At 69.7% G+C, this 46,112-nt stretch carries 37 protein-coding genes, 1 tRNA gene and 1 pseudogene (1 of these 39 cut by a window edge); 10 read left to right on the forward strand and 29 right to left on the reverse strand.

Annotated features, from left to right (window positions below):
• The 8 genes from AQJ27_RS41470 to AQJ27_RS41505 form a co-directional block, all read right to left on the reverse strand.
• Positions 1–577, reverse strand: the 5' end (the start) of a protein-coding gene (locus AQJ27_RS41470) for a MupA/Atu3671 family FMN-dependent luciferase-like monooxygenase (protein WP_067381023.1). The gene continues 5,018 nt to the left of window position 1, outside the view; only the first 577 of its 5,595 coding nucleotides appear in the window; the start codon lies at positions 575–577; its stop codon lies beyond the left edge, outside the window.
• Complete coding sequence (locus AQJ27_RS41475) at positions 574–3,783, reverse strand: type I polyketide synthase (RefSeq protein WP_341866143.1); 3,210 nt, start codon at positions 3,781–3,783, stop codon at positions 574–576. Before AQJ27_RS41475 ends, AQJ27_RS41470 begins: the two co-directional genes overlap by 4 nt.
• Positions 3,737–4,933: an MFS transporter gene (locus AQJ27_RS41480; RefSeq protein WP_425275263.1), complete on the reverse strand. Its 1,197-nt coding sequence runs from the start codon at positions 4,931–4,933 to the stop codon at positions 3,737–3,739. Before AQJ27_RS41480 ends, AQJ27_RS41475 begins: the two co-directional genes overlap by 47 nt.
• 335 nt (positions 4,934–5,268) lie before the next feature.
• Positions 5,269–6,969: an AMP-binding protein gene (locus AQJ27_RS41485; protein WP_067381032.1), complete on the reverse strand. Its 1,701-nt coding sequence runs from the start codon at positions 6,967–6,969 to the stop codon at positions 5,269–5,271.
• A 26-nt stretch (positions 6,970–6,995) separates the two neighbouring features.
• On the reverse strand, positions 6,996–7,490 hold the full coding sequence (locus AQJ27_RS41490) for a DUF3592 domain-containing protein (RefSeq protein ID WP_067381035.1): 495 nt from the start codon (positions 7,488–7,490) through the stop codon (positions 6,996–6,998).
• 138 nt (positions 7,491–7,628) lie between these two features.
• Positions 7,629–8,282, reverse strand: a complete 654-nt coding sequence (locus AQJ27_RS41495) for a lytic polysaccharide monooxygenase auxiliary activity family 9 protein (RefSeq protein WP_067381038.1) — start codon at positions 8,280–8,282, stop codon at positions 7,629–7,631.
• A 154-nt stretch (positions 8,283–8,436) separates the two neighbouring features.
• Positions 8,437–9,597 carry an SPFH domain-containing protein gene (locus AQJ27_RS41500; protein ID WP_067381041.1) on the reverse strand — a complete coding sequence of 387 codons (1,161 nt, stop codon included), beginning with the start codon at positions 9,595–9,597 and terminating at the stop codon, positions 8,437–8,439.
• A 225-nt stretch (positions 9,598–9,822) separates the two neighbouring features.
• Complete coding sequence (locus AQJ27_RS41505; RefSeq protein ID WP_067381044.1) at positions 9,823–11,226, reverse strand: peptidoglycan-binding protein; 1,404 nt, start codon at positions 11,224–11,226, stop codon at positions 9,823–9,825.
• Between the two features lie 206 nt (positions 11,227–11,432).
• Between AQJ27_RS41505 and AQJ27_RS41510 the strand changes: the two genes are divergently transcribed.
• The 3 genes from AQJ27_RS41510 to glxA all read left to right on the forward strand — a co-directional run bounded on the left by AQJ27_RS41510 (position 11,433) and on the right by glxA (position 15,948).
• Positions 11,433–11,506, forward strand: a tRNA-Lys gene (locus AQJ27_RS41510).
• A 504-nt stretch (positions 11,507–12,010) separates the two neighbouring features.
• Complete coding sequence (locus tag AQJ27_RS41515) at positions 12,011–14,014, forward strand: glycosyltransferase family 2 protein (protein WP_067381048.1); 2,004 nt, start codon at positions 12,011–12,013, stop codon at positions 14,012–14,014.
• A complete protein-coding gene (glxA, locus tag AQJ27_RS41520) occupies positions 14,011–15,948 on the forward strand; it encodes a radical copper oxidase GlxA (RefSeq protein ID WP_067381051.1) in 1,938 nt (645 codons plus the stop codon). The genes AQJ27_RS41515 and glxA overlap by 4 nt, the downstream gene beginning before the upstream one ends.
• A gap of 93 nt (positions 15,949–16,041) precedes the next feature.
• On the opposite strand, the gene AQJ27_RS41525 is transcribed toward glxA, so the two are convergent.
• From AQJ27_RS41525 to AQJ27_RS41585, 13 genes and pseudogenes are all read right to left on the reverse strand, one after another.
• Positions 16,042–17,058 (reverse strand): glycoside hydrolase family 6 protein, encoded by a 1,017-nt coding sequence (locus tag AQJ27_RS41525; RefSeq protein ID WP_067381054.1) that lies wholly within the window; start codon positions 17,056–17,058, stop codon positions 16,042–16,044.
• Positions 17,059–17,349: 291 nt separating this feature from the next.
• The gene (locus AQJ27_RS41530; RefSeq protein WP_096240313.1) at positions 17,350–18,015 is read right to left on the reverse strand and encodes a class F sortase; all 666 of its coding nucleotides are present in this window, start codon (positions 18,013–18,015) and stop codon (positions 17,350–17,352) included.
• Between the two features lie 13 nt (positions 18,016–18,028).
• The gene (locus tag AQJ27_RS41535) at positions 18,029–18,637 is read right to left on the reverse strand and encodes a hypothetical protein (RefSeq protein ID WP_067381059.1); all 609 of its coding nucleotides are present in this window, start codon (positions 18,635–18,637) and stop codon (positions 18,029–18,031) included.
• Positions 18,638–18,763: 126 nt separating this feature from the next.
• Entirely contained in the window at positions 18,764–19,543 is a 780-nt protein-coding gene (locus AQJ27_RS41540; RefSeq protein WP_067381062.1) for an HAD-IIA family hydrolase, read from the reverse strand.
• Positions 19,544–19,656: 113 nt separating this feature from the next.
• Complete coding sequence (locus AQJ27_RS41545; RefSeq protein WP_067381065.1) at positions 19,657–20,742, reverse strand: 2-aminoethylphosphonate ABC transporter substrate-binding protein; 1,086 nt, start codon at positions 20,740–20,742, stop codon at positions 19,657–19,659.
• A gap of 57 nt (positions 20,743–20,799) precedes the next feature.
• Entirely contained in the window at positions 20,800–21,597 is a 798-nt protein-coding gene (locus tag AQJ27_RS41550; protein WP_067381067.1) for an ABC transporter permease, read from the reverse strand.
• Positions 21,584–22,459 (reverse strand): 2-aminoethylphosphonate ABC transporter permease subunit, encoded by an 876-nt coding sequence (locus AQJ27_RS41555; RefSeq protein ID WP_067381070.1) that lies wholly within the window; start codon positions 22,457–22,459, stop codon positions 21,584–21,586. The genes AQJ27_RS41550 and AQJ27_RS41555 overlap by 14 nt, the downstream gene beginning before the upstream one ends.
• A gap of 7 nt (positions 22,460–22,466) precedes the next feature.
• Positions 22,467–23,546, reverse strand: coding sequence for an ABC transporter ATP-binding protein (locus AQJ27_RS41560; protein ID WP_235613793.1), 1,080 nt, complete (start codon positions 23,544–23,546; stop codon positions 22,467–22,469).
• A gap of 125 nt (positions 23,547–23,671) precedes the next feature.
• A pseudogene (locus tag AQJ27_RS41565) lies at positions 23,672–24,352 on the reverse strand (HAD family hydrolase); the annotation flags it as partial.
• Positions 24,353–24,357: 5 nt separating this feature from the next.
• Positions 24,358–25,482 (reverse strand): TIGR03364 family FAD-dependent oxidoreductase, encoded by a 1,125-nt coding sequence (locus tag AQJ27_RS41570; RefSeq protein ID WP_067381153.1) that lies wholly within the window; start codon positions 25,480–25,482, stop codon positions 24,358–24,360.
• A gap of 152 nt (positions 25,483–25,634) precedes the next feature.
• Positions 25,635–26,393, reverse strand: a complete 759-nt coding sequence (locus AQJ27_RS41575) for a GntR family transcriptional regulator (RefSeq protein WP_067381073.1) — start codon at positions 26,391–26,393, stop codon at positions 25,635–25,637.
• Between the two features lie 48 nt (positions 26,394–26,441).
• Complete coding sequence (locus tag AQJ27_RS60995; RefSeq protein ID WP_067381076.1) at positions 26,442–27,560, reverse strand: hypothetical protein; 1,119 nt, start codon at positions 27,558–27,560, stop codon at positions 26,442–26,444.
• A gap of 292 nt (positions 27,561–27,852) precedes the next feature.
• A complete protein-coding gene (locus AQJ27_RS41585) occupies positions 27,853–29,001 on the reverse strand; it encodes an ROK family transcriptional regulator (protein ID WP_067381079.1) in 1,149 nt (382 codons plus the stop codon).
• A 48-nt stretch (positions 29,002–29,049) separates the two neighbouring features.
• Between AQJ27_RS41585 and AQJ27_RS41590 the strand changes: the two genes are divergently transcribed.
• Together AQJ27_RS41590 and AQJ27_RS41595 are read left to right on the forward strand one after the other, a co-directional pair.
• Positions 29,050–30,144, forward strand: a complete 1,095-nt coding sequence (locus AQJ27_RS41590; RefSeq protein ID WP_067381082.1) for a Gfo/Idh/MocA family oxidoreductase — start codon at positions 29,050–29,052, stop codon at positions 30,142–30,144.
• Positions 30,141–30,629, forward strand: a complete 489-nt coding sequence (locus tag AQJ27_RS41595; protein ID WP_235613794.1) for a heme-degrading domain-containing protein — start codon at positions 30,141–30,143, stop codon at positions 30,627–30,629. Before AQJ27_RS41590 ends, AQJ27_RS41595 begins: the two co-directional genes overlap by 4 nt.
• 314 nt (positions 30,630–30,943) lie before the next feature.
• Here the strand turns inward: AQJ27_RS41595 and AQJ27_RS41600 are convergent, their stop codons facing one another.
• The 4 genes from AQJ27_RS41600 to AQJ27_RS41615 all read right to left on the reverse strand — a co-directional run bounded on the left by AQJ27_RS41600 (position 30,944) and on the right by AQJ27_RS41615 (position 33,718).
• A complete protein-coding gene (locus tag AQJ27_RS41600; RefSeq protein WP_067381085.1) occupies positions 30,944–31,801 on the reverse strand; it encodes a fumarylacetoacetate hydrolase family protein in 858 nt (285 codons plus the stop codon).
• A gap of 125 nt (positions 31,802–31,926) precedes the next feature.
• A complete protein-coding gene (locus tag AQJ27_RS41605) occupies positions 31,927–32,634 on the reverse strand; it encodes a YidC/Oxa1 family membrane protein insertase (protein ID WP_067381160.1) in 708 nt (235 codons plus the stop codon).
• A 162-nt stretch (positions 32,635–32,796) separates the two neighbouring features.
• The gene (locus tag AQJ27_RS41610) at positions 32,797–33,114 is read right to left on the reverse strand and encodes a DUF6412 domain-containing protein (RefSeq protein ID WP_067381088.1); all 318 of its coding nucleotides are present in this window, start codon (positions 33,112–33,114) and stop codon (positions 32,797–32,799) included.
• A 76-nt stretch (positions 33,115–33,190) separates the two neighbouring features.
• Positions 33,191–33,718, reverse strand: a complete 528-nt coding sequence (locus AQJ27_RS41615; protein WP_067381091.1) for a winged helix-turn-helix transcriptional regulator — start codon at positions 33,716–33,718, stop codon at positions 33,191–33,193.
• Between the two features lie 133 nt (positions 33,719–33,851).
• Here AQJ27_RS41615 and AQJ27_RS41620 point away from each other — a divergent pair, with 133 nt between their 5' ends.
• Positions 33,852–35,258, forward strand: a complete 1,407-nt coding sequence (locus tag AQJ27_RS41620; RefSeq protein ID WP_067381094.1) for an MFS transporter — start codon at positions 33,852–33,854, stop codon at positions 35,256–35,258.
• A gap of 201 nt (positions 35,259–35,459) precedes the next feature.
• Here AQJ27_RS41620 and AQJ27_RS41625 read toward each other — a convergent pair whose 3' ends face one another.
• On the reverse strand, positions 35,460–36,299 hold the full coding sequence (locus AQJ27_RS41625) for a class E sortase (RefSeq protein ID WP_067381097.1): 840 nt from the start codon (positions 36,297–36,299) through the stop codon (positions 35,460–35,462).
• A 188-nt stretch (positions 36,300–36,487) separates the two neighbouring features.
• Here AQJ27_RS41625 and AQJ27_RS41630 point away from each other — a divergent pair, with 188 nt between their 5' ends.
• Entirely contained in the window at positions 36,488–37,507 is a 1,020-nt protein-coding gene (locus tag AQJ27_RS41630) for a tetratricopeptide repeat protein (protein ID WP_067381100.1), read from the forward strand.
• 281 nt (positions 37,508–37,788) lie between these two features.
• Positions 37,789–39,366 (forward strand): substrate-binding domain-containing protein, encoded by a 1,578-nt coding sequence (locus tag AQJ27_RS41635; RefSeq protein WP_067381103.1) that lies wholly within the window; start codon positions 37,789–37,791, stop codon positions 39,364–39,366.
• Between the two features lie 191 nt (positions 39,367–39,557).
• On the opposite strand, the gene AQJ27_RS41645 is transcribed toward AQJ27_RS41635, so the two are convergent.
• Together AQJ27_RS41645 and AQJ27_RS41650 are read right to left on the reverse strand one after the other, a co-directional pair.
• Positions 39,558–40,256 (reverse strand): SDR family oxidoreductase, encoded by a 699-nt coding sequence (locus AQJ27_RS41645; RefSeq protein ID WP_067381163.1) that lies wholly within the window; start codon positions 40,254–40,256, stop codon positions 39,558–39,560.
• A 353-nt stretch (positions 40,257–40,609) separates the two neighbouring features.
• Entirely contained in the window at positions 40,610–41,086 is a 477-nt protein-coding gene (locus AQJ27_RS41650) for a hypothetical protein (protein WP_067381111.1), read from the reverse strand.
• A 602-nt stretch (positions 41,087–41,688) separates the two neighbouring features.
• Between AQJ27_RS41650 and AQJ27_RS56790 the strand changes: the two genes are divergently transcribed.
• Positions 41,689–42,801: an SRA domain-containing endonuclease gene (locus AQJ27_RS56790; RefSeq protein ID WP_159064536.1), complete on the forward strand. Its 1,113-nt coding sequence runs from the start codon at positions 41,689–41,691 to the stop codon at positions 42,799–42,801.
• Positions 42,802–42,819: 18 nt separating this feature from the next.
• Here AQJ27_RS56790 and AQJ27_RS56795 read toward each other — a convergent pair whose 3' ends face one another.
• On the reverse strand, positions 42,820–43,665 hold the full coding sequence (locus tag AQJ27_RS56795; protein WP_159064537.1) for a DUF6602 domain-containing protein: 846 nt from the start codon (positions 43,663–43,665) through the stop codon (positions 42,820–42,822).
• Positions 43,666–43,908: 243 nt separating this feature from the next.
• On the opposite strand from AQJ27_RS56795, the gene AQJ27_RS41655 reads away from it, so the two are divergent.
• Positions 43,909–46,112, forward strand: a 2,204-nt coding sequence (locus tag AQJ27_RS41655) for a DEAD/DEAH box helicase family protein (protein WP_067381166.1), incomplete at its 3' end; no start/stop codon positions are given.

The raw sequence follows: 46,112 nt of genomic DNA on the forward strand, positions 1-46,112 counted from the left end.
CCACCCGCTCCATGCCGGTGAGCTCCGCGAGCAGTTCGGCGGCCACGCCCGTGTCCTCGGAGCGCGGTCCGAGGCGCAGTCCGTCGGCGAGGTGCCGGCGGACGGCCTCCGTCACCGGGGCGGGCTCGTGGCCGAGCAGCAGCGCGCCGAAGCCCATGGTGATGTCGGTGTAGTCGTTGCCGTCGACGTCCGTCAGCCGGGCGCCGTGCGCCGAGCGGGCCGCGATCGGGTACTGCATCTCCTTCGTCGCCCGCCGGAAGCCGACCACGGCCCGGCTGTCCGCCAGCACCGTTCGGTGCCGCTGCGCCAGCTCCTTCGACGCCCGGGTCCGCTCGGTGAAGCGGCGGACCAGGTCGTCGGCGTGGGCCCGCTGGGCCTGGCTCGCGCCGGTGCCGGACATGCCGGAGTCAGGGGGGAGGGTGACGTGGGGGCCGTGGTGGAGGGGTGGCCCGGCGGGCGGCTCGGTGCGGTGGCGGGCCGCCGTCAGGAGTTCGTCGAGCCGTCCGGAGACGGCGACGGTCCGGGCGACCGCCTCGGCGCTCGCCTGCGACTCGGGGCTGGTCCGCACCGTGGTCATCCCTCGACCTCCTTGCGGCCCTCGGCGAGCAGGGCCACGGCCTCGGAGAGCTGACCGAGCATCCTGGTCTGGGTCTCGGCGAGTTGGCGTATCTGACGGGCGAGTTCCTCGACCTCGGCACGGGTGGCGTACACGGGCTCCTCGTCGGGGGTGACGTGCACGGGCTCGTCGTCGGGGGTGACATGCGCGGGCCCGTCGTCCGGGGTGACGTCCGCGGCGGCCGGGACCGCCCCCCGTCCCGTCCGCTCCGCGATCAACCGGGCCGCGAGCCGTGGGGTCCCCGCCTCCTCCAGGATCTCCCGCATTCCGATCTCCACCCCGAACTCGGCCTCCAACTGCCGTACCATACCGATGAGTTGAAGCGAGTCCGCGCCGAGCCCCACGAACGTCCGCTCCGCCGTGATCTCCTCCGGCGTGTATCCGAGATGACGGGCGCTGAGCGCCAGCACCCTTTCCAGTACGGCCTGTTCGGTCATGCCGTCCTCCGTCCTGCGGTCGTCGGCCAAGGGGGTGGGCGGCGGTCCTGTCCAGTACGACCGGTGCTGGAAGGGATACGGCGGCAGCGGGATCCGGCGGGCGTCGCTGCCGTCGAGCAGGGCCGCCCAGTCGAGCCGGTGGCCCGCGCAGTGCAGTCGGGCCACCGCCGCCCAGAGGGTGCCGAGGCCACGGTCGCCGCGGCGCTGGGTGGGGACGGCGGCGGTGTCCGGCCGGGCACGCCGGACGAGCCCGGTGAGGGGCGCGTCGGGGCCGATCTCCAGATGGACCGGCCGCCCGGGTGTCCGCTCCAGCGTGCGCAGTACGGCGGCGAAGTCCACCGGCCGCCGGGTCCCCCGTACGAGGTGGTCGGCGTCCGGCAGCCAGCCCACCGGGTGCCGGACCCCGTCGAGGCCGCTCACGAACTCGGTCCTGGTGGGCCGCAGCCGTACCTTTCCGCAGGCGTCCCGGAAGTCCGCCAGGACGGGGTCGAGCAGGGCGGTGTGGAACGCGCGGTCCACCGGCAGGGGCTCCGCGGGCGTGCCGCGTTCCGCGAGCCGGGCGCGGGCGGCGGCCACCGCCTCGGGCGGTCCGCCCACGACGTACTGCCCGGGCCCGTTGACCACGGCGAGTTCGAGGCCGTCGACATCCGTGACCAGCCTCCGTACGACGTCCTCGGCGGCGAACACCGCGAGCATGCCCCCGGCCGGGGTGCCGTCGCGCATCAGCCGCCCCCGCCTGCAGACCAGCCGCAGTCCGTCCTCCAGCGTCAGCGCCCCGGCCACGCACAGGGCCGCGTACTCCCCGGCGCTGTGCCCGGCCACCGCGACCGGTTCGACGCCGAACCGCCGCCACAGCCGCGCCTGCGCGACCTGCAGGGCGAAGAGCGCGGGCTGCGCGAAGGCGGTGTCCCAGACCCGCACTCCTTCCGGGTCCCGGGCCCGCGCCCCCTCCGCAGGACCGCCGTCGGCGCCGCCCAGCAACCGGTCGAGGAACCCCTCCTCCCCCGTCTCGTCCCGGTGGATCCCCGCGCACTCCTCCAACGTGCGGGCCACCACCGGGAACCGCCGGGCGAGCGCGGCGCCCATCCCGTCGTACCCGCTGCCCTGGCCGGTGAAGAGGAACACCGGTCCACCGCCCGCCTCCGCCCCGGCGACGCCGTGCGTGTACGCCCCCGCCTCGCCCCGTACGAAGGCGTCCAGCGCCGTAGCCGTGTCGTCGACCGCGGCGGTGACCACCAGTCGGTGTTCCAGGTGCCGTCGCCCGAGCGCGGTGCTGAGGAGCAGGTCGGCGGGGTCGGTCCCGGGGTGTTCGGTGAGGTGGTCGCGGAAGGCCCGCGCGGAGGCGAGGAGCGCCTCGGGGGTGTGGCCGGACAGCGGCAGCAGTGCGGGGGCCGGACCGCGGTCCGACGCGTGGGGGGCCGGGGGCGGCGCCTCCTCCAGGATCACGTGGGCGTTCGTCCCGCCCATCCCGATGGAGTGCACCCCGGCCCGGCGCGGGCGGCCCTCCTCGGCGGGCCAGGGCAGGGCGCGGGTGGGCAGGACGAAGGGGCTCCCGGCCACGTCCAGGGCCGGGTTGGGGCGGGTGTGGTTCACCAGCGGCGGTATCTCCCCGTGGCGCAGCACCAGCACCGCCTTGATCAGCCCCGCAAGGCCGGCCGCGCTGTCCAGGTGGCCGATCGCCGACTTCGTGGAGCCCAGCGCGCAGAAGCCGGTGCGGTCGGTGTGCAGCCGGAACGCCTCGGTGAGGGCGGCGAACTCGATCGGGTCGCCCTTGAGCGTGCCGGTGCCGTGCGCCTCCAGGTAGCCGATGGAGTCGGCGGGCACCCCGGCCGCGCGCATTGCGCCGAGCACGGCGTCGCGCTGGCCGGTGGAGCCCGGCGCGGCGAACCCGGCCCGGTCGGCGCCGTCGTTGGTGACGGCGGACCCGGCGATCACCGCGTACACGGTGTCGCCGTCGGCGAGCGCCCTCTCCAGCGGTTTGAGGACGACGGCGGCGACGCCGTTGCCGCCGACGGTGCCGTCCGCGTCGGCGTCGAAGGCGCGCACGGTCCCGGAGCGCGAGATCGTCGAGCCGCGTACGTGCCGGTGCCCGGTGACCTGGGGCACGTGCAGGGCGGCCGAGGCGACGACCATGAGGTCCGCGTCTGCGAAGTGCAGGGCCTGGCAGGCGAGATGGACGGACACCAGGGAGGACGAGCAGGCCGTGGCCACGTTCAGGGCCGGGCCCGTCAGTCCGAGCCGGTGGGCCGCCCGAGGGGCCGCGAAGTCGGGGTAGTTGCCGACCTGCGCCTGCTTCTGTCGCTGCCAGTCCCCCGAACCCGCCTCCTCCCGAAGGTTGTTGGCGAGGTAGCTGTGCAGGGAGTGGAGCCGGTAGCCGGTGCTCCCGCACACCCCGATCCGCACCCCGGCGCGCGGCTGCGCGTACCCCGCGTCCTCCAGGGCGTGGTGGGCGCACTCCAGGAAGAGCCGTTGCTGCGGATCGGTGACCGCGGCCTCGCGGGCGCTCATCCCGAAGAAGGCCGCGTCGAAGCCGTCGATGCCGGGCAGCGGAGCGCTCGCGGCCACGAAGTCGGGCGCGCCGTACTCCTCGGGGGCGAACCCGGCCGCCGCCAGCTCGGCGTCGGTGAACCGCCGTACGTGCGTCACGCCCGCCCGGATGTCCCGCCAGTACCCGTCGGGGGTGTCAGCTCCCGGAAATCTCAGCGCCATCCCGACGACTGCCGTACGCACCGCTCGTTCCCTCCTTGCCCGCGCCGTGGACCGCGTACAACCGGAGCAGGTAGATCCCCGCGACCACGATGGCGAGGCCGTGCGACCAGGCCACGACGGTGAACGCGGAGAACGATTCGAGGGCCGCCGACACACCGATCATGCCGATCCCGAAGCCGAGGTTCTCGACCGTCGCCGTGAGCCCGAAGGCGTGGCCGCGCAGGGTCTCCGGCAGGGTCTGCAGATGCGAGGTGTACGACACCTCGGTGAGCCCGTCCGCGGCACCCGCGACGAGGGCGATCAGCACGGTCGCCGCCATCGGGAACCCGGCGAAGCCGAGGATGAACGCGGAGGACATGACGATGGTGCCGAGGCCGAAGCCGAGCGCGCCGACGGCCCGTCCCGAGCGTTTGGCCCAGCGTTGGATGACCTGTTGTGCCAGGACGTTGCCCAGCGCCCAGAACAGCCAGAAGCGGCTGACGAACGCGGCCGGGTCGTCCGGGTGGAGCGTGCTGGAGTAGACGGGCAGGGCCGCGTTGTGCGAGGAGGAGCCTAGGGCGTCGACGGTGCGCAGGCACATCATGAGGCCGAGGGCGGGCACGGTGGCCAGTGCCGTCATCGCGGCCCACACGCCGCGCTTCTCGCGGGGTTCGTCGGGCGCCCGCGGGGGCTCGGGGGCGCGTTCGATGCCCGGCAGCCACGCGACGGCCGCCGCGCACACCAGGAAGCTCGCCGCGTCCACCATGAACGCGGCGGTGAAGCCGAGCCAGGGCACCACCACACCGGACGAGGCGAACCCGGCGACCATCGCCAGCGAACGGCCGCCGACCATCAGTGAGTTGGCCCAGGCACGCCGGTCCGCGCCGACCAGGTCGGGGATGGAGCTGCGCAGCGCGACCATGAACACGGTGCTGCACGCCCCGACGGCCGCGGACACCGTGAACAGCACGCCGGTCCGCAGTCCCCCGTCCGGCGTCACTACCAGCAGGAACATGACAACGGCTTGGGCGATATTGGCCCACAGCATGACCGGCTTGACCCCGAACCGGGCCTGCACGCGCCCCGCGACCGTCCCCGCCAGGAACCCCGCGCCCAGCCGCACCGCCATGAACAGTCCGATGGCGAGGGCGCTGTGGGTGGTGGCGTAGACGAACAGGTTGAGCGCCACCATGTTGAGAAAGGTGCCGTACGAGGAGACGGAGTAGCCGGCGACCAGGACGCGGTAGCGCCCCTCGGCCGTCACCGGTGCCGCGCCACGAGCCGTCCCGGGACCACCGCCCGCCCCCGTCCGCCGCATGGCGGTGCGGCATCGGCGATGTTCACGACCCGGATCAGGTGACGCATGTTCCCTCTTTCCTCGGCGCGGGCGGCACAGGTGTCCGGGGGCATCCTCCCCAGGTGGGGTGCAGGGGATTCCTCTGCCCCGGGACTCCCTGAGACGGGACGTCCGCCGGACCGCCGAAAGTTCCGGCCGGCGGGCGCCCGCGCGAAAAGCGCGCCCGGAACCTACCCGGCCGGCAGCAACTTCTCGCGCCCGCGCGCCCGGTACTCGGCCAGCAGCCCCTCGATGTCCGGCTCGCGCAGCCTGCGGTACGCGGACTCCCCCGGTGGCCGCCACCACACCGGGTCGGCGCAGCGGAAGCCCTCGCGGCGCAGCCCCACCCGGTGGATCTTGTTGGTGGCGGTGACCGGCATCCGCGTCACGATCCGGACGAAGCGGGGTGCCATCTTGGTCCCCAGGTCGGGCTGGGCGAGGAGGAACTCCGCGAAGGCCGACGGGTCGAAACCGGCCCCCTCGCGCGGCGCGATCGCCGCCATCACCTGGTCCCCTGCCACCGGGTCGGGGACCGCGTACACCGCCACGGCGGCGGCGCCCTCGTGACGGGCGAGGATGTTCTCGATCATCGCGGCGGCGAGGTTCTCGCTGTCGACGCGCAGCCGGTCGTCCGCCCGCCCCGCGAAGTAGAGGAAGCCGTCGGTGTCGCGGTAGAAGAGGTCGCCGGTCCAGTACCAGCCTCCCCCACTCCCGGCTTCGCCCGAGCGGGGGGACCCCCGTCGGCGGCGGTCGGCGTCCGCGGCGGGGTTGCGCCAGTACCCCTCGAAGGGGTTGGGCCCGCGGTTCACCAACTCCCCTATCGCCTCGTCCCCGTTGAGAAGCCTCCCGTCCTCGGCGAAGACGGCGGGCGGGCACTCGGCCGCCGTCTGCGGGTCGACCACCGCGAGGTCGTCGCGGGGTGCCGCCCGCCCGATCGCGCCCGCCGGGGCGCCGGGTGTCCACTGGATGGCGGCGCCGCCCTCGGACGAGCCGTACCCCTCCACCAGCCGCACCCCGAAGCGCTCCTCGAAGGCGGCCGCGTCCACGGCCCCGGCCTCCGTCCCGAAGCCCATCCGCAGCGGGTTGTCGCGGTCGTCGCCGCGGGCGGGCGTGGCCAGCAGGTACTGCACCGCGCGGCCCACATAGGTGAAGTACGTCGCCCCGCAGGCCCGTACGTCCGCGAGGAACCCCGACGCCGAGAACCGCCGCCTCAGCGCGATCCCCGCGCCCGCCGCCAGGGCGGGCGCCCAGTCGGCGATCACCGCGTTGCCGTGGAACATCGGCATGCAGATGTAGTGCGTGTCGTCCGGGCGCACCCCGAACTGGTCGACGAGCGAGCGCCCGGCGGCGGCCAGCCGGCCCTGGGTGCAGATCGCGGCCTTGGGGGCGCCGGTCGAGCCGGAGGTGAAGTAGAGGAGGAGACGGGCGTCCGCCGACACGGAGGGCGCCGCGTCCGGCTTCGCGCCCTCGTACGGCGTGAGGAGTTCCTCGTACGCCTCGGTGTCGGTGACCAGGACGCGTACGCCGGGCAGTTCGAGGCCGTCGAGGAGGGGCAGGTGGGTCCGCTCGGTGACCAGGACACGGCACTCGGTGTGCAGGATGTCGCGGGCCAGTTCGGGGCCGCGCCGGGTCGGGTTGATCCCGGCCACGGCGGCTCCGGAGAGGGCCGCCGCGCTCAGCCACAGCGGATATTCGGGGGTGTTGTCGAGCAGCACCCCGATGTGCGGTGCGGCGCCGGGCGGCAGGAGGTCGGCGAGGAGCGCCGCCCGCGCCGCCGCGCCCGCGGCCACCCGGTGGTGGCTCAGCACCCGCCCCTCGAACCACAGTCCCGGCCGGTGGTCGCCCCACCGTTCCTGCACGAGCTCCGCGACGGTACGCCTCATGGACCCCATGGGGGCGCACGATAATTGACGTTCCGTCAGAAGGGGAGGCCCGTGCCTTCGAAGTCGTCTCCGCCGGACGAGTCGTCCATCGAGAAGAACCCGTGGACGCCCACCATGAAGCCGATGCAGAAGAGGACGATCACCCCGCAGAACACCAGGATGCCCACGGTTCCCGCCGCCAGCTTGCCCCGGCTCGGCGTGTGGGCCGTGGCCTTCTCCGGGCGCTCGGCGATGTAGTGGACGGTGACGATGTCGCCCTCGATGATCGTCGCCGGGCCGTTCTTCTCCTCGAAACGGACCGTGCGGCCGTCCCGCGCCCTGAACTCGTACACGTGGTGCAGGGTCGTGGACACGGACGTGTCGCCCGCGCCACCGCTGGTCGTCGTGAAGGACCGCAGACAGCGTGCCTCGGCAGTCAGCCCGCTGCTCCAGGCCCGGTTCATCTCCAGCGAGCGGCGGATCACCGCGACCGCCATGAAGACGGCCACAGCCATGATCAGCCCTGGCACGGCATAGAAGAAGACGTCCACGACATTCCCCCGTCGTCCGGTACAGCTCCACGCACGCCGTCATGGTCATGTCGACGTGCGTGGAACCTACCCGTGGGGGGTGCGCGAGCTCCTCAAGAGAGGCTCAGAACATTTCCGGTCCGCACGCGCTCAGAACGTTCAGAACGTGACGTCCGCGCACGAGTAGAACGCGTTCGCGGTGTCGGCGATCGTCCACACGCCGAGGATGACGTGGTGACCGCTCAGCCCGGAGGGCAGCGTGCCGGTGTGGCTGAACGTGGACGGCGGGCGCTGCCCGTTGTACGGGACGGTCAGGAACGGGGTGGTGTTCAGGTCCGCCCTGGTCAGTGCGTGGTTCTGGTTCCAGCCGGCCTTGGTGACGAAGTACTTGAAGTCGGTCGTGGCGTGCACGGCCGTGAACTGCCAGCGGAAGGTGTAGCTCTGCCCGCCGGTGACCTTGGTCGTCGGCCAGGCCGCGCCCGAGGGCGTCTTGGGCTGGTCGAGCTGGCTGAAGTTGGTGTGGTTCGCCGAGCAGATCTGTCCGTCCGCGGGACCCGCCGCCGGGAAGCCCTTCGGGCCCTCGACGCTCTGCGGCTCCCACTGGATGTCACCGCAATTGGCAACACTGCCGCCGTTGGCGGCGCACAACTTCTGCCGGCTGAGGGGCTGGTCGGTGTAGCCGTGGGCGTCGGCTCCGCCGGTGGAGAGCACGAACGTGCCCGCCGTGGCGAGGCCCACGACAGCGGCGTACAGCTTGACTTTCCTGCTCGTACGGACCCCTGTCGCAGGGATCCTGGTCGTCCGTATGCGCATGCTGCCGCTCCTGGAGGACGTGGGGGAGGTTCTCGTGAGCCGTGCGCGCGATTTTCAGGTCTAGACCAAGTCCCAGATTATTGCCACGACTTGAACATGTCCAGACCAATAACCAAGCTCTCGGCCCCCGTCACGGCCCCGCTGTCGGTCCGCGTCACGGCGAGGAGTCCCTGCGCCCCGTGTAGAACGCCACCGTCAGGTCCTTCACCAGCGCCTTGCGCTCGTAGTCGTCGAGCTCGACCAGCCCGCGCATGGTCAGCCGGGTCACCGTGTCCTCGACGGAGTCGACGACCGAGGTGAGCACGGTGTCGCGGTGCTGGGCGTCCAGGGTCGCGATCCGGCGGCGCTGCATCACGGCCGCGACCTCGGGGGCGTACTCGATCCGGGTCGGCTGCGCCGAGAACACCTCCAGGCCGACCGGCGCGGCGTCCGCGGCGATCATCCCGGTGAGTGCCTCGCCGACCGCGTCCGTGTTGCGCAGGGTGGCCACGTCCTTGATGACGGCGGGCGGCGCCTCGGCCGGCAGCTGCGAGAGCATCCGTGACATCGCCGCCTCCACGCACTCGCGCAGATACGTCTCGTGGTCCTCGACGCCGAGCACGGCCCGCGCGGTGTCCTTGACCCGCCACACCACGAGCACCACCACCCGCAGCGCGACCCCGTTCGCGTCGACCACCGACATCGGCTCACTGCGCCAGTGCCGCAGCCGTACGTCGACCCGGCGCCGCAGCACCATCGGGTTGATCCACAACAGCCCGGTGCGCCGGACCGTGCCCCGGTAGCGGCCGAAGAGGCCGAGCACCCAGGCGCGCCCGGTCCGGCCGCGGGAGAGCCCGCCGAACCCGAACAGCCCGAGCGCGCCGGCCCCGGCGTACGCGGCCCACTGCGCGGGGCCGAGCCCTGCCCCCGCGTACCAGGGCAGCCCGATCGCCCTCCCCGCGCTGTGCGGCAGCACACCCGACCACCAAGTGGTGAGTACACATCCGGCCACCCCGCAGGCCCCGGCCAGCACACCCGCCACTCCGGGCAGCACCCATGCGGGGCGCTCCACCAGTTCGGGGTCGACCTCCGGCACCGGGCGCGGGGCCCGGCCCAGCACGGGGCGCCGGATCCGGGGCTGTTCGCCCGTGCCGCGCCGTCGCCCCACCACGGCGGGCGAGAGCGGCACGGGCACCGGCTCGGGGTCGTCACGGAAGAGCAGATGGACGGGGATCTCGGTGGTCGCCTCGTTGTGGATGAGCCGGGCGGACCGGGAGGCGCCGCCGCCCTCCGGCGTTCCCCCCGACTCCGGGGTGGGTGAAGTCGTCGTACTCATAGCTGCCTCCATGCCTCCGCGCGTGGAAGGGTGATCCCGGCCGGGTGACGAGCCCTGGTGCGATTCCTGGTGCGAGCCGTAGTGCGTTGCCTGGTGCGAGCCTTGGTGCGTTGCCTGGTGCGAGCCTTGCTGTGCTGCCTGGTACGAGCCTTGGTGTGCTGCGTGACGGGTTGCCTGGTACGGGCCCGGATGCGAGCCGTGGTGCGAGCCCTGCCGCCCGGCCTTTCACGAGAAGAGCCGGCGCCAGGTCTCCGGCCCCGGCCAGCCGTCCGCCGCGCCGCCGCGCCAGCCCTGCGCGCGCTGGAACGCCTCGACGCCCCGCCGGTCCGCCTCGCCCCAGCGCGGCCCCGGACCCGATGTGTAGTACGTGCCGAACCCCTTCTTCACGAGTTGCTCGCCGAGCCGGGTGACGAACTCGTTGTCGGCGCCGGGGCGGAACAGCCCGCGCCCCGGATAGCCCGGCACGGAGGGGTCGGAGGGGCGGGAGGGGAGGGAAGGAACGGAGGGAACGGAGGGAACGGACGGGGCCGAGAATCCCTTCGTCCCCGGTCCGCCCACCACCGGGGTCCCCGGCACGGGCCTCCCCGCCGCCGGAGTGTCCCTGCCCTTCCTCCCCACCAGGTAGGACCAGGTCTGCGGCCCGGGCAGCCCGTCCGCGTCCGTGCCCCGCCAGCCCTGCGCCCGCTGGAACGCCTGGGTGGCCCGCCGGTCCGCGTCCGACCAGCTCGGTCCGGGTCCGGTCGAGTAGAAGCGGTCCGCGCCGCGTTCCACGAGGAGCCGGCCCAGCCGGGCGACATGGGGGTTGTCCGCGCCGGGGCCGAAGAAGGACCGGCCCGGGTAGCGGCTGCTCCCCGCCCCCGGCGCCAGGACGCCCGCGTCGCTCGTCTCCTCGGCCAGCCCCTTGTAGCGGTAGGGCACGTAGCGGTCCGAGTTGCTCCAGTAGGCGTACGGAGCGGACAGCCCGCGGGTGTGCGGGCGGGTCTGTTCATAGGCGAGGTAATAGGTGTGGGTGTAGTCCGACCAGCCGCCGAAAAGGACGACGTGCGAGCCCTTCTGCGGATCCGCCGAATTGTGGAACAGGAGCATGTCGCCGGGCTGCAACTGGTCGCGTGGAATGCGTACGCCGAACGTGCCGAGGCTGCCCGTCCATTCGTTTCCCGGCAGGTTCCAGGCCATCGAGACGAAGCCCGAGCAGTCCTGCCGGTATCCGTCCGGCCAGTACTCGGTCTTGCTGTACGGCACCCGCGAGGCGACCCACTTCTTGGCCCGGTTGATGATCTCCGCCCGGGTGGTCGCGGGGAGCTCGCCCCCCGCCCCGGGCTTCGCGGGCCCCGCCAGGCCCCCGCCCAGGCCGTGCAGCGGGGTCTGGTCGCCCTGCGGGGTCTCGGGCCCGTCACCTTTGGGGTCGCCCGGCCGGACGGGTCCGTGCGCGGCGGCCACGGCCGGCACCGGCTGGCCCGCGGCGAGGACGGTGCCCGCCGCCGCGGCCAGCAGCAGCGCGCCCCGCGCCGCCGGGTGTCCCACGGGCCCGGGTGGTGAGGACGGGGGCATGACGCGCCGCCAGTGCACGCATCCGGGGCAATCACAGTCGCTCACGGGATCGAATTCCTCGAATACCGGAGCCTCCATGAGATTCCCCTCACACCACAGGTCCATATCTCCGCACTTCTGCACAGTCGTCAGTTTCGCAACTGTCGCCTCTTGTCGCATGTTGACGGTCCGAATGATGTACAGGGACCACTTCCGGCCGGTTCGGGACACCTCTCCGTTCACTTCACGGCACCCTCGCGGTCCGGAGCACCCTCCCCGGTCGGGTAGAGTTCTCGGGTCAGCAGGCGCCGCTAGCTCAGTTGGTTAGAGCAGCTGACTCTTAATCAGCGGGTCCGGGGTTCGAGTCCCTGGCGGCGCACCGACACCGAAGGGCCCCTCACCGACGTGAGGGGCCCTTCGGCTTGCGTGGGCGGGGCGGGCTCCCCGCGGGCTCCCCAGGAACGCAACCGGCGCAAAGAGGCGCATAAGGGCGCATAGGGGCTGGGCATATGCGCCCGGCGTATGGGGTGGTGACCCCATCTTCGTACACGCGTCCCAATTAGCGCGTATGACCGGTTAACACCGCGTTTCGCGTCTTGCGATCATGATGAACGCCGTAGAACCCTGGGCTTCAAGGGACTGTCGATACCTGACAGTTGGGGGTATGGCCGGTTGCGTCCATGGGGGGTTGGGGGCCCCGTTCATGAACCGATGCCGAGGGGGGCATCATGCAACCGGAAGGTCGCATTTCTATGTCTCCCTTGTGTGGAGCATGTGGTGATGCCGACCTGCCAGCATGCGTCCGTGACGGTCAAGGGGGACTCGAACGGGCGACAAGAACCGACGAACACGCACCTGGACGTGCGTGCGGGGGGAATGACTCATGACGTCGACGCCGACGGGCGCCCGGCAGAACTTCGACCCGTCTGAGACGACCCAGCTCCGGATGCCATCGCACCGGACCGGCAGCAATTTCCGCAGGATCAAGAAAAGCCTGCCGAGATACGACTACGAGCACTACAGCCGGCTCGCGGGTCCCCTCACACAGCCCGATCCGAACAAGCCGTACAAGGTGCAGTACCGCTCGCTGCTGTCCCAGGAGCCGCACCGCATACGAGCCGCCCTGATGCTGGGTGCCGCGCCGCTGCTGTCGCTGATCCTGCTGGGCTGGCTGCTCCAGCCGGAGCACTGGACCGAACGCGACTACCCGGCCTACGACTTCCTGCCGGTGCTCGACATCGTGATGCTGGTCTCGATCGGTCTGATCGAGTTCTTCCGCTGCATGAACGTGCTGTCGAACGCGCACGCCACCCTGGTCGCCCGCGACCCGATCCCGGTGGTCCCGGAGACCGGCACCAGAGTCGCCTTCCTCACGTCCTTCGTGCCCGGCAAGGAACCCCTCGCCATGGTGACCAAGACCCTGGAGGCGGCCGTCAAGCTGCGCCACCGGGGCCTTCTGCACATCTGGCTCCTCGACGAGGGTGACGACCCGGAGGTGAAGGAGGTCTGCAAGCGCCTGGGCGTGCACCACTTCTCCCGCAAGGGCGTCGCGAAGTGGAACCAGGCCAAGGGCCCGCACCGCGCCAAGACCAAGCACGGCAACTACAACGCCTGGCTGGAGGCGCACGGCGACGAGTACGACTTCTTCGCCTCGGTCGACACCGACCACGTGCCGCTGCCCAACTACCTGGAGCGGATGCTCGGCTTCTTCCGCGACCCGGACATCGGCTTCGTCATCGGCCCGCAGGTCTACGGCAACTACGACAACCCCATCACCAAGGCCGCCGAGTCCCAGCAGTTCCTCTTCCACGCGCTGATCCAGCGCGCCGGCAACCGCTACGGCGCGCCGATGTTCGTGGGCACCTCCAACGCCGTACGCATCAAGGCGCTCAAGCAGATCGGCGGTCTGTACGACTCGATCACCGAGGACATGGCGACCGGCTTCGAGATGCACCGCGCCAAGAACCCGGCGACGGGCAAGAAGTGGCGCTCGGTGTACACCCCGGACGTCCTCGCGGTCGGCGAGGGCCCGAACGCCTGGACGGACTTCTTCACCCAGCAGCTGCGCTGGTCCCGGGGCACGTACGAGACGATCCTCAAGCAGTACTGGAAGGGCTTCTTCTCGCTGCCGCCGAGCAAGCTCTTCAACTACACCATGATGATCATCTTCTACCCGATGTCCGCCCTCAACTGGATCCTCGCGGCCCTCAGCTGCGCACTCTTCCTGGGCCTGGGCGCATCCGGTGTGAACATCGACCCGACGGTCTGGCTGATGCTGTACGGCAACGCCTCCGCGCTGCAGATCGGCCTGTACGTGTGGAACCGCCGGCACAACGTCTCCCCGCACGAGCCCGAGGGCTCGGGCGGCGTGGCAGGCATGATCATGTCGGCGCTCTCCGCGCCGATCTACGCCCGCTCGCTGATGGACGCGGTGCTGCGCCGCAAGAGCAAGTTCGTGGTGACCCCCAAGGGTGATTCGGCCAGCCCCGACACACTGTTCGGGACCTTCCGGATCCACCTGTTCTTCATCCTGGTCTTCGCCGGCTCGATCGTCGCCGGACTCCTGCTCGGGCACTCCCACCCCGCGATGATCACCTGGGCCTGCTTCGCCCTGCTGATCACCGCCTCGCCGATCCTCGCCTGGCAGTGGGCCCTGCGCCAGGCGAAGAAGAAGCCGTCGGCGCCGCCCGCCTCACCCGAGGAGACGGTGCCGCTGCCCGCTCAGGCCTCGGCGCCCCAGCAGGAGCAGCACACGCCGCATGCCCCGCACGCTCCGCACGCCCCGCAGCACAAGCCCAGCTGGGCGGCGGCGCAGGGACAGGGCGGCGGCAGCGGCGCGGGCAATGACCAGACCATGCAGATTTCCCTTGGGGGACGTAAAAAATGAAAGACGGTGCCCGTCGCCGCCGTGCTCGTCGTCTTGCGATAGGCGGGGCGGTGGTGCTCGCGCTGGCCGGAATGAACGGGCCGTGGGTGTACCGCTTCAGCACGGAGAAATACCACGACTACACGATCAACAAGCCCGAGTACAAGGCCAAGAACGGGCACTGGGACATCATCCAGTTCCCCGAGGAGTACAGACAGAACACCATCCACGCGGCCCTGCTGCACACCGGCAAGATCCTGCTGATCGCGGGCTCGGGCAACAACCAGGACAACTTCGACGCGAAGAAGTTCGACACGCGGATCTGGGACCCGGTCGAGGGCACCATCAAGAAGATCCCGACGCCCGCCGACCTGTTCTGCACGGGCCACACCCAGCTCGCCAACGGCAATCTGCTGATCGCGGGCGGCACCAAGCGGTACGAGACGCTGAAGGGTGACGTCACCAAGGCGGGCGGCCTGATGGTCGTCCACAACGAGAACCCGGACAAGCCGATCACGCTGCCCGCGGGCACCAGGTTCACCGGCAAGGAGGACGGCAAGACGTTCGTCTCCAAGGACCCGGTGCTCGTCCCGCGCGCGACGAAGGTCTTCGACAAGGCGACCGGCAGGTTCCTGCGCAACGACCCGGGCCTCGGCCGTATCTACGTCGAGGCACAGCGGAGCGGCCAGAAGTACGAGACGGGCACCCAGGACAACTACCGCATCCAGGGCCTGACCGGCGCCGACGCCCGCAACACCTACGGCATCGCGCAGAAGCTCGCCCTGGACAAGAAGGACTTCCAGGGCATCCGGGACGCGTACGAGTTCGATCCGGTCGCCGAGAAGTACATCAAGGTCGACCCGATGAACGAGGCCCGCTGGTACCCGACGCTCACCACCATGAGCGACGGCAAGATCCTCAGCCTCTCCGGTCTGGACGAGATCGGCCAGCTGGTCCCGGGCAAGAACGAGGTGTTCGACCCGAAGACCAAGAAATGGACGTACACCAAGGGAGTCCGCCAGTTCCCGACCTACCCGGCGATCTCCCTGATGCAGAACGGCGAGATGTTCTACTCGGGCTCGAATGCGGGCTACGGACCGGACAACGTGGGCCGCGACCCCGGCGTCTGGGACGTGGCCACCAACAAGTTCACCAAGCTGCCGGGCCTGAGCGACCCCAACATGATGGAGACCTCCGGCACGGTGCTGCTGCCGCCCGCGCAGGACGAGAAGTACATGGTGATCGGCGGCGGCGGGGTCGGCGAGTCCAAGCTGTCCAGCAAGAAGACCCGGCTGATCGACCTCAAGGACAAGAACCCGAGGTTCGTGGACGGGCCCGAACTGGAGAAGGGCACCCGCTACCCGCAGTCCTCGATCCTGCCGGACGACACCGTCCTCGTGTCCGGCGGCTCCGAGGACTACCGGGGGCGCGGCGACTCCAACATCCTCCAGGCACGGATCTACGACACCAAGTCGAACACCTTCGACCGGGTCGCCGATCCGCTGGTGGGCCGCAACTACCACTCGGGCTCGATCCTGCTGCCCGACGGCCGGGTGATGTTCTTCGGCTCCAACTCGCTCTACGCGGACAAGGCCAACACCAAACCGGCCACGTTCGAGCAGCGCATCGAGATCTACACGCCGCCGTACCTCTACCGGGACTCGCGGCCCGATCTGACCGGCGGTCCGAAGACGATCGCGCGCGGCGGCTCGGCGACGTTCACCTCGCAGCACGCGTCGACCATCAGGACGGCCCGGCTGATCCGGCCGAGCGCGTCCACGCACGTCACCGACGTCGATCAGCGTTCCATCGCGCTGGACTTCAAGAAGACGAAGAACGGGGTCACGGTGACCGTGCCGAAGAACCGGAATCTCGTGGAGTCCGGTTGGTACATGCTGTTCGTGACGGATGATCAAGGAACGCCCAGCAAGGCGCAGTGGGTGAAGGTTCCGTAGCGCTTCCGCGGGAGCGTCTTTGGCTGCGGGTTCGTTGTGGCTGGTCGCGCAGTTCCCCGCGCCCCTAAAAGACAGGGGCGCGGGGAACTGGCGTTACTTGGATGCCTTGGCCAGCTTCAGTGCGTACTCCGCCCACCAGTCGCCCGCCTTCGGACCCCCCTTGCACTCCCCGTCCGACTCACCCGGCCGCTTGACCCAGAGATACGCGTCGACGAGCGGATCGGCGGTCCTGGTCGTCGGGGTCTCGCCCAGCGCGCGCCCCGGCGGATTGCACCAGTTCTCGTCCTCGTCGCCGGCCGTGTAGGGGCCGTTTCCGTTGCGGCTGGTGTCGATGACGAAGTGCTTGCCGCCGACCTTCGCGGACAGCTGCTTGCCGTACGCGATGGAGTCCTTGGTCGAGTAGAAGTTGGAGACGTTGACGGAGAAGCCGTCGGCCTTGTCGATGCCCGCCCGCTTCAGCGACTGGAAGATCTGGTCGGGGTGACCCCAGCCCGCGTTGCCCGCGTCGAGGTACACCTTCGTGTTCTTCAGGGCCTTGAGCTTGGTGACCGCGGTCTCCAGGAGGAAGTACCGCTCCTCCTGGAACTGCTCCGGAGTGCACTGGTTGACCAGGTGCAGAATGGCGTCCGGCTCCAGGATCACCGTGGCGGGCCGGTCCTGGATGCCGCGGGCGACGCCGTCGATCCAGGCCTTGTAGGCGTCGCCGTCCGCCGCGCCGCCCTGCGAGAACTGGCCGCAGTCGCGGTGCGGGATGTTGTAGAGGACCAGGATGGCCGCCCGGTCGGCCTGCTGCGCGGCCTCGGTGAAGCCGCGCGCCTCCTGCTCGGGATTCTCCGGCCCGATCCACTCGCCGGTCGGCTGTTCGGCTATTTTGCGGATCTGCTCGGCGTCGTCCTTCTTGCCCGCCTTGGCGTACGCGGCGACCTGCTCGGCCGCGTTGCCCGCCGGGTTGACCCAGAACGGGTCGGAGTTCTTGGGCTGTTGTGTGACCTTGGAACCGGAACCGTCGCTCTTGTCGCCGCCGCCCCCGGAGGAACACCCCGCGAGCACCAGCAACGCCCCCACCACCGCGACGGACGCCCGAGCCCCGGCCCCCTTGCTGCCGTACATGCAACTCCCCCTCGGGTGCACTGTCCTTGGGGTCAATCGTGACATAGGTGGCGCCTCGCCCACGAGATCGCCCGCCCCTTATCGGTGAGCTGTTACAGCCCCGGGGACAGGGCCTGGGCCAGAACGCTCATACGTTCTAGAGTTGCCTCAAACGGACCCAGAACCTCCCGCGTCGACCGCCGGGTTACTCCCGCAGCCCGTGCGCGCGCGGTCGAGGACCAGCCCGGTCGGTGGCTCCGGGGGGAGCGGGCCGCCGACCGGGCCAGGTGGAACCGGTCACCGGTCACCGGTTCATCGCCCGTGGCCCGTGAGGTACGCCGACACGACCACGTTCGCGGTGTAGGTGCGGCTCACCCGGTCGAAGGTGCCGCCGCAGGTGACCAGACGCAGTTCGGCCCGCCCCGACTCCCGGGGCCCGTAGGCCTGTCGGGCGTCGAAGTGGTCGCGTGGGAAGACCTGCACGTCGTCCACGGTGAACTCGGCGACCGTACCGTCGTCGCGGACCACCCGGACCGTCTGCCCCGGCCGTACCGTGCTGAGTTTGTAGAAGACCGCGGGCCGGGTCTCGGTGTCGACGTGCCCCACGAACAGCGCGGTCCCGGCCGCCCCGGGCCGCACCCCGGCGGCGTACCAGCCGACCACGCCCGGCTGGTCGAAGGGCGGTGGATCGATCGCCCCCTGCCCGTCGAGACCGCGGCCCACCACCGGCGCCTGCACCCCCATCGAGGGAATGTCGATGCGCTGCGGCGCGGCGCTCGTCAGCGGCTTCAGCGCGGGTGGCAGCCGTACCTCGGGCGGTCGTCCGACCGCCGCGATGTCTCCCGTCGTCGGCGCCGCTATCCCCTGCCGTACGTCGGTCAGGTCACGGCCCCACAGCCACAGCCCGAGCAGCAGCACCGCCCAGGCGACACCGGTCAGCAGCCGGCCGGCGCCGGAGGAACGCCCGTGTTCGGGCATGTCGTCGGACATGTCAGTCTCGGGTGTCGTGGCCCCGGCGCGCGCTGCGGACCGCGACCGCCACCGCGGCGGCGCTCGCGAGGACGAGGCCGATCACCGCGTGCTTGGTGCCGGGGCTCGAGGAGCGGGCGTCCACGGAGGCGAAGTGCGCGGTGCCGCCGCCGCCCGCGTGCACGGGGGCGACGGGCGAGGCCAGGCCGTTCGGGAGGGCGAGGACCGACGCCAAGGAGGTCGGGACGGCGAGGGCGGACCTCAGGGAGGTCGGTCCGCCCGCCGCGCCGACCGTGACCGTGCCGGTCACCCGGTCCTGGCGGCCGTCACAGCTCACCTTGACCTCGTAGGAACCGGGCGTGGCCGACGAGCGGACGCGGGTGTCGCCGACGAGCACCCCGCCCTGGCCGGTGAGCCGCGCGTCCGCGACGAACGCCGTGGAGACCGCGGTACCGGTCGTCCCCGTACAGCCCAGCGCCCGCAGCTGGACGTCGCTGCCGGGTGCCGGGGACGCGGGAGAGACGGAGACGCCGCCGTCGGCCGCGTACGCGGCGGGAGTGAACGCCGCCGCGTACAACGCACCGGCACAGAGAGTGAGTCGCGCACAGAGAGCGAGTCGACATGAACCCATCGTGAACCTCCAGATACCTGGAGACTCCCCCTCCGGACCGCGGGACGCATCCTCAGACGCCCCCGACTGCTCCAAACGGGTCTCGAAAGGTTTGGCGCGGGCCGGTGGCCCCCGGTCCGGGCGGCGTCAGATCCGCTCGACGAGGTCCGCGATCGAGTCCACGATCCTGGAGGGCCGGAAGGGGTACCGCTCGATCTCCTCGCGGGTGGTCAGCCCGGTGAGGACGAGATAGGTCACCATGCCCGCCTCGAGACCGGCCAGGACGTCCGTGTCCATCCGGTCGCCGATCATCGCGCTGGTCTCGGAGTGCGCCCCGATGGCGTTGAGCCCCGTCCGCATCATCAGCGGGTTCGGCTTCCCGGCGAAGTAGGGCTGCTTGCCGGTCGCCTTGGTGATCAGCGCGGCCACCGCGCCGGTCGCGGGCAGCGGGCCCTCGGCGGACGGACCGGTCTCGTCGGGGTTGGTGGCGATGAACCGGGCGCCGCCCTTGATCAGCCGGACCGCCTTCGTCATGGCCTCGAAGGAGTACGTACGGGTCTCGCCGAGGACCACGTAGTCCGGCTCGTGGTCGGTCAGGACGTACCCGATGTCGTGCAGTGCCGTGGTCAGGCCCGCCTCGCCGATGACGTACGCGGTGCCGCCGGGCCGCTGGTCGTCCAGGAACTTGGCGGTGGCGAGCGCGGAGGTCCAGATGTTCTCGACCGGCACGTCCAGGCCCATGCGCCGCAGCCTGGCGTGCAGGTCACGAGCGGTGTAGATCGAGTTGTTGGTGAGCACCAGGAACGGCTTCCCGGACTCCCGCAGCTTCTTGACGAAGGCGTCCGCGCCGGGGATCGGCACACCCTCGTGGATGAGGACGCCGTCCATGTCGGTGAGCCACGACTCGATGGGCTTGCGCTCTGCCATGGTGCTGGTTCTCCTGCCGTCCTGGCGTACTGCCGTCCTGGTACGTACGCACACGATCCGGGGGCGCCGGAACGACGATGTGCCGACGCCCCCAGCCTAGTCAGGGTGGAGTGTCAGCTTCCCGTGGCCGTCTTCCAGTCCTCGACGTACGAGGTCAGGTTCTTGTCGATGTCGGCCCAGTCCGGCTCGAAGAGGGCGACGCCGTCCATGAGCTTGGTCAGGGCGATGGCGTTCGCGTCGGTGGCCTTGACGTCCTTGCGTGCGGAGAATCCGCCACCGATCTCGCTGACCTGCTGCTGCGCCTTGGCGGTGAGCATGAAGTCGAGGAGTTTCCTGCCGTTCTCCGAGTGCGGGGCCTTGGTGACGAGTCCCGCGGCGTACGGGAGGGCGAAGGTGGTGGGCTTCCCGGCGGCGTCGGCGGCCTTGTCCGTGGCCTTCGGGAACCAGATGCCCAGGTTCGGCATGTCCTTGGACTGGGCGTAGTTCATCTGGACGTCGCCGTTCGCGACGAGGAGTTCGCCCTTGTCGACCTTGGGCGCGAGCTTGCCGGTGGAGGCGGACGGGCCGACGTTGTTGGCCTGGAGCTTCTTCAGGTAGGCGAGCGCCTGTTCCCTGCCGCCGAAGTCGTGGATCGCCTTGACGAGCACGGCCGTTCCGTCACCGGCGACACCCGGGGTGGAGTACTGGAGCTTGTTCTTGTACCGCGCGTCGAGCAGCTCCTCCCAGGTGGTGGGGGCCTGCTTCAGCTCCTTCTTGTCGTAGACGAAGCCGAAGTAGTTGTTGACGACGCAGGTCCAGGTGGCGTCGGCGGCCTTGTCACCGCCGGCGACCTGGTCGGAGCCCTTCGGCGTGTACTTCTGCAGCAGCCCCTTGCCGTCGGCCTGCTGGATGAACGGCGGGAGGGTGACAAGGACGTCGGCCTGCGGGTTGGTCTTCTCGCGGACGGCGCGCTGGACCATCTCGCCCGAGCCGCCCTCGACGTACTTGACCTTGATCCCGGTCTGCTTCTCGAAGTCCTTGAAGACCTGGTCGTACCAGCCGTCGCCGTTCTCGCCCTTGAGGCCGTCGGCGCTGTAGACGGTGACGACCTTGGCGTCGGAGGCGCTGGAGGCGCCGCCGCAGGCGGTGAGGGTGGCGGCGAGGGCGAGGCTGCCGACGACGGCGGCGATCGGCTTGAGGTGGTGGAGGTTTCTGGGCATGGCGAGATGAACTCCTTGCGATGTCGGGAAGGTCGGCTGATCAGGATCGGATCGGGGTCAGCGGTAGGAGGCCTTGGTGCGGATCCGGAAGACGGCGAACAGGACGAGCACCGTCGTGGTCATGAGGACGACCGCGAGCGCGGAGCCGGTGAAGAGGGCGCCGCGGTCCGAGGCCGCGTAGATCTGGACGGGAAGCGGGGTCCAGTCGGGCGGGTAGAGCATCATGGTGGCGCTCAACTCGCCCATGGACAGGGCGAAGCAGAGCCCCGCGGCGGCGGTCAGCGTGGGCAGCAGCAGCGGCAGCCGCACCCTCCACAGCACATACGAGGGCCGGGCGCCGAGCGAGGCCGCGGCCTGTTCGTAGGCCGGGTCGAGACGGGCGAGGGCGGCCGACACCGACTGGTGGGCGAAGGCCGTGACCAGCACGGTGTGCGCGAGGATGACGATCCACCGGGTGCCGTTGAGCAGCATCGGCGGTTGGGAGAAGGCGACGAGGATCGCGAGGCCGACGACGACCGAGGGCACGGCGACCGGCAGCATGAACAGGGCGTCCAGGACCCGCCTGCCGCGCTTCTTGAGCGCGTGCGCGGCGAGCGCCGCCCAGGTGCCGACGACCAGGGCGAGCAGGCTCGCGGTGACCGCCGTGACCAGGCTGGTGGTGAGGGCCTGGAGGGACGCGCCGCGGGTGGCGGCCGTGTAGTGCCCGGTGGTGAAGCCGGACGGGAGCGCGCTCGACCAGTTCGTGGCGAACGACGCGGCGAGGACGACGAGGAGCGGCAGGGCGAACAGGGGCAGGAAGAGCAGGAAGAAGACGGCCCAGGTGGCCCACTTCCCCTTGCGGCTATGCACCAGCACGGCGGCTCACCACCCGGTAGAGGCCGTAGAGCCCGACGGAGACGAGGACGTTGACGACGGCGACCACGCACGCGCCCGGGTAGTCGGACTCCAGGATCGCCTTGCTGTAGACGAGCATCGGCAGGGTCGTGACGCCCTTCGCCCCGGTGAACAGGACGATCCCGAACTCGTTGAGGCAGAGCACGAGAACGAGGCTGCCGCCGGCCGCGAGCGCGGGCCGCGCCTCGGGCAGGATCACCTGCCGCACGATCCGGGCGGGCCGCGCCCCGAGGGAGGACGCCACCTCCAGCTGGGCGGTGTCGATCCCCGAGAAGGCGGCGAGCAGGGGCCGCATCACGAACGGGGTGAAGTACGTGATCTCGGCGAGGAGGACCCCCCACGGGGTGGTGAGGAACTGGAACGGCCCCTCGGCGGCACCGGTCACGTCCGTCCACAGCCCGTTGGCCATGCCCACCGTGCCGTAGATGAACAGCAGCGCGAGCGTGATCAGGAAGGACGGGAAGGACAGGAAGACGTCGATGAACCTGGCGACGGCCTTCCCGCCGGGGAACGGCACGAACGCGATGACCAGGGCGAGCACGAACCCGAGCACGAGAGCGCCGACGGTCGCCGCGACGGCGATCCAGACGGTCGTACGCAGGGCCTCCAGGAAGGACGGGGACGCGAGGACGTCGGCGTACGGCTGGAGGGAGGTGCCCCCGGTGTCCGGCTGGAAGGACTGCTGGACGACGAGCGCGAGGGGGTAGAGGAAGACGAGTCCGAGGACGGCGACGGGTGGCAGGGCCCAGGCCCAGGTCGGGATGCGCGGACGGGAGCCGGAAGACTTGGGGGACTTGGGGTGCTTCTTCGGCGGGGCGGCCATCGCGGCGCTAGCCATCCGTGGTCACCCCCGCCGACAGCAGCACCGCGTCGTCGGGCGCGAAGTGCAGCAGTACGGAGTCCCCGTGCGCCGGAGGCTCCCGCAGCTCACGCAGGTCGGCCATCACCCGATGGCCCGCCACGTCGACGTACAGCCGGTGCGTGGCCCCCCGCCACTGCACCTCGCTCACGGTTCCGGCGACCTGGTTGGGCCCGGTCCCGAGCCCGACCAGGTGCGGCCGTACGCACAGGGTCGCCGAAGCTCCCGGCGCCGCGTCCCCCGTGGCGACCTTGAGTTCGGTCCCGCCGAAGGCGACACCCTCCGCACCCACGGTCACCGGCAACAGGTTCGCGTTGCCCACGAACGACGCCGTGAACGCGGTCCTCGGCGCCCGGTACAGCTCCCGCGGCGTCCCCACGTCCCGCAACCGCGCCTTGTCCATGACCGCGATCCGGTCGGCCAGCGTCAGCGCCTCGATCTGGTCGTGGGTGACGTACAGGATCGACATGTCGGGCAACTCCCGGTGCAGCCGGGAGAGTTCGGCCAGCATCCCCGACCGCAGCTGCGCGTCGAGCGCGGACAGCGGCTCGTCGAGGAGGAGGACGCCGGGCCGGATGGCGAGCGCCCGCGCGATGGCGACCCGCTGCTGCTGCCCGCCGGACAGTTCCCGCGGATGGCGCCGGGCGTAGGCCGCCATCCCGGTCATCTCCAGCGCCTCGGCGACCCGTCCGCGGATCTCGCCCTTGGCGACCTTCTGCGCCCTGAGCCCGAAGGCGACGTTGTCCTCGACCCGCATGTGCGGGAACAGCGCGTACTGCTGCACCACCATGCCGACGCCGCGCCGGTGGGGCGGCAGCGCGGTCACGTCCCGGTCGCCGATGAACACCCGGCCGGAGGCGGGCCGCACGAACCCGGCGACGGCCCGCAGCGCGGTGGTCTTCCCGGACCCGGACGGCCCGAGCAGCGCCATCACCTCGCCGGGCTCGACGGTGAGGTCGAGGGAGTCGAGGACCGTGGTGCCGTCGTACGCGACGGACACCCGGTCGAAGCGGATGCCGCTGCCGCCGCTCACCGCCCGGCTCCGGGACACGGATCGGCTCCGGGGAGCGGGTCGTCTCCAGCGAGCCGTTCGTCTCCAGGGAGCCGTTCGTCTCCAGGGAGCCGTTCGTCTCCAGGGAGCCGTTCGTCTCCGGGGAGCGGGTCGTCTCCGGTGGGGCCGTCGAGCAGGGCGGGAAGTTCGGCCACCGAGCCGAGCACATGGCCGGCCCCGGCCGCGCGCAGCACCTCGTCGCCGTGCGCCCCGGTGAGCACACCGGCCACCACGCCCGCCCCGGCGCGTACGCCGCTGAGCATGTCGTACGAGGTGTCGCCCACGACCGCGACCTGCTGGACGCCCTCCGCCGCCTTGGTGCGCAGGAAGGCCTCCAGGACCATGTCGGGGTACGGTCGCCCGCGGCCTCCGGCGTCGGCCGGGCACAGCGTGAGCGGCACCAGCCCCTGCCAGCCGAGGGCGTCGAGGATGGCGTCCTGGGTGACGCGGGCGAACCCGGTGGTCAGGACGACGGTACGGCCGCCCGCCTGGAGCTCCTCGATCGCCTCGCGCGCCCCGGCGATCGGCGCGAGGCGCCCACCGTCGACGAGTTCCCCGTACGCCTTCTCGAAGGCGGCGTTGGCCCGCCGGGCGAGGGACTCCTCGCCGAACAGGTGCCGGAAGACGGAGATCTTGGACTCGCCCATGGTGGCCCGGACGTGGTCGAGCTTCCTGATGTGGTCGGCGGACCCGGGCTCGACGCCCAGCTCCCCTGCGGCCACGGCGAAGGCCCGCTCCACCAGGCCGCCGTCGGCGACGGTGGTGCCCGCCATGTCGAGCACGACGAGTCGTATGTCCTCGGTCATTTCTTTCACCATCCCAGCTCGTTGGCGGTCGTTTCGGCGATGGCGGGCGAACAGGTCATGCCGCGCCCGCCGGGCCCGGTGACCAGCCACACCCCGTCCCGCACCCGCTGCCGGTGCACGACCCGGCTCGGGTCGGTGCACTGCGCGTACACCCCGGCCCAGCGGCGCCGGATCTTCGGCAGCGGGCGGCCGAGGAAGGACTCGACGACCTCGGTGAGGTGGTCGTAGGGGTCTTCGAGGGTGTCGAAGGCGAAGGGGTGCTCGTACTCGTGGGTGTCGCCGATGGTCAGCCCGCCGTCCGCGCGCTGCACCATGAGCAGCTGCATCCGGTGCGCGGCGGCGATCGGGGCCTGCGGCTGGTGTGCGTCGAGCTCGTCGAGGGCGGGGCTGCGGTACGCGGGGTAGTACCGGAAGCTGTCGGCGTCGGCGACGGAGGTGGTGAGCGGCTCGCCCAGCGGTTCGGTCTGCATCATCTGCAGCCGCACCCGCCGTACGGGCAGCTCGGGCCCGGCCAGCTCCCGTACGAGACCACCGAGCCAGGCGCCCGTGCACAGCACGACGACGTCACCGGTGTGGACGTCCCCGTGGTCGTCGCGCACTGCGTGTTCTCCGACGACGTCACGGACCTCGCGCCCCGGCAGGAAGGTGTAGTTCGGGGACTTCGACAGCTCGGCGCGGAGGGCGAGTTGGGCCGTGCGCGGCTCGACGGCCGCGTCGCGCTCGCAGAACAGGGCCGCTTCGAAGGCACCCCGCAGGGCGGGGTTCACGGCGCGCGCCTCGTCCGCGCCGAGCAGCTTGTAGCCGCGGGCGGCGGCGTCCTCGCGGGCCAGGGCGGCCTCGGCGACGGCGAGTTCGCGCGGGTTGCGCACGGGGGTCAGCGATCCGCACGCCCGGAAGCCGACACCCGGGACGCGCGCCCCGATCTCCTCCCACAGCTCCCGCGCCCGCAGGGCGGTCTCCAGCTCCTCTCCTCCGGCGCGACCACTCACCCAGATCTGCCCGAAGTTGCGCAGCGAGGCCCCGCGGGCCTCCGCCTCACGCTCGATCTGTACGACCTCGTGGCCGCGTTCCACTGCGTGCCAGGCGTGCAGGGTACCCACCACGCCGGCTCCGACGACTATCACTCTCACGACGGCCACGCTCCTCGGGAAGGGGGAATCGAAGGGGTCCGGACAGCAACCAGATGGTGAACCGCCCATCACGTTTGGGCTAGACCCGTTATCTTCTCGTGACAATACTTGACCGAAAGGGTGAGTCCGAATCCACCCAGGCCCGCCGCGCGTCAGCTGCCGAGGTGCGCCGTGAACGAGAACCGGTCCCCCCGGTACAGCGTCCGCACCCGCTCCAGCGGCCGCCCCTTCGTGTCCCGCGAGACCCGGTGGATCAGCAGCATCGGCAGCGCGGGCGGCGTACCGATGAGCAGCGCCTCGCGCGGCGTCGCCAGCACCGTCTCGATTCGCTCGTCCGCGTCACCGAACGCGATGCCGAGCCGGTCGTGGAGGTAGGCGTAGAAGGAGGAGTCGGGGTCGAAGTCACGGTCGAGGTCGGGCACCCGGGCCACGGCGACGTACGTGCTCTCCAGTCCGACCCGCTCGTCGTCGGCCAGCAGCACGCGCTCCATGTGCCAGACGGGCTCGCCGCGCGTCAGCCCCGCCTCGGTGGCCAGCGCCTGCGGGCAGGGGAAGCGGTCGAGCGAGATGAGCGTACGACCGGGGGTGCGCCCCTGCCGCCGTACGCCTTCGGTGTAGCTCGCGAGGGAGAGCGGCTGCTCCAGTTTCGGTCCCGCGACGACCGTGCCGCGCCCCTGCCGCCGCAGCTTGCCCTCGAGCAGCAACTCCCGCAGGGCCTGCCGTACGGTCTCGCGGGCCACCTCGTACTGCTCGGCGAGATCGCGCTCGGTGGGCAGGAGTCCCCCTTCGCCCAACTCCTCGATCAGCACGGCGATGTGCGCCTTGACCGCGTAGTACTTCGGGATACGGCCGTGCTCCGGGATGCCGGAGCGGACGGGGGCGCCGGGCGATTGGTCGTTCGGGTAGTCCACGGGGGGATGGTCGCAGATGCGGTACGGGCGGTGCGCCGGTGGGAGGGCTCAGCGACGCCGGAACCGGGACCAGCGGGAGGCCGCCAGCAGCGCGCCTCCGGCGGCGAGCAGGACGCCGCCCACCGCCAGGGCGGCTCCGCGCGGCCCGGTCATGGCCAGTTCGTCCGCGGACGAGGACCCGTCGTCCGCCGACGAGGACCCGTCCCGTTCCTTTCCCGCGGCGTCACCCTCGCTGTCACCGCCGTCACGACCGCCGCCACCGCCGTCACCGCCTTCACCACTGTCACTACCGTCGCCGGTACCGGTGGGGCTGCTGGTGCCGGTGCCCGTGCCGGTGACGCCGTCCGTGGTACTGCCGGTGCTGTTGCCGGTGCCGGTGCCGGTGCCGGTGGCGTCGGGAGCCGCGCTCGTACCGCCGCCGCCTCCGCCGTCACCTCCGCCATCGCCGCCCCCAGTACCACCGGTACCCCCGGTACCCCCGCCATCCCCAGTGCCCCCAGTGCCCCCAGTACCACCAGTGCCCCCTGTACCTCCGTTGCCCCCGGCGTCCACAACGTCCCCGTCGCTCGTCCTGCTCTCGTCGTCGATCCGGAAGCGGTACGCGTTCGACTCCCCCACCCAGTCCCCGTCGTTGTTGTGGCGCTGCACCACGGCCGCGTTGGCGACGACGTCGTTCGGCACGGCGGCGTCGGAGGTCACGGAGAGCCTGACCTTCACGGTGAGCGTGCGGCCGGGTCCGACCGTGAACCCCGGGAACCCGTCGTCGAACGCCCCGACGTTCTCGTCCTGGTCGCTCTTCTCGAACTCGACGGGATGCGTGCGCGCCCCCTCGTAGAACTCCAGCCGCGCCTGTTCCGGCCGCAGCACCCGCTTGCTGTCCACGAGTACGACGATCGGGTGGATGTTTCCGCAGGTGTGCGCGGTGGTGTTGGTCAGGTCGATGTACCAGGTCCGGAAGTCGCCGCCGACGTCGTAGGCGTCCGGCCCGCCGTGGATGCGGCTCTTGATCGGGAAGGCCCGGGTGTCGGGCGCGGCACAGGTGGGGCGGGGGCTCGCGGTGGGCCCGAGAGGCATGAGCGCGTGGGCGGCGGGCGGCGGTGCGAGCCCGAGGCCCAGGGCGGGGGCAACGGCGGTCAGGGCGAAGGGGCTGGTCTTGCGCAGTCGCATGAGGGGCCTTTGCCGGTCAAGGGCGGCGGGAGGGGGCGGGACAGGGGTCGGGAGCGTCGGGTGGTGAGGGCAACGGCGTACAGGGCAACGGCCCCGTGACCGTCCCACACCGGCCTGCGCCCACCGCCCCGCCACGCCCGCGACACACCCCGCCCGGCCCCCGAAGTCCCCCCGAACGGCCGAGTCACCCCGCCCCCCGAAGCCCCTCCGGACAGTCAAGTCACCCGGCCGGGAACCCACTCCGGACAGCCCAATCACCAGGCCGGGAACCCACTCCGGACAGCCGAGCCGCTCAGTCCTCCCCGCGCCCGAACAACGGCGCCAGCAGCAACTGCGCCGCGCCCTCCGCGACCCCACGCGCCCCACCGGGCGCCACCCGCACCGGAATCGCCCCGTCGTCCACGCCCTCCAGCCGGGCCCGTTCCTCAAGAACGGCACCGACACCCCGTACGAAGGCCTCCTCATGCGCGGCGACGGTACGCCCGCCGAGCAGCACGAGGTCGATGTCCAGCAGCCCCACCAGATTCGCGGCGCCCACCCCGAGCACCCGCGCCGCCTCACCCACGGCACCGCGGTCCACCGCGGCGAGGCACAACGCCTCGATGCAGCCACGGTTGCCGCAGCCGCACGGGGGCCCGTCCAGCTGAATGACCTGATGCCCGAACTCCCCCGCCCCGGTACGCGCCCCCCGGTGCACGCCCCCACCGATCACGAGCCCCGCCCCGAGCCCCGTACCGAGATGCAGATAGGCGAAGGATTCGAGGGGGCCGGGGGCTACATCCCCCGTCTTCCCGATGCCACTCTCCCTCCCCACCACCGCGATCCCCAACGCGGCCGCGTTCGTGTCCTTGTCCACCACCACGGGCACCCCGAGCCGCCCCGCCAGCGCGTCCCGCAGCGGGAACCCGTCCCACTCGGGAAACCCGGTGACCCGATGCAGCACACCCCGGGAATGGTCGAGCGGCCCCGGCAGGGCGACGCCCGCACCCAACACGGACACCCCCGCCCTCGCGAGCAGCGCCTCGACCTCCCCCGCCGCCGACTCGACGACCGCGTCCGCCCCGGCCCCCAGATCGAGCGGAACCCGCCGCTCGGCGACCACCGCGCCGGTGAGGTCGCACAGCACGACGGTCATCTCGTCGCGGTCGAGGTGGAGCCCGACCGCGTGCCCGGCCTCGGGCACGAGCCGCAGCACGGTCCGCGGCTTGCCGCCGGTCGACGCGCGGCGCCCCGCCTCCGCCACCAGCCCGTCCGCCCGCAGCCGAGCGGTGATCTTGCTGACGGCCTGCGGGGTCAGTCCGGTGCGCTCGGCGAGTTCGAGCCGGCTGATCCCGCCCTCCCCGGCCGTGCGCAGCAGATCGAGCACGAGCGCGGCGTTGTGGCTGCGCAGGGCGAGCAGATTGACTCCCGACTCGGCGTTGGTCCTGTTCACGTACGCCATTGTCCCCCGCGCTTGCACTTTGGCAACAGCGTTGCGAAAGTGGACGTCATGACTGGTACGACTGGCACGACTGCCACCCCCCTCCGCGTGGCCCTCATCGGTTACGGCCTCGCGGGCTCCGTCTTCCACGCCCCGCTGATCGCCACGACCGAGGGCCTGGCCCTGGACACGATCGTCACCTCGAACCCGGAGCGGCAGGAGCAGGCACGCGCCGAGTTCGGCGACGGAGTCTCGTTCGCCGCCACGCCCGAAGAGCTCTGGGCGCGCGCCGACGAGCTGGACCTGATCGTCATCGCCTCCCCGAACAAGACCCACGTCCCGCTCGCGACCGCCGCCCTCAAGGCGGGCCTGCCGGTCGTCGTCGACAAGCCCCTCGCCGGTACGGCGGCGGAGGCCCGCGAGCTGGCCGCGCTGGCCGACGAGCGCGGCCTGCTCCTCTCCGTCTTCCAGAACCGCCGCTGGGACAACGACTTCCTGACCCTCCGCAAGCTGCTCGACGAGGGCGAGCTGGGCGACGTATGGCGCTTCGAGTCCCGTTTCGAGCGGTGGCGTCCGCAGCCCAAGGGTGGCTGGCGCGAGTCCGGCGACCCGGCAGAGATCGGAGGTCTCCTCTACGACCTCGGCAGCCACGTCGTCGACCAGGCCCTCGTCCTCTTCGGCCCCGCGGCCTCGGTGTACGCCGAGGCGGACGTCCGCCGCCCCGGCGCGCAGACCGACGACGACACCTTCATCGCGATCACGCACACGAACGGCGTCCGCTCCCACCTCTACGTCTCCGCGACGACCGCCCAACTCGGCCCGCGCTTCCGCGTCCTGGGCTCGGCGGCCGGTTACGTGAAGCACGGCCTCGACCCCCAGGAGGCGGACCTGCGCGAGGGCAAGCGTCCCGACGCGACCGCCGAGTGGGGTGTCGAGCCCGAGTCCCTGTGGGGCCGCGTCGGCTCCGGCGAGTCCCCGCTCACGGGTGGCGGACGCCCCGAGCCCACGCTCCCGGGCGCGTACCCCGCGTACTACGCGGCCATCGCCGCCGCCCTCCGCGACGGCGCCCCGAACCCGGTCACCGCGCAGGAGGCCGCGGCCGCCCTCGACGTCCTGGAGGCGGCCCGCCGCTCCGCCACCGAGGGCACGGCGGTGTCCCTGTGAGCACCGAGGACACCGCGCGGCTGCTCGCGGAACAGATCACGGAACTGGAGTCCCAGGAGCGGCAACTGGTGCTCCCCCACTTCACGTACGACGACGCGTGGACGCTGGGCACCCTGCTCGTGAGAATGGCCCGCGAGGCCGCCGCTCCGGTCGCCATCGACATCCGCCGCGGCGGTCAGCAGCTCTTCCACGCCGCCCTGCCCGGTTCGACCCCGGACAACGACGCCTGGATCGACCGCAAGCGCCGCGTCGTCGAGCGCTACGGCTGCTCCTCGCTCCTCGTCGGCACCCGCTTCCGCGCCAAGGGCACCACCTTCGAGGCCTCCTCCCGCCTCGACCCCGACACCTACGCGGCCCACGGCGGCGCGTTCCCCCTCACGGTCGAGGGCGCGGGCGTCATCGGCACGGTGGTGGTCTCGGGCCTCCCCCAACTGGAAGACCACGCCATGGTCATCAAGGCGCTCCACCAGTTCCTGGGAAGGTAAGCCCCACACCCGCGCCCCTGTTCTTCTCAGGGGCGCGGGAAACCGCGAGTTCTCTTAGGGGCGCGGGGAACCGCGCAATCTTTTGGAGGACGCGCGGAACTGCGGAACCTCGGCAGCACAGGTGACCGCAGGCTTTCAGGGGCGCGGGGAACTGCGCAGCCTTGGAAGCGAGGGTGACCGCAAGTCCTTAGGGGCGCGGGGAACTGCGCAATCTTTTAGGGGCGCGGGGAACTGCGCGACCAGCCACAACGAACCGGCACCCGACAACGCACCCCAACCCCACCCGCACCCCCCCGCCAAACCCAACGGAGTGCCTACGCCGGTTTGAACTCCTGCCGCTGCCTGCCCAACCCCCCGATCTCCAGCTCCACCACATCCCCGGCCCGCAAATACGGCTTCGGCTCCGGCTGCCCCAAGGCAACCCCCGCCGGCGTCCCCGTATTGATGACGTCCCCCGGATAGAGCGTCATGAACTGACTGACGTACCGCACCACTTCCGCCACCGAGAAGATCTGCTCGGCCGTGGTCCCGTCCTGCTTCAGCTCACCGTTCACCCACAGCTTCAGCGAGAGATCCTGCGGGTCGGAAACCTCGTCCGCCGTCACCAGCCACGGCCCCAGCGGATTGAACGTCTCGCAGTTCTTCCCCTTGTCCCACGTCCCCCCGCGCTCGATCTGGAACTCGCGCTCGGAGACGTCGTGCGCCACCGCGTACCCGGCGACACGCGCGAGCGCCTCCTCGTGCGACTCCAGATAGCGGGCGGTACGCCCGATGACGACCGCGAGTTCGACCTCCCAGTCGGTCTTGACCGACCCGCGCGGCACGAGCACGGTGTCGTCGGGCCCGACCACCGTGTCCGCCGCCTTGAAGAAGATCACCGGCTCGGCAGGAGGCTCGGCCCCGGTCTCGCGGGCATGGTCGTGGTAGTTGAGCCCAATGCAGACGATCTTGCCGATCCGGGCGAGCGGCGGCCCGACGCGCAGCCCGTCCGCGTCCAGCACGGGCAGTTCCCCCGACCCGGCGGCCGCACGGACCCGCCCGAGCGCCGCGTCGTCGGCGAGCAGCGCCCCGTCGATGTCCGGTACGACTCCCGACAGATCCCGGAGGATCCCTTCGGCGTCGAGCAGCGCGGGCCGCTCCGATCCCGCCGTACCGACTCGCAGCAGCTTCATGATCCCAGTCTCCCTCGATCGCGGGCAGCCACCGACGGGTGCAGCCATCGGAGGACTGGTCGATCCTCCAAGCTGCACGTCCACTCCGCAATACCCCGTTCACGGACTGGACCGCCGCCACATCCTCAGGGATACAGGACCGCTCGCTCCACGGCACTCCAGGCCGTACTGGTCACCACGTACAACGCGGCGGCCAGCGGCACCACCGCCACGGTGACGAGCGTGAAGAAGGACAGGAACGGCACAAACGCACTCACCGCGCCGAGGCCGGGCACCTGCGCCCCGTCGGCCGCGGGCGCCGAGACGGCCATCGTCCGCTTCGTACGGCGGTAGTTGAAGACGGCCACCGCACCGACAACCACGAACAGAGCGAGGTAGACGAGCCCGGCGGCGCCGAACACCCCGTCGCCCCCGAGCACGTCCAGCCACCGGCCGCCGAGCGGCGCGGCGAACAACTGGTGGCTCAGCAGCTCGTTGGCCTCACCGCCGACGGTGGAACTGGAAAACAGGTGGTAGAGAAGGAAGAAGGCCGGCAGTTGAAGGAGCCCGGGCAGAATCCCGGACAGCGGCGACACCTTCTCCTTCTCGTGCAGTTCCAGCACCGCCTTGCGCATCCTCTCGGGATCCTTCCGATACTTCTTGCGCAGCTCGGCGATCCGCGGCTGCAACGCGGCACGCGCCCGCTGTCCCCGCGCCGCCGCCCGGGACAGGGGATGCACGAGCAGTCGTACGAGCGCGGTGAACAGGACGATCGCTGCGGCGGCCGCCGAAGCGTGGAACAGCGGTTCGAGCAGATCGGCGAGCCGCTCGACCAGCCCGGCGAAAGCGGACATGGGGGTGGACGTGGAGGCGGACATGAAGGTGGACATGGATGAGCCCTCCGGGGGTCTCGTCGTGCCGGAATGAGAAATGACGCGTCGGCATGACGACCCGCGCGGGGTACGCAGACAGGGGTTGTACGACAGGCGAGTTCTGGCGAGTTCCTGCTGGGATCCCTACGCGGCGGCCGTCAGGAGGGCCCGCCCGGGCGCTCGGGGACGCGGACGCCCCGAGGCGTCGGGATCACGTTGGGGCAGGAACGCCGTACGGTGCTCACGGTCGCGGATCGCCGTACGAACCCGCGTACGCGGGACGGCGGACGCGCTGCGCGAGCCGATGAGGGCGCAGACGGCGAGCGCGGCCCCGGCCGCGGCGGTCGCGGTGAACGCGACGGCGACGGCTGCCGGGAGGCTGCCGGCGTCCAGCACGGCGAGTTCGAGGAGCAGCACGAGCAGAAGGGCGACGGGGCGTACGTTCACCGAGCTCCGGACCACGGACCACCCCTCCTCTCGCCCTCTCGTACGCGGGCTCACGTCCCCCGTACCTGCTTACGCATGACCGATGTCGATCTTATGCGTGCCTCGTGTCGATCGGCTCCAGCAGCCGCCTCGGCTTGAGCAGCGCCCGGCTGACCGGATCCGCCGGGTCCGGATCGAGTCCCGGTCCCGGCACCATTTCGACGTCCGGGACGGGTACGACGGTTCCACACGTGGCACATTCGCCGTACGGGCCGAGTTCCGTACCGCAGGTCGCGTGCCGGAAGTACCGCAGCCGCGCCTCGCCGAGGTGCTCGCGGCCCCACCGCCCGAGCGAGCGCAGGGTCGGCCACAGGGCGATGCCGCGGTCGGTGACGACGTACTCGTCGCGCGGCGGCGACTCCTGGTAGCGGCGCTTCTCGAGGATGCCCTCGGCGGTCAGCGCCTGGAGCCGGGACGCGAGAACCGCGCGCGGGATGCCGAGGTGGACGAGGAAGTCGTTGTAGCGCCGTACGCCGTAGAGCGCGTCGCGCACGACGAGGAGCGTCCACCGCTCGCCGACGATCTCGAGCGCGCCGGCGATCGAGCACTCCTGCGTCGCGTAGTCCTTGCCGAGAGCCATGACCTCACTGTAGCCACTTTTCGACAACTCGGTTCAATGAATGAACCTAAGGTGCTACGGTCGACCCACGGGGCTGGTTCATTGACTGAACCTACCCTTCCACTGATCCGCTCCGGAGCCCGAAGGGCAGACCATGTCCCAGCTCGATCACGCCACCAGCGCGCAGGCGTCCTCGGCACCCCCCGGCACAGACCTCGAGACACCCCCGCGGGCGACCGCCACCCTCGCCGTCACCAGCGCCGCCACCGCCGTGGCCCTGATGACGTACACCGCGCCGATGGTCACGCTCCCCGACACCGCCGCCGCGCTGCACACCCCCCTCTCCGCCCAGGCCTGGCTGCTCAACGGCACCCCGCTGGGCCTCGCCGCGCTGCTCCTGGTCGCGGGCAGCCTCGCCGACGACTACGGCCGCCGCCGGATCTTCCTCTCCGGCACCGTCGCCCTCGGCATCACCACCGCGCTCGGCGCGCTCGCGACCTCCACCTGGCTGTTCACGCTGGCCCGGGTCGCACAGGGCGCGGCGAGCGCCGCGATCCTCGCCAGCAGCCTGGGCCTGCTCGTCCACGCCTTCCCGACCGCCCGCGGCAGACTGCACGCGACCGGCGTGTGGGGCGCGTTCGTCAGCGGCGGCATAGCCCTGGGCCCGCTGCTCGCCGGTGCGATCGCCCAGACCCTGAACTGGCGGATCGCGTACGCCGTCCTGGGCGCCGCCGCGCTCCTCGTCGCCCTGCTGGGCACCCGGGCCCTCACCGAGTCCCGGGCCTCCCGAGGCGGTCGCCCCGACCTGGCCGGTGCCTTCACCTTCGGCCTGGCGCTGGTCGCCCTGGTGGCCGCGCTCACCCTGGGCAGGGACGGCTGGCTGCGCCCGTCGGTGGGCCTCCTGCTGACGGCGTTCGTCGTCCTGACGACGGCGTTCGTGTTCGTCGAACACCGAACCCGTACGCCCATGATCGACCTCTCCCTGCTCCGCCACCGCCGCTTCCTCGCCTCCTCCGCGAGCGGTCTGTTCACCGGCCTCGCGGTGATCGGCCTGTTCAGCTTCCTGCCGGCGCTGCTCCAGCAGACGCTGGGCCTGTCCGCGCTGGACACGGCGTGGCTGTTCCTGCTCTGGTCCGGGCTGTCCTTCGGGGTCGCGCTGCAGGTGCGGCGCCTCGCGGGCCGGGTCTCCCCGCGCCACCAACTCGCCCTCGGCTTCGCGCTGCACGCGGCCGGCGTCCTGACGATGCTCGGCGCGCTCGACGCCGGTTCATGGACCCGCCTGCTGCCCGGCTTCCTCGTCTCCGGCGTCGGCAGCGGGCTCCTCAACGCCGCGCTGCCGCTCGTCGCGGTCGAGTCCGTCCCCGCGACCCGCGCCGCGATGGGCTCGGGCGCGCAGCAGACCTTCCGCTACATCGGTTCGTGCGCAGGCGTGGCCCTGACCATCGCGATCGTCACCTCCACGGGCGGGCTCGCGCACGGCGCGGACATCGCCATCGCGGTCTCGGCGGGGCTGGCGCTGGTGGCGGGCGCGAGCGTGCTGGCGCTTCGGGACCGGGCCTGACGCTTGCCGGGCGGGGGCGTTTCCTCGGAGGGGACGGAATCCCGGGCGGGGCCTTTTCCTCGGAGGGGACGGATCCCCGCGTGGGGACGTTCCCTCGGACGGGACCGTCCCCCGGACACGGCGGATCCCCGCACGGAACCGATCCCCGCACCGGGCCGTTCCCCGCACGCCACCGTTCCCCTCACGGGACAGTGATCGTCGTCACCGCGGGCGCATCGAGGTCAACTTCCCCCACACCACGAGCCGATACCGGGAGGTGTACTCGGGCGTGCAGGTGGTGAGGGTGATGTAGTACCCCGGCGCGCTGTACCCGTAGGCGGGCCGAACGGTACTGCGCGGCACTTCCCCGATGACCCCTCCGTCATGCGCGGAGGTCCGCGGAAGCGTCTTGTCGACGACGTAGACGTAGCGCCCCGCCGCCGTCTCGACATCGATCTCGTCCCCCCGCCGCAGCCGGTTGATGTACCGGAACGGCTCCCCATGGGTGTTCCGATGCCCCGCGAGCGCGAAGTTCCCCGCCTGTCCGGCCTGTTGGGTGTGCGGGTAGTGCCCGACGTACCCCTTGTTGAGGACGTCCCGCTTGCCGACCCCCTCCGCGACCGGCACACGAAGACCGAGCCGGGGAATGGAGAGCACGGCGTACGCCTGGGACGACCGGGGCGTTCCCTGAGCCCGCCCACTCCCGGTGGACGCCCCGGAACCACCCCCGCCGGACGCCCCCGAACCACGACCGGAGGACGCGCCACCTCCCGCACCCGACACCCCCGCCCCCTGCTCCTGTCCCTCGCCCTTCCCCTCCTCCTCCCCGCTCCCCCACTCCTTCTCCAACGCCTGGACCTTCCTCTCGGCGCCCTCCCGGGCCTGCCGATTGGTCCACCAGAGCTGATGCACGACAAGAAGCAGGAGAAGGAGGCCGACGGTGACGAGAACCTCGCCCCCGCCCCACACCACCCGCCGGTACACGGCTCTCCGCCGCCGAGTGCCGTGATCCACGACACCGGGAACCCCGAGTCCGCGCCGCACGATGCCGGGAGCCCGCATACCGACGCCTCGTCTCCTCGACTGCCTCGCCTCCCTGACCGGGCCCGCAAGATAAGGGCTGCGCCCCGAACTCACCAGCCCCATGACCGCCCGGACCGTTCGTCGGCACTCAAGGGCAGCGAAGAGATCCCGCCCCCTGGCCTGCAGGTATCTCTCCCTCGAACGGCATCGGCAGTACGGTGTCCCCCATGCGCCCCGACACGTCTGCCGAGCACGTCGACCACAACGCCGAAGCAGCGCGCCTGGAGCGGACCGCAGGCCTCTACCCCGAGGACGCCGAACACCTGCTCGTGCAGGCCGCGGCCCACCTCGAACTGGCCGGCGACCGCCCCGGAGCCACCGCGCTCTACGACCGACTGCTGTCGTCCTCGACCCCCCTGGAACATCCCCACCTGGTCCGCGCCCTCAAGGCGTCGAACCTGTGGGAGTACGGCCACGAGGCCGAGGCCCGGGCGATCATCGACGGCATCCGCGCCGCGTCTCCCCGGGACCCGGCCCCCTGGGTGATCGTGGCCGAGGCCCTGGAGTCCCACGACGAGCTGGAAGCGGCGCAGGAGACGTTCACCCAGGCCGCGCAGCTCCTCCTCGCGGAGACGTCGGAGCCCCCGTACGCCACCCACCCGCTCCTCTTCGGCCGCCACCGCGTCCGCCGCATGCTGGGCGCGGCCCACGACGACTGGGACGCCCTGGCCGACACCCTCCACTCGTCCCCGGTCTCCCTCGACGAACTCCACGACCCGAAGCGCGTCTGGTCCCTCGGCTCGGACAACCCCGCCGAACTCCAGGCGGAAATCTCCCGCCTGAGGGCGGAACTGGGCACGTTCAGGGAGGCGTTGTCCCGCCCGTTCCCGGTGGCGATCCTGCACTGGCCGACCACCGAACTGACGGAACTCCTGACGGCGTACCCCACCCTCACCTCGGAGTACCCGTCCCACGAGGAACACCTCGCGACCATAGAGGCGTCGCTACGGGAACTGGCGACTTCCGGCACGCCGAACCTCGGCATCGTCACGGGAACCGTCCCGTCCTACGAGGCCTTCGCCGCCTCGGAGGCCTCCTCCCCGTCGGACGCGACCCTGCTCCCGCAGTACGCGACGACGCTGGCGGCACGGGGGCTGGCGGTGGCTTGGCCGCCGCAGCGGGGCGTCGAGTGCTGGTGCGGGTCGGAGCGGGGCTATGGGGAGTGCCACAGAACCATCGCCGAGTAGCCACCACCAAGCAGTCACCACCGAGTAGCCACCGCCAAGTAGCCGCCACCGAGTAACGCAACTCTCCTCCCCCGGCTCCCCGGCCTCGGGGCCGGGGGTACCGGGCGTCATCAGCTTGCCCCCCGGCTCCCGAAGTCATGGCGTCACCCTGCCTGGCGAACCCCAGGTGTCCCAGGTGACGCCCCGGTGAAATCAATCGCAAGGATCTGAGCACCCCCGGCGCCCCGGGAACCCGCCCGCCACCATGGCCCTCCCAGCCCCTTCTTCCGCGGGAGTCGACCGTGAACGGTTCCTGGCAACTCGGGTTCGCCGTACTGGGCTTGGCCCTTCCAGGGATCGCGGCGCTCTGGGAGTTCGTCCTCGTCGGCCGCAAACGGCTCGGCTACCGGGTCCAGATGGACACGACCGCCCGCGACGAGCGCGCCTTGCCGTACGCCGGGGTGCTTCATCAGATGCAGCGGGCCAACGGCGGACCGCTGCGTGACCCGTCGTTCGTGCTGCTGCGGATCGAGAACAGCGGCTGGGCCCCCATCGTGGAGCACAGCTACCTGGCGCCCGACCGTGGCCACGCGGGCATCCAGGTCAAATGCCGGGGCCGCCGCGTCGTCGGCATGGTCGTGACCGAACTCAGCCGCAACGAGCTGCGCGGCTTCTTCACGCCGAGCAGCGACGACCAGCACCCCACACCGCACGTCCCCGGCCTCGGGGTCACCGACGGCGTCATCGAACTGCCCAAGGTGAAACTGAACCGCGGCGACCACTACAAGGTGCTGGCGGTCCTGGAACGCGAGGAGAGCTTCACGGACGAGGAGTTCCCCGAGCCCGAGGTCGTCGCGAGCATCGTGGGCGGAGTACGCCGCGGGAAGATCAAGAAGACCGAGTACTACCCGTTCGCTTCGAAGCCGGTCAGGTGGGTGCTCGCCCTCCTCGTCATGGTCAGCGCCGTCCAGTCCATCCTCACGTTCACCAGGCACGATGCCACGGCCGCACCGCTGGACTGCGCCACTGGGACACTCACCCTGTCCGGCTCCACCGCGTTCGCGCCCGTGCTCCAGGAGGCGGCGAAGGAGTACCACAGGACCTGCCCCGACGCCTTCATACCCATCACCGCCGACACGTTCCACGGCAGCGTGTCGGGGCTCGACGCCCTCGCCGCGGCGGGCGGGAAGACCAAACTGACGGGCAGCCAAGGACTGGGCGACCGGCTGGCGTTCAGCGACGGCCCCAAGAGCGACGGCCGTCCACAGCTACTCCCCAGACCCGTCGCCCTGTCCCTGTTCGCCCTGGTCGTCAACAAGGACGCCGGCGTCCAGGACCTGTCCCTGAACCAGATCAGGAACATCTACGCCGGAAAGATCACCAACTGGAACCAGGTGAAGGGCAACAACGTGCCCATCCACCTCGTCAGCCGCAACCCCGGCTCGGGCACCCGAACCACACTGGAACGCCAAGTACTGGACGACAAACCCCTGTTGGCCGTCACCGCGAACGACTGCACGGCGCTGGACGAGACCAAGCCCGGCCGCTGCGAGGTCAGCAACACCGAGACCCTCCTGAGCACCGTGGCCTCAACACCCGGAGCCCTCGGCCACAGCGAGGCCGGCGCCGCCACCGCACACGACGACGTCCAGCAGATCCGCATCGACGGCTACCCGGCCACCCTCGAAGGCGCGGACGAGGGCGCATACCCGTACTGGCAGACCGAGTACGCGTACACCTACGGAGAGCCGCCCGCGAACTCCCTCGCCGCGGGATTCCTGCGCTACCTCGCCAACGAGGTCGGCAAGGACATCATCCGCTCCCACGGCGACCGCCCATGCGCCGAACTGGCCAAGCCGCTGCTCTGCCGCCCCAGTTAGCTTCGGACTTTCACGTGGCTCGCGCCCGGGCGGGTGTGCAGGGTGGGGTGTGGGGCCGGGATGCCGGTGAGCAGAGGGACCCGGACCGCCGGGTGTTCCGGGGGCGTAGAGGTCGTCCTGGCCGTCATCTCCATCTCCATCTCCATCTCCGGGGATGGCTCGACGGCCGGGACCACAGTGGCCTGGGGCACTCACCGATTGGCGTACAGCTCGTCCAGTCCGCCCGAGAGCGCGGCGCGTACCTGGCGGGTGACCTCGTCGACCAGCACTTCGGGTTCATCATTGAGCAGCCCCGTCATCGTCGCCTCGGCCACGTCGCCCGCAAGGATTTTCGGGGAGTCGACGTCCGACGCCAGGTCGGTGTCGACATAGCCGGCATGCACACCGACCACCAGCGTGCCCTGCTCCCGCAGTGCCAGCCGGAAGGCGTTCGTCAGCGACCATTGAGCGGACTTGGAGGCCGCGTAGCTCGGAAACTGCCGATTGGCCACCCACGACGCCACGGACAACATGTTCACCAGCGCTCCCCCGCCGTTGGCGGCCAACACGGGCGCGAACGCACGCGAGACAGCCCAGGTGCCGAAGTAGTTGACCTCCATCTCGCGCCTGGCGCCGTCCAATGAGCCCTCCAGGAGCGACGGGCCACCTGTGACCCCGGCGTTGTTGATGACGATGCTGACATCATCGGCGGCACGTGCGGCCGCGGCGACCTGCTCCTCGTCGGTGACGTCCAGCCGCAACGGAGTGAGGCCGGAGGCCAGGACTGCCTTCGGGTCCCGGACACCGGCGTAGACCTTGGCTGCGCCGTGAGCAAGCAGGGCCTCCGTGAAGGCCATTCCGATGCCACGGTTGGCTCCTGTGACAAGGGCTACCGAACCGTTGATGTCCATGATCATCACTTCCGTCAGTGAAAGCGGAGGACCCCCTTCTTCAAGGCTAGTACTCCAGCCGCACTGCTCTATTTCTCCTGGTCAACGGCCTGGCGGTGGGGAGCGTAGCGAGGGTTCGGCATGGGCGAGACGGTCTTGGACCGGCCCATAGCGCTCCCACCCACGTGTGCCTGCGCCGCAGTGGCACCGCTATGGTCCGGCACCCCCGTCGTCATCGCATTCGCCACCGGCGGGCATCCACCGAGCAGTCGTCTTCGGTGATGTATGGATCTCCGAACTCGCGGGGTTACGAGATTTCTGCCCCGCACTTCGATCGTCCCCCTCTATCCCCTCGTACGCCACCTGATCCGGTCCTACTCACGTGTCGCGCCCTCCGGCCACAACACGCGGACCGGGACCCCGTTCCGTTCGGCGTAGGACACCACATCGGCAGTGCCCCCATACCCCCACGCCGGCTTCCCGTCCCAGACGGCGAACAGTTCCTCGACCAAGCCGACCAGGATCTCGCTGGCCACCATGTGCGCGTCCGAGTCCGACGCCGTCTTACCCGTGTGATGCACCCGTGCCGCACGGCGCATCAACTCGTCGTAGACCGGCCAGTGACTTTCCGGGAGACCTTCGCGGTACTGCTCGGCGGGAACAACGACTTCGAGCTCCCCGCCGTACTTCAGCACCGCCTCCGCGAACCACGCATCCGGACCATCCGCAATGCACGAGACCCCCACCAGTTCAGCCGCATCGATTTCACGAACAGCCCCTTCAAGAAGCTGGCGAACCTGCCGCTCAACGTCTCGACTCAGACCTCGATGCCCGGTGATCCCCACACGCATGACCGATCCCCCTCCTACAGGTAGACGCCATGAAGGCGTTCATCGAAATCCCGTACCACCTTGGGCAGTGACGACAAGGACGGCGACCGGCGGACCTCCAGGGCTTCGATGGCTCAGTGCCCGCGTGCGCGTTCCGCCAGGTCGGCGGGTGTCGCCTGGTGGGCTGTCAGGCTGGCGACCACGTGGACGCGTTCAAGCGACACCATTCCGGTGCGCACCGTGCGCCGTCGGCGGAAGAATCGCGAGCACCACAGGGATGTGACAGTCGGGGAGGACGCCTCACGGGTGCGGACCGATAGTGCACCGCGGACGATGGACTCCCTGAGAAACCTGGCCGTCGGCGTGCTCCGCCTAGCGGGGCGGGACAACATCGCCGAGGGCCTACGCCATCACGGACGGGACATGACCCGGCCGATGGCAACCCTCGGACCCACGTGATCATTCCCGGCTGATCACGAGAACGACGGAGCCCTGCGCCTCCGACACCTGCACGTGCGCTGGGAACCACGCACCAACACCCGCGGAGCCTTCCGCGAACTCGCCTGCTGGCTCAGCACCAACACAACTCAAGTCACTGCCTTGGTAGTTGTTAGAGTCATGACATGGAGACAAAAGTTGACACGATCGTTCCTGGAAATGTACGCACGCGAGCAGAGATCATCCAGGCGTTCGGAGGAAGCACGCAGGGCGGCATATGCCCCTCAATCGAAAAGCGTAGCGTCAACCTCTACTCGGACCCCACCGTCGGAGAGGCCAACGGCTACTACGACGGTTGGCTGGCAGAGGAAGACGACCTGGGGCCCACCTTCGAGTACACCGGGGCTGGAAAGTCTGGCAACCAGACGTTCGCCGGATCCGCTGGCACAGGCAACCGAGCCATCCTGCGCCACGCCGAACAGGGCCGCACATTACGAGTTTTCACACAGGTCGGCCGGGTCCCCAAAAGCGACACCAAGACGCATCGATACCTCGGGGAATTCACTCTGGACGCATTGGAACCTTATGTGTGGCGCAGAGTGCACGGCGAGGATGGAAAACAACGCAATGTAATTGTTTTTCGCCTTCGACCGGACGGGGAAGTCCAGCACTCGTCAAAGAACCTAATCCCACCTGCAAAAGAGACCACATGGGAACTCATCCCATTCGAGGTAGTTACTGCAGCGACCCTTCAAACCGATCCTGCAACTACTGGGGCGCTGCCAACTTCCAAGCAGCGTAGGAAATCCAGCTCTTTGCGAAAGGCTAACGAGAACGCCGCTACCAGCGGCACGTTCGTCACTCCGGAGGCCTTCAATAAGAAGATGAGTCTTCGCGCGTCAGCCGCAGCCCACATCGCTGTGCGCCGTGAAGCCGAGCTGACGCGCACCTACATGGCCTATCTTAAATCTATGGGACGCAAGACTGGCGCCTTCCAGATTAAAGTCAAGGGTCTTACGTCCACTCTGAGGACAGATCTCTATGACGCAACGGAACACGTACTCTACGAAGCTAAGGGATCTAGTGCCCGCGAGGACGTAAGGATGGCTCTCGGTCAGATTCTGGACTACAGCCGCTATGTGCGAACTAAGGACCACGCAGAGCCACCCAAGCGCGTCATCCTCCTCCCCGAAGAACCTGATCTGGATATGTTCGATCTGTGCGAATCATACGGGGTGGAAATAGTTTACAGATCGGAAAATGGTAGCTTCATCGGAGAATCCGTACCAGCCGAATAAATCTTCTGAGCCTTCTACTCATAAGCCCTCCAACATCTTAGGGGGCCTACCTACGGGAGTCATGCGCCATCGACGTGAAATGACGCCAAGGCGAGCGGCTCCCGCATACGGCACGAGGTCGATCGGGTTCATCCAGGCATCAGAAAAGTGAATGTTCAAGTGTAGCGCGAGAGCTAAGAGAATGTCCTGAGATGTATCCGTATCGATTTGCGCGAGTAGAGACCCCGGCCCGGGCGAACGCTCTAGAAGGCGACTGTCAGGGTTCTGCCATTGCAGATGCCCTTTACCTAGCACCCACACGCTATCAGGCCATTCGAATGGAGGCCGATTTTGACACCAGTCCATAAGATGGCTACCGATGGTCTCTAATTTCAGACTATCAAAAGCGACGATGATTCCAGAGGTTGGGAAAAAGTCGTAGACTTTCCCATACGCCGACGTTTTCCGCGGTATAAGGCCAGGCGTCGGACGATAGGAACCCTTCGACATGTGCCGCAATTTACTGATCTTGTTACACGCGTCTACGAGTTGTTCCTTATCTAGTTTGGTCTTCACTTCAACGACGCCATAAACGCACTCATTTGGGAGGATCCGGTACCCGTTCAGAGTGGTGAAGGGTGGGGTTCCTCGATCCGCGAGAACGATGTCACATTGAGGAGAGGTCTCACCTGAGGCAGTGATGATTTCGGCATTATGTACCGTTTCCACGTGGGATGGTAAATAGCTAGCGAGAAACTCGCGAACCAGAGCTTCTCGGGAGGTGCCCGCTTCGCCGTTGTGGCTGAAATTCCTTGATTGCTCAAAATCTGCACGCATTCGCATGGCAACTGAGCCGAGTATTCTTCCAAGTTTCTCTTGAGGCATGAAATGATTCTAGGGTAGTCAACGGGTTTCTGCAGCTAAGAAAGGAAACCCAGCCGGGGACGGGGTCGGTCGGGTCCCAAGCGTCACCTAATCACCGATGGGCTCGGCACGGCTCTCGCGGCGATCGTGCTTCTGTCCGCCGAAGCACAGTTGGGTACGTCCAGTGGTCGGCCATAGCCTGCCCACTGTCAGTGGCATCTGTTACACATGGCCACAGCTGTCTGAGCGATCAAGGGAGCCAGAGTGTCCGAGCCGGGGGATCTGACGCAGCCTGCCGTGGGGGTGTATGAGGAGCTCATCACGGTGCGCTTCGAGCAAAAGTTGAAGGAGTTCTCGAGCCTCGGGTGGCATCCGACGAGCGACTCGGTAGGAGCCGAGTCCGTTCCCCATGTTCTGGCAAGACACATCGCCCGGACGGTGCGCCGCGTTCTGCAGAGTCTCCCTGCCGAGGAGCGGGTATACGCGGCGAACCACATCCTTGAGTCCATCAGCACCCTCGACGGAGCACGGGAGTGGGTGGATCTCGTGGCCGCAGGACCTCGCCAACTTCTCGCGCTGACAAAGCAAGAGGCGCCCGGCGTCTTCGCTGTCCGTCCAGCCACCCCTCTGTCCGATACGGCTCTGATCACCAACTCCCCGGACGATCCAAGCCTCGGCTTTGAGCTTCGTGCAGAGCTCGCCACAGCCGACCACGTGGACTTGCTCTGCGCCTTCGTTAAGTGGCACGGGCTACGCATCATCGAGCAGTCGCTCAGAGCAGCTCATGAACGGAACGTTCCCATACGTGTCATCACGACGACCTACATCGGGGCGACTGAACGACGGGCGCTGGACAGGCTGGTGCGGGAGTTCAACGCCAAGGTCAAGGTCAACTACGAAACGCGGACGACGCGTCTCCACGCCAAGGCGTGGCTCTTCCGTCGCAACAGTGGATACGACACTGCCTATGTCGGTAGCTCGAACCTCTCCAAGGCCGCATTGCTCGACGGCTTGGAGTGGAACGTCCGGCTGTCGTCCATCGCCACGCCTGACGTACTGCGGAAATTCGATGCGACCTTCGACGCCTACTGGAACGACCCGTCATTCGAGACGTACGACCCTGATGCTGACGGCACCAGGCTCCAGGAGGCGTTGGCCATCGCGGGCGGTACATCGTCCATCGCAGCCGCGGACCGCAAGATCACTCTGTCCGGCCTTGAGGTACGCCCATACCCGCACCAGCGCGACATGCTAGAACGACTGGACGTAGAGCGAGAGGTGCACGACCGGCACCGGAATCTCCTAGTTGCCGCGACGGGGACCGGGAAGACGGTAATGGCCGCGCTCGATTACAAGAACCTGTGTAAGAAATACGGCCGGGATCTGCGCCTGCTGTTCGTCGCCCACCGCAAGGAAATCCTGCAACAGTCGATGCGGACTTACCAAGACGTCTTGGTGGATGCAAACTTCGGCGAGTCACTCCACAGTGGGGAGATCCCGGAGCGCTGGACCCACGTCTTTGCCAGCGTTCAGTCCCTTAATGCTAGGGCACTGGATCAGCTCGACGCCGGCCACTTCGACGTGATCGTGATCGATGAATTCCACCACGGCACATCACCGACGTACCGAAAGATTGTTGATCACTTCCGGCCGATGGAGCTACTGGGACTGACCGCGACGCCTGAGCGCATGGACGGTAGGAACATCCAGGACGAGTTCTTCGGCGGGCGCATCGCTGCCGAGATGCGCCTGTGGGAGGCCCTGGAGAACGAGCTCCTCAGCCCTTTCCACTACTTCGGAATCAGCGACAACACCGACTTGAGTGCAGTGGAGTGGAAGCGCGGCGCCTATGACGACGCCGCCCTGAGCAACGTCCTGACCGGCAATGACGCGCGGGCGCGACTCATCGTGAAGGCCGTGGAGGAGAAGCTCGTCGAGCCCAGCGCCATGCGGGCGCTGGGCTTCTGCGTCTCGGTCGCGCATGCCCACTTCATGGCCGAGTACTTCCGTTCCGCCGGTCTGAACGCCGTGGCCCTCTCCGGCGAGACTCCGACCGAACAGCGTAGACAAGCCCTCGCTGACCTCAAGTCCGGCGCCTTGCAAGTGATCTTCTCCGTGGACCTCTTCAATGAGGGACTCGACATCCCCGACGTAGACACCCTGCTCTTCTTGCGCCCCACCTCCAGTGCAACCCTGTTCCTCCAACAGCTCGGCCGAGGTCTTCGCCGGAGCGAGAACAAAGCAGTGCTCACAGTGCTCGACTTCATCGGACAGCACCGCAAGGAGTTCCGCTTCGAAAACCAGTTCCGGGCCCTGACGAACCTCACCCGCAAACGGCTCCTGGACAACATCGAGCATGGCTTCCCGCAACTTCCCTCCGGTTGCCAGATCATCCTTGAGGAGAAGGCCAAGAAGGCCGTCATCGACAACATCAAGGATCAGATCGGTGTCAACGTCACCGCCCTAGC

It is taken from the genome of Streptomyces olivochromogenes (assembly GCF_001514115.1).
Classification (GTDB): Bacteria; Actinomycetota; Actinomycetes; order Streptomycetales; family Streptomycetaceae; genus Streptomyces; species Streptomyces olivochromogenes.

Bases quoted from the DNA above. Each gene is read 5' to 3' on its own strand.
- AQJ27_RS41535 (WP_067381059.1), bottom strand. From the start codon at position 18,637: ATGGGTTCATGTCGACTCGCTCTCTGTGCGCGACTCACTCTCTGTGCC.
- AQJ27_RS41545 (WP_067381065.1), bottom strand. From the start codon at position 20,742: ATGCCCAGAAACCTCCACCACCTCAAGCCGATCGCCGCCGTCGTCGGC.
- AQJ27_RS41600 (WP_067381085.1), bottom strand. From the start codon at position 31,801: ATGAAGCTGCTGCGAGTCGGTACGGCGGGATCGGAGCGGCCCGCGCTG.
- AQJ27_RS41625 (WP_067381097.1), bottom strand. From the start codon at position 36,299: ATGCGGGCTCCCGGCATCGTGCGGCGCGGACTCGGGGTTCCCGGTGTC.
- AQJ27_RS41530 (WP_096240313.1), bottom strand. From the start codon at position 18,015: ATGCCCGAACACGGGCGTTCCTCCGGCGCCGGCCGGCTGCTGACCGGT.
- AQJ27_RS41620 (WP_067381094.1), top strand. From the start codon at position 33,852: ATGTCCCAGCTCGATCACGCCACCAGCGCGCAGGCGTCCTCGGCACCC.
- AQJ27_RS41515 (WP_067381048.1), top strand. From the start codon at position 12,011: ATGACGTCGACGCCGACGGGCGCCCGGCAGAACTTCGACCCGTCTGAG.
- AQJ27_RS41540 (WP_067381062.1), bottom strand. From the start codon at position 19,543: ATGGCAGAGCGCAAGCCCATCGAGTCGTGGCTCACCGACATGGACGGC.
- AQJ27_RS41485 (WP_067381032.1), bottom strand. From the start codon at position 6,969: ATGGGGTCCATGAGGCGTACCGTCGCGGAGCTCGTGCAGGAACGGTGG.
- AQJ27_RS41650 (WP_067381111.1), bottom strand. From the start codon at position 41,086: ATGCGTGTGGGGATCACCGGGCATCGAGGTCTGAGTCGAGACGTTGAG.
- AQJ27_RS41615 (WP_067381091.1), bottom strand. From the start codon at position 33,718: ATGGCTCTCGGCAAGGACTACGCGACGCAGGAGTGCTCGATCGCCGGC.
- AQJ27_RS41505 (WP_067381044.1), bottom strand. From the start codon at position 11,226: ATGGAGGCTCCGGTATTCGAGGAATTCGATCCCGTGAGCGACTGTGAT.
- glxA (WP_067381051.1), top strand. From the start codon at position 14,011: ATGAAAGACGGTGCCCGTCGCCGCCGTGCTCGTCGTCTTGCGATAGGC.
- AQJ27_RS41500 (WP_067381041.1), bottom strand. From the start codon at position 9,597: ATGAGTACGACGACTTCACCCACCCCGGAGTCGGGGGGAACGCCGGAG.
- AQJ27_RS41495 (WP_067381038.1), bottom strand. From the start codon at position 8,282: ATGCGCATACGGACGACCAGGATCCCTGCGACAGGGGTCCGTACGAGC.
- AQJ27_RS41630 (WP_067381100.1), top strand. From the start codon at position 36,488: ATGCGCCCCGACACGTCTGCCGAGCACGTCGACCACAACGCCGAAGCA.
- AQJ27_RS56795 (WP_159064537.1), bottom strand. From the start codon at position 43,665: ATGCCTCAAGAGAAACTTGGAAGAATACTCGGCTCAGTTGCCATGCGA.
- AQJ27_RS60995 (WP_067381076.1), bottom strand. From the start codon at position 27,560: ATGCGACTGCGCAAGACCAGCCCCTTCGCCCTGACCGCCGTTGCCCCC.
- AQJ27_RS41605 (WP_067381160.1), bottom strand. From the start codon at position 32,634: ATGTCCGCTTTCGCCGGGCTGGTCGAGCGGCTCGCCGATCTGCTCGAA.
- AQJ27_RS41480 (WP_425275263.1), bottom strand. From the start codon at position 4,933: ATGGTGGCGCTCAACCTGTTCGTCTACGCCACCACCCACAGCGCCCTC.
- AQJ27_RS56790 (WP_159064536.1), top strand. From the start codon at position 41,689: ATGGAGACAAAAGTTGACACGATCGTTCCTGGAAATGTACGCACGCGA.
- AQJ27_RS41525 (WP_067381054.1), bottom strand. From the start codon at position 17,058: ATGTACGGCAGCAAGGGGGCCGGGGCTCGGGCGTCCGTCGCGGTGGTG.
- AQJ27_RS41590 (WP_067381082.1), top strand. From the start codon at position 29,050: ATGACTGGTACGACTGGCACGACTGCCACCCCCCTCCGCGTGGCCCTC.
- AQJ27_RS41645 (WP_067381163.1), bottom strand. From the start codon at position 40,256: ATGGACATCAACGGTTCGGTAGCCCTTGTCACAGGAGCCAACCGTGGC.
- AQJ27_RS41585 (WP_067381079.1), bottom strand. From the start codon at position 29,001: ATGGCGTACGTGAACAGGACCAACGCCGAGTCGGGAGTCAATCTGCTC.
- AQJ27_RS41555 (WP_067381070.1), bottom strand. From the start codon at position 22,459: ATGGCCGCCCCGCCGAAGAAGCACCCCAAGTCCCCCAAGTCTTCCGGC.